At 37.7% G+C, this 57,671-nt stretch carries 58 protein-coding genes and 2 pseudogenes (2 of these 60 running past the window's edge); 55 read left to right on the top strand and 5 right to left on the bottom strand.

All coding sequences use genetic code 11. From position 1 onward, the window contains the following. The 50 genes and pseudogenes from ACHZEU_RS08505 to ACHZEU_RS08260 form a co-directional block, all read left to right on the top strand. A protein-coding gene (locus ACHZEU_RS08505; protein ID WP_279494192.1) for a flagellar hook-length control protein FliK crosses the window boundary here: on the top strand, positions 1 to 589 show its final stretch. It extends 683 nt beyond the left edge of the window; the window shows 589 of its 1,272 coding nt (coding positions 684–1,272); the start codon falls outside the window, past its left edge; its stop codon occupies positions 587 to 589. 2 nt (positions 590 to 591) lie between these two features. Beyond that, a complete protein-coding gene (gene flgD / locus ACHZEU_RS08500) occupies positions 592 to 1,284 on the top strand; it encodes a flagellar hook assembly protein FlgD (RefSeq protein WP_257961813.1) in 693 nt (230 codons plus the stop codon). 15 nt (positions 1,285 to 1,299) lie between these two features. Next, entirely contained in the window at positions 1,300 to 1,668 is a 369-nt protein-coding gene (locus ACHZEU_RS08495; RefSeq protein ID WP_279494193.1) for a TIGR02530 family flagellar biosynthesis protein, read from the top strand. Between the two features lie 86 nt (positions 1,669 to 1,754). Further along, the gene (flgG, locus tag ACHZEU_RS08490; protein ID WP_279494194.1) at positions 1,755 to 2,723 is read left to right on the top strand and encodes a flagellar basal body rod protein FlgG; all 969 of its coding nucleotides are present in this window, start codon (positions 1,755 to 1,757) and stop codon (positions 2,721 to 2,723) included. Between the two features lie 93 nt (positions 2,724 to 2,816). Next, positions 2,817 to 3,038: a flagellar FlbD family protein gene (locus tag ACHZEU_RS08485; RefSeq protein WP_048391601.1), complete on the top strand. Its 222-nt coding sequence runs from the start codon at positions 2,817 to 2,819 to the stop codon at positions 3,036 to 3,038. Beyond that, a complete protein-coding gene (gene fliL / locus ACHZEU_RS08480) occupies positions 3,028 to 3,456 on the top strand; it encodes a flagellar basal body-associated protein FliL (RefSeq protein WP_004269291.1) in 429 nt (142 codons plus the stop codon). Before ACHZEU_RS08485 ends, fliL begins: the two co-directional genes overlap by 11 nt. Before the next feature lie 31 nt (positions 3,457 to 3,487). Next, positions 3,488 to 4,483: a flagellar motor switch protein FliM gene (fliM, locus tag ACHZEU_RS08475; RefSeq protein WP_004269290.1), complete on the top strand. Its 996-nt coding sequence runs from the start codon at positions 3,488 to 3,490 to the stop codon at positions 4,481 to 4,483. Then, a complete protein-coding gene (fliY, locus tag ACHZEU_RS08470; RefSeq protein ID WP_048391599.1) occupies positions 4,476 to 5,699 on the top strand; it encodes a flagellar motor switch phosphatase FliY in 1,224 nt (407 codons plus the stop codon). Before fliM ends, fliY begins: the two co-directional genes overlap by 8 nt. 21 nt (positions 5,700 to 5,720) lie before the next feature. Then, on the top strand, positions 5,721 to 6,083 hold the full coding sequence (locus ACHZEU_RS08465; protein WP_004269288.1) for a response regulator: 363 nt from the start codon (positions 5,721 to 5,723) through the stop codon (positions 6,081 to 6,083). Positions 6,084 to 6,093: 10 nt separating this feature from the next. Then, positions 6,094 to 6,771: a flagellar biosynthetic protein FliO gene (locus ACHZEU_RS08460; protein WP_004269287.1), complete on the top strand. Its 678-nt coding sequence runs from the start codon at positions 6,094 to 6,096 to the stop codon at positions 6,769 to 6,771. Further along, complete coding sequence (gene fliP / locus ACHZEU_RS08455; protein WP_048391597.1) at positions 6,768 to 7,433, top strand: flagellar type III secretion system pore protein FliP; 666 nt, start codon at positions 6,768 to 6,770, stop codon at positions 7,431 to 7,433. Before ACHZEU_RS08460 ends, fliP begins: the two co-directional genes overlap by 4 nt. A 13-nt stretch (positions 7,434 to 7,446) precedes the next feature. Next, positions 7,447 to 7,716, top strand: coding sequence for a flagellar biosynthesis protein FliQ (fliQ, locus tag ACHZEU_RS08450; protein ID WP_004269285.1), 270 nt, complete (start codon positions 7,447 to 7,449; stop codon positions 7,714 to 7,716). Between the two features lie 4 nt (positions 7,717 to 7,720). After that, a complete protein-coding gene (fliR, locus tag ACHZEU_RS08445; protein ID WP_048391595.1) occupies positions 7,721 to 8,494 on the top strand; it encodes a flagellar biosynthetic protein FliR in 774 nt (257 codons plus the stop codon). Between the two features lies 1 nt (position 8,495). After that, positions 8,496 to 9,584 (top strand): flagellar biosynthesis protein FlhB, encoded by a 1,089-nt coding sequence (gene flhB, locus ACHZEU_RS08440; protein WP_048391594.1) that lies wholly within the window; start codon positions 8,496 to 8,498, stop codon positions 9,582 to 9,584. Between the two features lie 23 nt (positions 9,585 to 9,607). Next, positions 9,608 to 11,641: a flagellar biosynthesis protein FlhA gene (gene flhA / locus ACHZEU_RS08435; RefSeq protein ID WP_036080453.1), complete on the top strand. Its 2,034-nt coding sequence runs from the start codon at positions 9,608 to 9,610 to the stop codon at positions 11,639 to 11,641. Beyond that, positions 11,638 to 12,834 (top strand): flagellar biosynthesis protein FlhF, encoded by a 1,197-nt coding sequence (flhF, locus tag ACHZEU_RS08430; protein ID WP_048391590.1) that lies wholly within the window; start codon positions 11,638 to 11,640, stop codon positions 12,832 to 12,834. The genes flhA and flhF overlap by 4 nt, the downstream gene beginning before the upstream one ends. Next, positions 12,831 to 13,706, top strand: coding sequence for a MinD/ParA family protein (locus tag ACHZEU_RS08425; protein WP_066037807.1), 876 nt, complete (start codon positions 12,831 to 12,833; stop codon positions 13,704 to 13,706). The genes flhF and ACHZEU_RS08425 overlap by 4 nt, the downstream gene beginning before the upstream one ends. Beyond that, positions 13,707 to 14,861, top strand: coding sequence for a chemotaxis response regulator protein-glutamate methylesterase (locus tag ACHZEU_RS08420; RefSeq protein WP_103117586.1), 1,155 nt, complete (start codon positions 13,707 to 13,709; stop codon positions 14,859 to 14,861). Positions 14,862 to 14,978: 117 nt separating this feature from the next. Beyond that, on the top strand, positions 14,979 to 16,949 hold the full coding sequence (locus tag ACHZEU_RS08415; protein ID WP_404804347.1) for a chemotaxis protein CheW: 1,971 nt from the start codon (positions 14,979 to 14,981) through the stop codon (positions 16,947 to 16,949). Between the two features lie 27 nt (positions 16,950 to 16,976). Further along, the gene (locus ACHZEU_RS08410; protein ID WP_004269272.1) at positions 16,977 to 17,423 is read left to right on the top strand and encodes a chemotaxis protein CheW; all 447 of its coding nucleotides are present in this window, start codon (positions 16,977 to 16,979) and stop codon (positions 17,421 to 17,423) included. Positions 17,424 to 17,432: 9 nt separating this feature from the next. Further along, on the top strand, positions 17,433 to 18,065 hold the full coding sequence (locus ACHZEU_RS08405) for a chemotaxis protein CheC (protein ID WP_004269270.1): 633 nt from the start codon (positions 17,433 to 17,435) through the stop codon (positions 18,063 to 18,065). A gap of 1 nt (position 18,066) precedes the next feature. Next, positions 18,067 to 18,570, top strand: a complete 504-nt coding sequence (locus tag ACHZEU_RS08400; protein ID WP_004269269.1) for a chemotaxis protein CheD — start codon at positions 18,067 to 18,069, stop codon at positions 18,568 to 18,570. Continuing rightward, a complete protein-coding gene (locus ACHZEU_RS08395) occupies positions 18,570 to 18,941 on the top strand; it encodes a hypothetical protein (protein ID WP_054550522.1) in 372 nt (123 codons plus the stop codon). Before ACHZEU_RS08400 ends, ACHZEU_RS08395 begins: the two co-directional genes overlap by 1 nt. Before the next feature lie 371 nt (positions 18,942 to 19,312). Beyond that, positions 19,313 to 19,714, top strand: a complete 402-nt coding sequence (locus ACHZEU_RS08390; RefSeq protein ID WP_048391582.1) for a nucleoside deaminase — start codon at positions 19,313 to 19,315, stop codon at positions 19,712 to 19,714. A gap of 22 nt (positions 19,715 to 19,736) precedes the next feature. Then, a complete protein-coding gene (locus ACHZEU_RS08385) occupies positions 19,737 to 20,960 on the top strand; it encodes an amidohydrolase (protein WP_279494197.1) in 1,224 nt (407 codons plus the stop codon). A 28-nt stretch (positions 20,961 to 20,988) separates the two neighbouring features. Continuing rightward, positions 20,989 to 22,209, top strand: coding sequence for an amidohydrolase (locus ACHZEU_RS08380; RefSeq protein WP_279494198.1), 1,221 nt, complete (start codon positions 20,989 to 20,991; stop codon positions 22,207 to 22,209). Between the two features lie 436 nt (positions 22,210 to 22,645). Beyond that, positions 22,646 to 23,416: a FliA/WhiG family RNA polymerase sigma factor gene (locus tag ACHZEU_RS08375; protein ID WP_036080567.1), complete on the top strand. Its 771-nt coding sequence runs from the start codon at positions 22,646 to 22,648 to the stop codon at positions 23,414 to 23,416. A gap of 23 nt (positions 23,417 to 23,439) precedes the next feature. Then, a complete protein-coding gene (locus ACHZEU_RS08370) occupies positions 23,440 to 23,742 on the top strand; it encodes a hypothetical protein (protein WP_048391575.1) in 303 nt (100 codons plus the stop codon). 9 nt (positions 23,743 to 23,751) lie between these two features. Next, positions 23,752 to 24,330, top strand: coding sequence for a hypothetical protein (locus ACHZEU_RS08365; RefSeq protein WP_048391573.1), 579 nt, complete (start codon positions 23,752 to 23,754; stop codon positions 24,328 to 24,330). 156 nt (positions 24,331 to 24,486) lie between these two features. After that, positions 24,487 to 25,206 (top strand): 30S ribosomal protein S2, encoded by a 720-nt coding sequence (rpsB, locus tag ACHZEU_RS08360; protein WP_004269262.1) that lies wholly within the window; start codon positions 24,487 to 24,489, stop codon positions 25,204 to 25,206. Positions 25,207 to 25,307: 101 nt separating this feature from the next. Then, on the top strand, positions 25,308 to 26,195 hold the full coding sequence (gene tsf, locus ACHZEU_RS08355; protein WP_257961805.1) for a translation elongation factor Ts: 888 nt from the start codon (positions 25,308 to 25,310) through the stop codon (positions 26,193 to 26,195). A gap of 216 nt (positions 26,196 to 26,411) precedes the next feature. Next, on the top strand, positions 26,412 to 27,137 hold the full coding sequence (gene pyrH, locus ACHZEU_RS08350) for a UMP kinase (protein ID WP_004269260.1): 726 nt from the start codon (positions 26,412 to 26,414) through the stop codon (positions 27,135 to 27,137). After that, positions 27,137 to 27,694, top strand: coding sequence for a ribosome recycling factor (gene frr / locus ACHZEU_RS08345; protein WP_004269259.1), 558 nt, complete (start codon positions 27,137 to 27,139; stop codon positions 27,692 to 27,694). Before pyrH ends, frr begins: the two co-directional genes overlap by 1 nt. Positions 27,695 to 28,003: 309 nt before the next feature. After that, positions 28,004 to 28,798, top strand: coding sequence for an isoprenyl transferase (locus tag ACHZEU_RS08340; RefSeq protein WP_004269258.1), 795 nt, complete (start codon positions 28,004 to 28,006; stop codon positions 28,796 to 28,798). After that, complete coding sequence (locus ACHZEU_RS08335; RefSeq protein ID WP_048391571.1) at positions 28,795 to 29,595, top strand: phosphatidate cytidylyltransferase; 801 nt, start codon at positions 28,795 to 28,797, stop codon at positions 29,593 to 29,595. Before ACHZEU_RS08340 ends, ACHZEU_RS08335 begins: the two co-directional genes overlap by 4 nt. 62 nt (positions 29,596 to 29,657) lie before the next feature. Continuing rightward, on the top strand, positions 29,658 to 30,803 hold the full coding sequence (gene dxr / locus ACHZEU_RS08330) for a 1-deoxy-D-xylulose-5-phosphate reductoisomerase (RefSeq protein WP_004269256.1): 1,146 nt from the start codon (positions 29,658 to 29,660) through the stop codon (positions 30,801 to 30,803). A gap of 46 nt (positions 30,804 to 30,849) precedes the next feature. Beyond that, positions 30,850 to 32,112 carry an RIP metalloprotease RseP gene (gene rseP / locus ACHZEU_RS08325; RefSeq protein WP_054550529.1) on the top strand — a complete coding sequence of 421 codons (1,263 nt, stop codon included), beginning with the start codon at positions 30,850 to 30,852 and terminating at the stop codon, positions 32,110 to 32,112. 131 nt (positions 32,113 to 32,243) lie between these two features. Continuing rightward, a pseudogene (locus ACHZEU_RS08320) lies at positions 32,244 to 33,950 on the top strand (proline--tRNA ligase). A gap of 268 nt (positions 33,951 to 34,218) precedes the next feature. Further along, positions 34,219 to 38,550: a PolC-type DNA polymerase III gene (locus ACHZEU_RS08315; RefSeq protein ID WP_279494202.1), complete on the top strand. Its 4,332-nt coding sequence runs from the start codon at positions 34,219 to 34,221 to the stop codon at positions 38,548 to 38,550. A 335-nt stretch (positions 38,551 to 38,885) separates the two neighbouring features. Beyond that, the gene (gene rimP, locus ACHZEU_RS08310; protein WP_004269252.1) at positions 38,886 to 39,362 is read left to right on the top strand and encodes a ribosome maturation factor RimP; all 477 of its coding nucleotides are present in this window, start codon (positions 38,886 to 38,888) and stop codon (positions 39,360 to 39,362) included. Between the two features lie 24 nt (positions 39,363 to 39,386). Beyond that, positions 39,387 to 40,526, top strand: a complete 1,140-nt coding sequence (nusA, locus tag ACHZEU_RS08305) for a transcription termination factor NusA (protein ID WP_048391564.1) — start codon at positions 39,387 to 39,389, stop codon at positions 40,524 to 40,526. A 136-nt stretch (positions 40,527 to 40,662) separates the two neighbouring features. Next, a complete protein-coding gene (rnpM, locus tag ACHZEU_RS08300) occupies positions 40,663 to 40,941 on the top strand; it encodes an RNase P modulator RnpM (RefSeq protein ID WP_004269250.1) in 279 nt (92 codons plus the stop codon). Continuing rightward, on the top strand, positions 40,938 to 41,246 hold the full coding sequence (locus ACHZEU_RS08295; RefSeq protein ID WP_004225011.1) for a YlxQ family RNA-binding protein: 309 nt from the start codon (positions 40,938 to 40,940) through the stop codon (positions 41,244 to 41,246). Before rnpM ends, ACHZEU_RS08295 begins: the two co-directional genes overlap by 4 nt. Before the next feature lie 14 nt (positions 41,247 to 41,260). Next, positions 41,261 to 43,543, top strand: coding sequence for a translation initiation factor IF-2 (infB, locus tag ACHZEU_RS08290; RefSeq protein WP_048391561.1), 2,283 nt, complete (start codon positions 41,261 to 41,263; stop codon positions 43,541 to 43,543). Further along, entirely contained in the window at positions 43,543 to 43,821 is a 279-nt protein-coding gene (locus tag ACHZEU_RS08285) for a DUF503 domain-containing protein (RefSeq protein WP_008178987.1), read from the top strand. Before infB ends, ACHZEU_RS08285 begins: the two co-directional genes overlap by 1 nt. A 78-nt stretch (positions 43,822 to 43,899) precedes the next feature. Further along, a complete protein-coding gene (rbfA, locus tag ACHZEU_RS08280) occupies positions 43,900 to 44,241 on the top strand; it encodes a 30S ribosome-binding factor RbfA (RefSeq protein ID WP_004225003.1) in 342 nt (113 codons plus the stop codon). A 115-nt stretch (positions 44,242 to 44,356) separates the two neighbouring features. Next, a complete protein-coding gene (truB, locus tag ACHZEU_RS08275; RefSeq protein WP_004225000.1) occupies positions 44,357 to 45,268 on the top strand; it encodes a tRNA pseudouridine(55) synthase TruB in 912 nt (303 codons plus the stop codon). Positions 45,269 to 45,280: 12 nt separating this feature from the next. Beyond that, positions 45,281 to 46,228, top strand: coding sequence for a riboflavin biosynthesis protein RibF (gene ribF / locus ACHZEU_RS08270; protein WP_004224996.1), 948 nt, complete (start codon positions 45,281 to 45,283; stop codon positions 46,226 to 46,228). Positions 46,229 to 46,403: 175 nt separating this feature from the next. Then, complete coding sequence (gene rpsO, locus ACHZEU_RS08265) at positions 46,404 to 46,673, top strand: 30S ribosomal protein S15 (protein WP_004224992.1); 270 nt, start codon at positions 46,404 to 46,406, stop codon at positions 46,671 to 46,673. Between the two features lie 440 nt (positions 46,674 to 47,113). Then, entirely contained in the window at positions 47,114 to 47,632 is a 519-nt protein-coding gene (locus ACHZEU_RS08260; protein ID WP_279494209.1) for a DoxX family protein, read from the top strand. Positions 47,633 to 47,735: 103 nt separating this feature from the next. Here the strand turns inward: ACHZEU_RS08260 and ACHZEU_RS08255 are convergent. Further along, positions 47,736 to 49,090, bottom strand: a protein-coding gene (locus tag ACHZEU_RS08255; protein ID WP_139111235.1) for an IS3 family transposase whose coding sequence is annotated in 2 segments (ribosomal slippage) — positions 47,736 to 48,637 and positions 48,637 to 49,090 — 1,356 coding nt in all. Because the reading frame shifts where the segments join, the coding sequence is not laid out codon by codon here. A gap of 618 nt (positions 49,091 to 49,708) precedes the next feature. Here ACHZEU_RS08255 and pnp point away from each other — a divergent pair. Together pnp and ACHZEU_RS08245 are read left to right on the top strand one after the other, a co-directional pair. Further along, a complete protein-coding gene (gene pnp, locus ACHZEU_RS08250; protein ID WP_048391556.1) occupies positions 49,709 to 51,823 on the top strand; it encodes a polyribonucleotide nucleotidyltransferase in 2,115 nt (704 codons plus the stop codon). An 89-nt stretch (positions 51,824 to 51,912) separates the two neighbouring features. Continuing rightward, positions 51,913 to 53,136, top strand: a complete 1,224-nt coding sequence (locus ACHZEU_RS08245) for a M16 family metallopeptidase (RefSeq protein ID WP_404804346.1) — start codon at positions 51,913 to 51,915, stop codon at positions 53,134 to 53,136. A gap of 352 nt (positions 53,137 to 53,488) precedes the next feature. On the opposite strand, the gene ACHZEU_RS08240 is transcribed toward ACHZEU_RS08245, so the two are convergent. From ACHZEU_RS08240 to ACHZEU_RS08225, 4 genes and pseudogenes are all read right to left on the bottom strand, one after another. Then, the gene (locus ACHZEU_RS08240) at positions 53,489 to 54,103 is read right to left on the bottom strand and encodes an ABC-2 transporter permease (protein WP_054550532.1); all 615 of its coding nucleotides are present in this window, start codon (positions 54,101 to 54,103) and stop codon (positions 53,489 to 53,491) included. A 10-nt stretch (positions 54,104 to 54,113) separates the two neighbouring features. Then, positions 54,114 to 54,740, bottom strand: a complete 627-nt coding sequence (locus tag ACHZEU_RS08235; RefSeq protein WP_404804345.1) for an ABC-2 transporter permease — start codon at positions 54,738 to 54,740, stop codon at positions 54,114 to 54,116. A 2-nt stretch (positions 54,741 to 54,742) separates the two neighbouring features. Then, positions 54,743 to 55,585, bottom strand: a pseudogene (locus ACHZEU_RS08230) (ATP-binding cassette domain-containing protein). Position 55,586: 1 nt separating this feature from the next. Beyond that, on the bottom strand, positions 55,587 to 55,964 hold the full coding sequence (locus tag ACHZEU_RS08225; protein WP_404804344.1) for a GntR family transcriptional regulator: 378 nt from the start codon (positions 55,962 to 55,964) through the stop codon (positions 55,587 to 55,589). A 142-nt stretch (positions 55,965 to 56,106) separates the two neighbouring features. Here ACHZEU_RS08225 and ACHZEU_RS08220 point away from each other — a divergent pair, with 142 nt between their 5' ends. The 3 genes in view from ACHZEU_RS08220 to ACHZEU_RS08210 are tightly spaced (at most 9 nt apart) and all read left to right on the top strand, a layout consistent with a single transcriptional unit that may run on beyond the window. Further along, the gene (locus ACHZEU_RS08220; protein WP_004224966.1) at positions 56,107 to 56,370 is read left to right on the top strand and encodes a hypothetical protein; all 264 of its coding nucleotides are present in this window, start codon (positions 56,107 to 56,109) and stop codon (positions 56,368 to 56,370) included. A gap of 9 nt (positions 56,371 to 56,379) precedes the next feature. Further along, positions 56,380 to 57,159: an NAD(P)-dependent oxidoreductase gene (locus ACHZEU_RS08215; RefSeq protein ID WP_004224963.1), complete on the top strand. Its 780-nt coding sequence runs from the start codon at positions 56,380 to 56,382 to the stop codon at positions 57,157 to 57,159. Then, positions 57,153 to 57,671, top strand: the 5' portion of a protein-coding gene (locus tag ACHZEU_RS08210; protein ID WP_404804343.1) for a dipicolinate synthase subunit B. 72 nt of this gene lie beyond the right edge of the window; only the first 519 of its 591 coding nucleotides appear in the window; it begins with the start codon at positions 57,153 to 57,155; its stop codon lies beyond the right edge, outside the window. The genes ACHZEU_RS08215 and ACHZEU_RS08210 overlap by 7 nt, the downstream gene beginning before the upstream one ends.

Below are 57,671 nucleotides of genomic sequence, written 5' to 3'. Positions count from 1 at the left end.
AACAACTAAAACAACTGTTACATTGCCATTACAAGGCTTCCAGCAAGTTGTTCAGCAAGTCCAAATGACGAAACAAAGTGAAACAAATACAAATGACATGGTTACACCACAAACTGTACAAACGAAACCAGACACATTCCATGTAACGTTACCAACGGCTAAGCCTGCTCAATCCGAAGCTTTACTAAAAGAAATGCAAGCCATTATCAATCGAGCGCAGATTTCGAATGCTCAAGGCATTACACGCTTAACCATAAAATTGTATCCAGAAAATCTAGGGACAGTTCGTATTGAACTTGTACAAAATGATGGAGTTCTTACAGCCCGTATACTGGCTTCTACAGCCCATGGACGTGAATTGCTTGATAACCAAGCACACCAGCTAAAACAGGCTTTTGCTCAGCAAAATATACAAGTAGATCGTCTTGATATTGCACAATCTCTGCAAGATGCCGATCGTCAACAACGTGATCAAAGCTTCTTCAATAATTTCTTTAAACAACAGCAGGACGAAGAACAGGATCAAAAAAGTGATGATGAAGATGAAGGAATGTCCTTTAGTGACTATTTAATAAGTGAGGAGGTGTAACAATGGCAGATACTACTACGAAGGTGACAAATCCGGCTATAACTGATGATTTTTATTACTCAAATTATCAGAAGCCAGTGAAGCAAACAGGCAATAGTGAGCTTGGTAAGGATGCCTTTCTACAATTGTTAATTACACAATTACAGCATCAGGACCCAACAAATCCAATGGATGATCGAGAATTTATTTCTCAAATGGCGCAGTTCTCTTCTTTAGAGCAAATGCAAAATATGACAAAGGCAATGGAATCTTTACTAGCATCTCAGCAACAAACACAGATGATGAGTTATACAACTTTTATTGGCAAAGAAGTCAAATGGCATGAGATTACAGAGGAGAAAGATGAAAAAGGTAATCCTGTGGTTAATGAAGGAACAGGCGTCATTGAATCCCTTAAATTTGTAGATGGAAATGTTGTGTTCAAATTAGCTGATGGGAAAGAGATTGCTCCTGGTAATATATCTGGTATTTTAGGTGGAGCTAGCGATTCTAGTTCCAATGGCAATAATAATGTACCTGAATCTCCATTAGTGAAAGCTAGCCAATTGATTGGTAAAAATGTAACGTATAAAGACGGTGACCAAGAACTAAAAGGACGAATCGTCTCTGTTTCCAATAAAGATGGGGTCATTAATTATGTATTAGATAATGATAAAAGACTAACAGATAAAGATTTTACAGTGATTAGCGAATAAAGGTGGAGAAAAGTGATGGATAAATTTTCAATTCATCGTGTACCCTTGCATCCATCTATTCGCTCAACACAGCCTAAGCCAATTAATACACAACAATCGTTTAAGGCTCATTTACAGGAAGCTTCTAAACAAGAGCTAAAGGTGAGTAAGCATGCGAATGAACGTATTATTGAGCGTAAAATTAATATCACTGAACATGAATGGCAGGTTGTATCGGATAAGGTATTTGAAGCACACTCAAAAGGTGTCAAACAACCATTAGTCTTGATGGATCAAGCAGCTTTAATTGTCAGTGCTAAAAATGCTACTGTCATTACAGCAATGGATCGCACGGAAGCAAAACAGCAGTTATTTACAAATATTGATGGCACGATTGTGCTTTAAAGGCTGGACCTTCTTACGTAAGGAAGCCTTGGTGATGCTGAGTGATAGAAGCTCACCTATATAAAACGAAGGGAGAACGAAAACATATGTTACGTTCTATGTATTCAGGTATTTCAGGTCTTAAAAACTTCCAAACAAAGCTAGATGTGATTGGTAATAATATTGCCAACGTGAACACTTATGGCTTTAAAAAAGGGCGAGTAATTTTCAAAGATTTAATGTCGCAAACATCAGCGGGTGCTTCAGCTCCTTCAGGTACTATAGGAGGTATTAACCCAAAACAAGTTGGGTTAGGGGCAGAACTTGCATCTATCGATACTATTCATAATCCAGGATCACGACAATATACTGGACGCGGATTAGATTTAGCTATAGAGGGAGAAGGTTTCTTCATAGTAGGTGATTTAGTGTCAGGAACTGGTGAAGGAACTGGTGAAACGCCATTTACAAATACTCTCTATACACGTGCAGGGAATTTTTATATGGATGAACAAGGTTTTCTAGTTAATGCAGATGGTAAATATCTAATGGGGTCTGCGGCTGCTAACTCTGAAAATTTAGATTCAATGTCTACTGACTTCGATGCACCAGCGGAGTTGGATGAAGTAACAAGTGAGGATTTAAATGTTGATGGCACTTGGGGTTTACCAACAGCGGCCACAGAAAACAGTGGAGAATGGGGACGTATCCGTATTCCAACTGATGCAAAATCGATGAGTATTGCACCAGACGGTCAAGTTACTTTTGTTGATGCAAATGGAGACTTGAAATGGGGTGGTCAATTGGTAATGGCTAAATTCTCCAACGCAGGTGGTCTTGAGAAAGTTGGCGGTAATTACTATACAGTTTCAGCAAACTCTGGAGAACCCTATTTACAAGCAGGTGGTCAAGCAGGTTTAGGCAAACCGATAGCAGGTTCACTTGAAATGTCGAACGTAGACCTTTCAGAGGAATTTACTGAGATGATTGTGGCACAACGTGGTTTCCAAGCAAATACGCGTATCATCACAACATCTGATGAAATATTACAAGAACTAGTAAACTTAAAACGATAATAAAATAGTCCTTTCAAAACGGACGTTTTAACAAACATATTTTCATATGAGGGAGGGTCGGGCCGGCTCTCATGCTAGACCCGGCCCTAATTCATGATTGAACTAACACGTCTAAATGGCAAAGCATTTACATTAAATGCTTTATACATAGAAACAGTCGAATCATTTCCAGATACGACTATTACATTAACAACTGGAACAAAATTAATTGTTTTAGAGAGTGAAGATGAGGTGCGACAAAAGGTTACTGCCTTTTATAACAATATACAAATACTATCCAACCCGCATCTACGAGGTGAAGAAGATGAAGAATAATAAAATGCTAACAATGATTATTATTTTACTAGTAGCAGTCATTCTGATTGGGGTTATTTTGTTTGTATTGCTTACGCAATTTAATAAGCCCACAGGAGCTGTTGAGCCGTCCATTGATGAGATTGTAGAGGCAACAGTGGAGATACCAGAGATCACGACAAATCTTGCAGATAAAAGAGTTGTTCGCTTGTCATTGAAAATTCAAACGACAAGCAAAGATGCTGCTGCAGAATTAACAAAGCGCGTTTTCCAAGTGCAAAACATCGCCATTCAAGAGCTTTCTGAAATGGAGCAAAAGGACTTAGAAGGTAAGCAAGGGAAACAAATTTTCCAAAAATCATTAAAAACAAGATTAAATGAGTTGATGCAAGAGGGAGAAGTCCAGGAAGTATATTTTACCTCCTTCATTACTCAATAAAACAGAAACTGCTTGAATTGGAGGTGGGCAAATGGCAGGAGATGTGTTATCTCAATCCGAGATAGATGCGCTGCTTTCCGCTATATCGACAGGGGAAATGTCAGCGGATGACATAAAAAAAGAGGACGAGGGACGTAAGGTTAAAGTTTATGATTTTAAACGAGCACTTCGATTCTCAAAAGATCAAATCCGAAGTTTGACCCGAATACATGAAAATTTCGCACGACTATTGACAACCTTTTTCTCTGCACAGCTTAGAAGCTATGTACAAATTACGGTTGCATCAGTAGACCAAATACCATTTGAAGAGTTTGTTCGTTCCATTCCAAATATGACACTCATTAATGTATTTGAAGTGCCACCATTAGATGGTAATATATTAATGGAAATTAATCCGAATATTGCCTATTCGATGTTAGATCGCCTAATGGGCGGTAGTGGGGCAAGTCATAGTAATGTAGATAACCTAACGGAAATAGAAACAAAAATTATGACAAACCTTTTTGAACGCTCATTCGACAATTTACGCGAAGCATGGGAAAATGTTGCGGAAATTGATCCTATATTAGTGGAACTTGAAGTAAATCCACAATTTTTACAAATGATTTCACCTAATGAAACGGTTGTCGTAATTTCATTAAATACGATAATTGGTGAGACAAGCGGTATGATTAATATTTGTATTCCGCATGTTGTATTGGAGCCAATTGTTCCAAATCTTTCGGTTCGCTATTGGATGCAAACCAATACGAAAGAGATGTCACCAGAGCAAACAAAAATGCTTGAAACACGTGTGAAACAAGCCCAATTACCACTCTCAGTTGAATTAGGATTAACGGACATCACTATTGAAGATTTCCTAACAATGCAAGTTGGGGATGTCATACAGTTAGATCAAAAAATTGAAGCGCCATTACTACTAAAAGTAGGTACATTGCCGAAGTTCACTGTTCAACCAGGTAAAAAGGGCAAAAAATTAGCAATCCAGATTATCGACCCTTTGAAAGGAGGAGACGAAGATGAGTGATGAAATGCTCTCCCAAGAAGAAATTGAAGCGCTATTAAGGGGCGAGACGTTGGGAGATAAAAACAACGACACTGATGCTTCAACAAATGAAGAAATAAATGAGATACGAGTGGAGGATTACCTTGATTCGTTTGCACAAGATGCATTAGGAGAGGTAGGCAATATATCCTTTGGTAGCTCTGCCACAGCTCTTTCAGCGTTATTGGGTCAAAAAGTAGATATTACAACTCCAAGTATTTCGATGATTAATCGTAATAAATTAGAAGAGGAATTTCCTCATCCATATGTAGCTGTACAAGTTGAATATACAATTGGTTTGACAGGTATGAATTTACTTGTTATTAAACAATCTGATGCAGCAATTATCGCAGATTTAATGTTAGGTGGCGATGGATTAAATCCGAAGCCAGACTTAGGTGAAATTCAGCTAAGTGCTGTTCAAGAGGCTATGAATCAAATGATGGGCTCAGCTGCTACATCTATGTCGACGGTCTTCAACAAAAAAGTAGATATTTCTCCACCGACAATTGATTTAATGAACATCTCGCAAGATGAAGGTCGAGAAAATATCCCAGAAGACGATTTGCTGGTGAAAGTTTCATTTAGATTAAGAATTGGGAATTTAATTGATTCGAATTTAATGCAATTATTACCGCTTAAATTTAGTCAAAATATTGTAAAATCATTATTAGGTGAAACAGGAGTGTTTGAGGAACCTGTGGCAGCAACTATTGCACCTGAGGCTCCACCAGTTACACCACCGCCTGTTCAACAGCAAATACCTGTAGCACCACCATCTGAACAACCAGTTTATCAACAGCAGTCAGCACCGATGCAGCAACCGATTTATCAGGAGCCACAACAATTTGCACAACCAGCAAGACCAGCACAACCTGTAAATGTGCAACAAGCGCAGTTTGCTAGCTTCGATACAAATGTAATCTCTCAATCTGAAGCTAGAAATTTAAATATGCTACTTGATATTCCATTGCAAGTTACTGTAGAGTTAGGACGTACGAAACGTTCTGTTAAAGAGATTTTAGAACTATCAAGTGGGTCAATTATTGAACTGGATAAATTAGCGGGAGAACCGGTTGATATTTTAGTCAATAGTCGTTTAATTGCTAAAGGGGAAGTCGTTGTTATTGACGAAAACTTTGGTGTCCGTATTACAGATGTTTTAAGTCAAGCAGAGCGTTTAAATAATTTAAGATAGTTTCAATTGGAGGAGTTAACCATGTCTAAAAGAATTTTGATTGTAGACGACGCTGCATTTATGCGCATGATGATCAAGGATATTTTATCAAAAAATGGATTTGAAGTTGTTGGAGAGGCAGCAGATGGTTTACAAGCTGTCGAAAAGTACAATGAACTAAAACCAGATTTAGTAACAATGGATATCACAATGCCAGAGATGGACGGTATTGCAGCTCTTAAAGCAATTAAGGGAACAGATCCAAGTGCAACTGTAATCATGTGTTCAGCAATGGGGCAACAAGCAATGGTAATCGATGCGATTCAAGCTGGTGCGAAAGACTTTATCGTAAAACCTTTCCAAGCAGATCGTGTAATTGAAGCGATTCAAAAAGCGCTAGGATGATTGCATGAAAATGTTAAAATCATTTCGTTTAACGATGATTTTCGCATTTCTTGTATCCTTCCTGTTTTTGTACCCGACACCGACTTCTGTCTATGCAGACGCTGATACAAATAGTGTCACGGATTGCATTAAAGACCCAGAAGCTTGTAATGGAGATACGACTGATCCAGCTGCTAAACAAGAAACAACTGTAACAGCAGCTGGAGATATATCTGCATGGGAATACATAAAAATGGTTTTGGCGCTTATTTTTGTTGTAGCTTTATTTTATGGATTGATGAAGTTTTTAAATAAACGAAATTTAAACTTCCAACGTAATCAAATGGTACAAAATTTAGGCGGTTTATCGTTAGGTGCACAAAAGTCAGTTCAGCTTTTACAGGTAGGTAAAACATTGTATTTAGTTGGGGTCGGAGAAGACGTTCAACTTTTACGAGAAATTACAGATCCTGAAGAAGTTGAAGCTCTTTTAGCCCTATATAACGAAAGACAAGAATTTGCAGCAACATCACCGTATATTGCAGAAGTATTTTCTAAGTTTAAGAGAAAAGATAGCGCGAAGGTGCAAAATGAGCAGCAAAAGCAGGATTCATTTGGCAATCTATTCGAAAAAAAGCTATCAGAAATAAAACAGGAGCGTAGTGATGAGATAGAGAGATGGAAGCAGAAGGAGAAGGATGGTAAATGAATGATTTAATCAATATTTTTTCCAACAGCGATCCAACGAATGTCTCTACATCTGTAAAGCTCTTACTATTACTAACAGTTTTATCACTTGCACCAAGTATTTTAATTTTAATGACATCCTTTGCTCGTATAGTCATAGTCTTATCATTTGTGCGTACAGCATTGGCAACACAGCAAATGCCACCAAATCAGGTGATCATTGGGCTGGCACTATTTTTAACATTTTTTATCATGGCACCAACCTTTCAAGAGGTCAATAAAGAGGCATTACAACCATTGTTTGCTGAAGAAATTGGTATAGAAGAAGCCTATGACCGTGCTAGTGTGCCATTTAAAGAGTTTATGAGTAAGCATACTAGGCAAAAAGATCTTGATTTATTTTTAACATATAATCAAGCAGAAAAACCAGCATCAGTGGAGGAAATCCCACTGACTATGCTTGTACCTGCCTTTGCTTTAAGCGAAATTAAAACAGCATTTCAAATTGGTTTTATGATTTTTATTCCATTCCTAGTGATCGATATGATTGTTGCAAGTACATTAATGTCGATGGGGATGATGATGTTACCGCCAGTAATGATTTCATTGCCATTTAAAATATTATTATTTGTACTGGTTGATGGCTGGTATCTCGTTATGAAATCGTTACTACAAAGTTTTTAGGGGATGATACAGTATGACAGGTGAGTTGGTTATTTCCATTGCAGAGCGTGCTATAATGATTATCCTTCTAACAAGCGGTCCGCTACTATTAGTTGCTTTAATCTCGGGTTTAGCGGTAAGTATCTTTCAAGCCACAACTTCGATACAAGAGCAAACGTTAGCATTTGTACCAAAAATTATTGCTGTCTTAGTGGCCATCGTATTCTTTGGCCCTTGGATGCTATCTCAAGTTACAAGCTATGCGAGAGACATATTCGAGAATTTAACGCGTTATATAGGGTGAGTACATGAATGAATTAATTCCGCATTTAACGGTTTTCTTATTAGTACTTGTACGTGTCTCAGCCTTTTTTGCTACGGTTCCTTTTTTTTCCTATAGAACCATTCCACCTCAAGTCAAAATTACTCTCGCACTGGTTTTAGCTTGGATGATGTACTATACAATTGATGTTGAGCCATTTGCATTCAATGATGATTACATATTATTAGTGGTGAAAGAAGCACTAGTTGGACTATTACTCGGTCTAATGGGCTATATCATCATGTCCGCAATTCAAATTGCAGGAAGCTTTATCGATTTTCAAATGGGTTTTGCCATTGCTAATATAATTGACCCGCAAACAGGTGCTCAAAGTCCATTAATCGGTCAGTTTTTTAATATGCTAGCACTGCTTTTATTGTTAGCGATTGATGGCCATCATATGATTCTTAATGGAATCTACTACAGCTATCAATTTTTCCCGATGGATCAGTTCCCTAGTTTTATGAACGAAAACTTTCCTCAATTTATTATCACCACTTTCACAGCAGTTTTTGCCATAGCATTCCAGATGGCTGCTCCTGTTGTAGCGACCTTATTCTTGGTCGATTTAGCTTTAGGGATCACTGCAAAAACAGTACCGCAATTAAACATATTTGTTGTCGGTTTTCCTATTAAAATTGGTGTTAGTTTTTTAGTGTTATTTACAATGATGGCCGTTATGATTCAAGTTATTCAAAAGCTTATTACGATTATGATTTATGGGATGCGTGATTTAATGGCCATTTTAGGTGGTGGATAATATGAGACTACTACTGAATTTAGAGCTACAATTTTTTGCGGGTGAAAAAACAGAAAAGGCAACCCCTAAGAAACGACAGGATGCTCGGAAAAAAGGGCAAGTTGTCAAGAGTCAAGATATTTCTAGTGCCATTGTAATGTTAATGGTATTTATCTTTTTGTTTTTCTTTGCAGGCTCTTTGCGTGACGAGCTATTAGCTTTTTTCAGGCAAACCTTTATTCATAACATACGCATCGAATCACTGACTATTGATAGTGTGATGCACCTATTTACAGAAACTTTGATTCAAATGGCTTTTATCATTGTGCCCATTATGGCAATTGCATTTGTCGGAGCACTTGCAGGTAACTTTTTGCAATTTGGTTTTCTTTTTACGTTAGAGCCAATGAAGTTTGATTTGAAAAAGATGGACCCTATTAAAGGGTTAAAAAAGATATTTTCTGTCAAAGCCATTGTGGAGTTAATAAAGTCTGTTTTAAAGATTGGTTTTATCGGAAGTGTTACAACAATTATTATTTGGTCAAACTTACCAGAAGTTTTGGCGTTATCGTTTAAAAGTCCATGGATGACTCTCATTACGGTCGGGAAGCTTGTTGGTATTATGGGTATAGCAGCTTCTTTAGTATTACTTTGTGTATCCGTTTTAGACTGGATGTATCAAAAACATGAGTATGAAAAAAATCTTAAAATGTCTAAGCAAGATATTAAAGATGAATATAAAAATAGTGAGGGTGACCCCCTAATCAAATCAAAAATCAAACAACGCCAACGTGAGATGGCGATGAGACGTATGATGTCAGAGGTTCCTAGTGCGGATGTAGTTATTACCAATCCTACTCACTATGCAATTGCCCTCAAATATAATGAGGACAGTATGGATGCTCCTCGTGTTATTGCAAAGGGGACAGACTTTATTGCTCAAAAAATTAAACTGATCGCCAAAGAACATGATGTAATAATGGTTGAAAATCGACCTTTAGCACGAGCTATGTATGACCAGGTAGAAATAGGCGATCAGGTACCAGAAGAATTTTTCAAAGCAGTAGCAGAGATACTCGCTTATGTTTACCGTATTAAGCGAAAAATTTAAGGCTTTTTGTAGGAGGGACACAAATGAAAGTTCGCGATATTGGGGTTTTAGGTGCGGTTATTTTAATCGTTGCGATGCTCATCATCCCTCTTCCTCCGTGGATGTTAAGTTTTTTAATTGTCATTAATATTACATTAGGATTAATTGTACTGCTCACAGCAATGAGTATGAAAGAAGCATTGGATTTTTCCATTTTTCCTTCGGTAATTTTACTATTAACTTTGTTCCGATTAGGACTAAGTGTTTCCACTACTCGTGCCATCTTAGCAAATGGAGATGCAGGTTCGGTCGTTGAAACTTTTGGTGATTTCGTAGTTGGAGGAAATATACTTGTTGGTTTAGTCGTCTTCTTAATTTTAGTGTTAATTCAGTTTATTGTAATTACAAAAGGTGCAGAACGAGTAGCAGAAGTAGCGGCACGTTTCACACTTGATGCGATGCCAGGTAAACAAATGAGTATTGATGCTGACTTAAATGCGGGGATTATTTCCGAAAAAGAAGCGCGCGAGCGACGTGAAAAAGTTGCAGGGGAAGCGGACTTTTACGGTGCAATGGATGGTGCCACGAAATTTGTAAAAGGGGATGCCATCGCTTCAATGGTAATGGTTATTATCAATCTATTATTTGGTATCATCATTGGCGTTGTACAAATGGGGCTTCCATTTGCAGAAGCAGCAACACATTTTTCGAAACTAACAGTTGGGGACGGTATTGTATCCCAAATTCCTGCCTTGCTTATTTCGACTGCTACAGGGATTGTCGTAACACGAGCCTCTTCTAAAGGTAGTCTTGGTCAAGACATTACAGGCCAATTATTTGCTCAAGCTAAGCTGCTTTATGTAGCAGGAGGTACCATTGTATTACTAGGGCTATTTACGCCAATACCAAACTGGGTAACGCTGCCAATAGGTCTTTCATTAATTGCGGGAGCTTATATGATGGAACGTAAGAAGCCAGAGGATGAAGAAGAATTACAGGAGATTGAAGAAGAAGTGGCTACTGACGGCATGAAGAGCCCTGAGAATGTTGTGAATTTATTAAATGTGGACCCAATTGAATTCGAATTTGGTTATGGATTAATTCCCTTAGTAGATGCCGCTCAAGGTGGAGATTTATTAGACCGTGTGATCATGATTCGTCGACAGCTTGCTTTGGAGTTAGGTATCGTGATCCCAGTAGTCCGTATTCGAGACAATATTCAGCTTCAACCAAATGAATATCGAATTAAAATAAAGGGGAACGAAATGGCACGAGGCGAACTTTTACTAGATCATTATTTAGCGATGAGCCCTGGAGACGATGATTCTATTGAGGGTATTGATACTGTCGAGCCATCTTTTGGATTACCAGCTAAATGGATTACAGAGCAAGTAAAAGAGGATGCAGAAATGTATGGTTACACAGTTGTGGACCCACCAAGTGTGGTGTCAACACATTTAACTGAAATAATTCGAGCAAATGCTCATGAGTTATTAGGCCGTCAAGAGACAAAGCAGTTAATCGATCACTTACGCGAATCCCATCCAATTTTAGTAGAAGAATTAACACCTGCACCTTTATCTACTGGAGAAATTCAAAAGGTACTGGGTAAGCTTCTTCGGGAGAATGTATCAGTGCGTAACTTACCTATTATTTTTGAGACACTTGCAGACTATGCAAAATTAACGAGTGATACAGATATCTTAGCTGAATATGTGCGTCAAGCATTAGCTCGTCAAATTACAGCGCAATATGTTGGGGATAGTTCAGTATTAAAGGTGATTACGGTTTCAGGTAAAGTAGAAAAAATGATTGCTGATAGTATCCAACAAACGGATCACGGTAATTATTTAGCTATGGACCCACAAGACTCTCAAACAGTATTAGAAACTATTGCAGCGGAAGTAGAGCGTGTTTCGTTTATGGAGCAATCAGCTATTATATTATGCTCGCCAGCCGTTCGGATGTATTTACGACAACTAACGGAGCGTTATTTCCCACAAATTCCGGTTCTATCTTATAATGAATTGGATGCTTCGGTTGAAATTCAAAGTGTTGGGGTGGTGAATGTTCAATGAAAATGAAAAAGTATTATGCATCATCCATACCAGAGGCGATGAAGCAAGTGCGAGCAGAATTAGGTGAGGACGCAGTCATTTTAAATTCAAAAGTCGTCATCACAAAGAAATTTTTTGGCATGATAAAAAAGAAAAGTTTTGAAGTGGTTGCGGGTATTGATGCAATGGAGCCCCAGCAAGTGGCTTCAGTTCCAACACCAGCTGTACTGCCTGTAGTAAAAAAAGAGAATGCAAGGTTACAAGAGATTACAAATGCTATTCAAGCAAAAATGCATCAGGAACCACCCCTTGATGTAGCAGCAGTACATGAGGACGCTAGCATGTCAGAAGAATTGAGAAAAGAAATTGCTGATTTAAAATCATTAATGCAATCGATGCATAAAAAGACTACCCAAGCTCAATATCCCGATGAACTCTTACCCTTCATTGAATACTTAAGACAGCAAGAGCTAAGTGAAGAGCTCATCACAACGATAGGTGATGAGCTTTTTATGCATTTTAGAGAAGCATCCGAAATAAATTTTTCACAATGTAAATTGATAGCAAAAAATTTATTACGTAAGAAGCTAGAAGTACTTCCAGTCGGAGGATTATCCTACGAAAGAAAATATATAAACATTTTAGGGCCAACAGGGGTTGGTAAGACTACAACTATTGCTAAAATGGCTGCTAGAGCTGTGTTAGAAAAAAAGAAAAAGATTGGCTTTATTACGACAGATACTTATCGGATTGCGGCAATAGAGCAGCTTAAAACATATGCTGGTCTTTTACAAGCTCCTGTAGAAATTGCTTACAATGCAACAGATTTTGAACAAGCAATCCAGAGATTATCACATTTAGATTTGGTTTTTATTGATACAGCTGGTCGAAATTATAAAGAAGTCAAGTATGTTGATGATCTCCAACGCCTTATAAAATTCGATGATCATGCAGAATCTTATTTAGTGCTTGCAATGACAACGAAAGAAAGGGATATGGAGAATATTGTAGATCAATTTAAGCAATTACCAATTCAAAAATTTATTTTTACAAAAATTGATGAAACAAATTCTATTGGCACAATGATCAATTTAATGATTAAATATAATAAAGGACTTGCTTACTATACGAATGGTCAAGAAGTACCAGAAGATATTGAAGAAGCTGATTTAGAAGCAGTACTTAATTTGTTTTTTCAAGGTGAAGAAAAATGAGAGACCAAGCTGAAGCATTACGCTTAAAAATGATGAAACAGCAAGGCGAACTAGGTAGAGCGATTGCAGTTGTAAGTGGCAAAGGTGGAGTAGGTAAAAGTAACTTCACAATGAACTTTGCCATGACTTTAGCCCAAAAGGGAAAAAGAGTTGTCATTGTAGACATGGATATTGGGATGGGGAATATCCATATCTTAATTGGGAAAAATGCTTCTTATAGTTTAAAAGATTACTTAGAAGGAAATAAGCTACTAGATGAGGTAATATTTGAAGGGCCTTACGATTTAAGGTATATTTCAGGTGGGTCAGGTATGACGAGTGTGCTTGATTGGTCTCATAGTATGTTTGAACGACTTATTCAAGCATTTGAAGAACTTCAAAAAAACTATGATTATATTTTATTTGATATGGGCGCTGGTGCTACTAATTGGTCGTTAGATTTACTCACATCTATTGATGAAATTATCGTCATTTCAACAGCGGAACCTACTTCTATTACAGATGCGTACTCCATGATGAAATATATTCATGTTCGAGATCCAGATAAGCAGTTTTATATTCTCTGTAACCGCGCTTTCAGTAAAGAAGAAGGAATAGAAACGAATGAACGTTTACAGTTAACAATGAAACGTTTTTTAGACAAAGAAACGATCATTCTTGGTTCATTACCTGAAGACCCTGTTGTGCGTAAGGCAGTGCGCGAGCAAGTGCCATTCTCACTTGCTTATCCAGACGCATTAATATCAAAGACATTGCAACTTATAGTCGTTCGTTTTATGGAGCAACGTGCGGGGGAAATACATGCACATGATCAAACAACGAAAAAATTTTTAACGAAACTTAGAAGTATTTTCTCGAAAGGGCGTGATTAATTGGACTTTTTGCATAAAAGCAAGCTTTTAGTTGTGGATGATTCTGCTTTTATGAGAAAGCTAATTAGTGACTTTTTTGTTGGCAACTCGAAGGTGGAAGTAGTTGGAACAGCTCGAAATGGAAAAGATGCGATCAAAAAGATACAATCGTTGAAGCCAAACGTTGTGACAATGGATATTGAGATGCCTGAAATGAATGGGCTCGATGCTTTAAAAGAAATTATGATACAATGTCCAGTTCCTGTAGTAATGCTCTCAAGTACCACTCAACGTGGGACAGAAAATGCAATTGCTGCAATTGAGGGCGGGGCAGTAGATTTTGTTGCCAAGCCGAGTGGGACCATCTCCCTTGATTTACATAAAATTCAAAATGAACTTGTGCACAAAGTGGAACAAGCTGCAACGGTGCCAATTTCCAAATTGAAAAAACCTTCTGGTAGTAAACGACAACAAGAACAAGTGACAAGGGTGAGTACCGTAATAAAGGAACCACAACAGCATGGACGAACAAATACGTCTATTAATGTTGTTTCTACTAAGGTAGCCGTAACTAAACCAATGGTAGAATGGAGTAAAATAGGAAAGAAGATTGTGTTAATTGGCACATCAACAGGAGGACCTCGCGCACTTCAGGAGGTTGTTACTAAAATTCCTAAGTCTATTCAAGCTCCCATATTAATTGTACAGCATATGCCTGCTGGATTTACTAAATCGCTTGCTAACCGACTTGATCAGCTAAGTGAAATTTCTGTTAAAGAAGCTGAACAGGGCGATATTTTGCAAAATGGAGTAGCTTATATTGCACCAGGTGGATATCATTTAAAACTTAGAAAAGTAGGGACAACTTTTGGCATTGTTCTTGATAATCAAGAAGCACCAAGATCTGGCCACCGACCTTCTGTAGATGTAATGTTCGAAGATGTTAGTCAATATAAAGATTTTGATAAAGTAGCAGTGATTATGACAGGTATGGGTCATGATGGCTCTAATGGTCTAAAAGCATTAAAAAATACTGGCAATGTCATTGCTATTGCAGAATCAGCAGAAACTTGCATTGTATATGGTATGCCAAAAGCAGCAGTAGAAACGCAACTTGTTGATGAAGTTGCAGATGTAGATGATATTGCACAAACAATAATGAAATATTTGCCTTAAAAGGGGTGTCCTCTTATGGAAGTCAATCAATATTGATAGATGTTTATTCTAGATATTTTCTCCCGTCTACAGGCTTAAACTGAACATTTATTAGAATTAGAAAAAAATCCAGATGATTTGGCAATTGTTGGGGAAATATTCCGCTCTGCACATACATTAAAAGGTATGTCTGCCACAATGGGCTTCGAAGATTTAGCAGATTTAACCCATAAAATGGAGAATGTTTTAGATGCCATCCGTAACGAGAAGATTCATGTTACACCTGAAATTTTAGATGTCGTATTTGAATCTGTTGATCATTTAGAAGAAATGGTAATGGATATTGCTAACGGTGGAGATGGTAAGCGTGATGTTTCCTCAACTGTCGCACAACTAAAGCGTATAGAACTAGGTGAGGAAGTAATACCAGAGGTGGTAGCAACGGTTGCTGCACCGGTTGTTGAAAGTGTATTAGAATATGATTCGTTTGAACAAACAGTCATTACACAATCGGCTGAACAAGGCTTTAATGCTTTTGAAATTTCAGTAACATTACGTGAGGATTGCCTTCTTAAGGCAGCACGTGTATTTATGGTGTTTGAGATTTTAGAAAAAGATGGGGATGTCATTAAATCAAGTCCATCTGTTGAAAAGCTAGAAGATGAGCAGTTTGATCAACAATTTTATGTAGCTTTTGTCACAAAAACAACAGCTGAGGATATGCAGAAAAAGCTAATGAAAGTTTCTGAAGTTGATGAGGTTATTGTGACTACAATTGACCAAAGGAAATTTAGTGAAAAAGTATTTGAAGCGCACCAAGAAGTAGCAGCTACTGCAACAGCAGTGGCTGAGGTAGCCGCAATACCAACAAATACGCCTGCTGCTAAAGCCGAGCCTGTTGCAAAACCTGCTAAAGAAGCTACACCTTCCAAGGCTGACAAAAATCATGCACCTGTAGGTAATAAAACAATTCGTGTAAATATTGAACGTCTAGATATTTTAATGAACTTGTTTGAAGAGCTTGTCATTGATCGTGGTCGATTGCAATCTATCTCTACTGAAGTAAATCATGGCGAACTAAATGAAACAGTAGAGCGTATGAGTCGTGTGATGGGTGATTTGCAAACTATTATTTTAACAATGCGAATGGTACCTGTAGAAACAGTTTTCAATCGTTTCCCGAAAATGATTCGTCAGCTATCACGTGATTTAAATAAGAAAATCAACCTTGAAATTATTGGTGCTGAAACCGAACTAGATCGTACAGTAATTGATGAAATTGGAGATCCGCTTGTTCACTTGATTCGTAATTCTGTGGATCATGGCATTGAGAATCCAACTGCTCGTCGTGCAAAAGGCAAGCCTGAAGAAGGAACGGTCGTATTGCGTGCCTATCATAGCGGAAATTACGTCTTTATTGAAATTGAAGACGATGGCGCGGGCATAAATCGAGAAAAAGTATTAGCGAAAGCTATTTCAAAAGGTATTGTTACACAAGAACAATCCTATTCAATGTCTGATAAACAAATTAATGAGCTTATTCTAGCTTCAGGCTTCTCCACTGCAGATGTTATTTCAGATGTATCTGGTCGTGGAGTAGGTTTAGATGTTGTAAAAACAACCATTGAATCACTAGGTGGCAATATTTCAATTGAATCAACACAGGATGTTGGATCCATCTTCTCGATTCAATTACCACTGACATTATCAATTATTTCAGTTATGCTTGTGGAGATTGAAAAGGAAATTTATGCAATTCCACTATCTTCTATTATTGAAACATCTATTATCCGTTCATCAGAGATTATGAATGCGCATAATCAAAAAGTAATCGACTTCCGTGGCAAAGTTGTTCCGTTGGTATTCTTAGAGGAAATCTTTGAGGTACCTCGTCAAGAGCATCAAGATGAAGAATTCCACTCAGTAGTGATCGTCCGTAAAGGTGAAAAACTTGCTGGTTTAGTGGTGGATTCATTCATTGGCCAACAAGAAATTGTCTTGAAGTCTTTAGGAAATTACTTAACAAATATCTTTGCCATTTCAGGAGCAACAATCTTAGGCAATGGTAAAGTAGCCTTAATTGTAGATTGCAACGCACTAATTAAATAAGGTGAATGAATAAGAGAGGTGTAAAGTATGACAAATGCAGTGGAGCAAGAAAGTATTAAAGTAATAGTTTTTCAGTTAGCAGATAAAGAATATGCAATTCCAGTGTCCCATGTTCAAGGAATTGAGAAATTAATGCATATTACTCGTGTACCGAAAACAGCGAAATACGTAAAAGGTGTAATCAATCTACGAGGTGTTGTCACACCAATTGTGGATTTACGTGAACGTTTTGAATTACCTATTTCTGAACATGAAGAAACAACACGCATTATTATTATTTCATTAGAAGATATGGAAGTAGGCTTTGTAGTGGATTCCGCTAACGACGTTATCGATATTCCTGCAAGTGCTATTGAACCGCAACCAGAAGTCGTTGGCTCACTTGAAGAAGAATTTATTTCAGGCGTTGCTAAAGTAGAGAAGCGATTATTAATCTTATTACATTTAGAAAAAGTATTAAATCCACTAAAGTAGGGATCGATAATGACATTTAATCAAAAAATTACATCACTACATTTAGATGTATTAAAGGAGATTGGAAACATCGGTGCTGCGCATGCCGCGACAGCACTTTCCAATTTACTTGGGAAAAAAATTGATATGCGTGTTCCAAAGGTAGAGATGGTGTCCTTTAACGATATGATGGAGTTGGCTGGCGGATCAGAAAACGTAGTTGTTGGCATTTACCTTCGTATTGAAGGTGATGCAGAGGGAAGTATGTTCTTTATTTTACCTATCGAACAAGCAAACCGCTTTATACGTCGGCTTATTTTCGATGACTCTTTTGACTTTAAAAAACGACCTGTTTCAGAGTTAGGTTTATCAGCTATGCAAGAAATGGGTAATATTTTATCGGGCTCCTATTTATCTGCCTTATCGGATTTTACTAATTTAAAAATTTATCCAACTGTGCCAGGTCTAAGTGTTGATATGTTTGGAGCTATAATAAGCATTGGTTTAATAGAATTATCTCATGTCAGTGATAATGTTATTGTGATAAATACATCCATTTTTGAAGAAGGTGTGGAAGACCATGAAACGGTGAGGGGCCATTTCTTCCTACTACCAGATCCTGACTCGTTTGATGCCATTTTTAAAGCATTAGGGGTTTCGTGATATGTTAACCAATAGTAGTGGACAAGTGATTAAAGTGGGAATTGCACAAATGGATGTAGTAAAGCTACCTAACACGATTCGAACTTCTGGTCTTGGTTCATGTGTTGGTGTTATTTTGTATGATGAGTCAAAAAAAATTGCTGGTTTAATCCATGTGATGTTACCAGATTCAAGTTTAGGAAGAGCTGAGTCAATCAATGTCGCGAAATTTGCAGATTCAGGGATTGCTGCAATGATTGATTTACTAAAGTTAGAAGGCGTTCAAAAATTTAAACTCAAGGCAAAAATTGCAGGGGGTGCGCAGATGTTCCAATTTACTTCCGACAAAGATACAATGCGTATTGGTCCCCGCAATGTAGAAGCTGTCAAAAATGAATTAAAGAGGCAGGGCATCCCTTTAGTGGCCGAGGATACTGGTGGAAATAGTGGTAGAACGATTGAATTTAATCCTGCAACGTCGATATTACATATCCGAACAGTTAACCAGGGAGTGAGTGAAATCTAATGTTTGGTTCTATATTTTACAATCTATGGGGAGCATTAATTGCCTTTTCTATTTATTTTTTTAGTACATTTCAAAAACCATTTACGCCTCTGCGAATCCTGATTGGCTCTTTTATTGTAGCAATCATCGCATTTTTTGTAATGTTTATTGTACGTTTTTTAATTGCTTACATCTTGTTTACACCAGAGGAAGATGAGGAAGCAGTTGAAGTCGATATAGAAGAAAAGGAACTTGAATCAATAGAAGGCGTAAAACAAGAAGTGCCAATAGCTAATTCCACGGTTGAATTTCAAGATGAAAATTCCGAGGAAATTGCACAAGTAGTAAGAACGATGATGAATCGAGAAGAAGATCAACAAGTAAATGCGTAAAAGTAAGAGTCGTGACTAACGACTCTTTTTTATTTTGGCTTTGGAGTTTGTAGTATACGAAAAACTTAAGTGAAATTAATTATTTTTATATTATTCATATATATAGTCCTCATGTTAGCATATTTATACAAAGGAAATAGCTTTAAATCTAAAAACTCCAAAATATAAAAATGTAGCTTGTCCGGGGAATTTATCAACTGAAAAGATAGTGATTATGGCACCATTTACTGGTCTTGTAAGAGAAACACCTCAGACGGCAGTGCTTAGTTTTTCACAGGAGCATGCATTGGCAGTAGCATATTTCCAATAAATGGTCCATTTCAATATATAAAAAGAAAAGAGAATTTCGCTTTTTCTAGGAGGGGAACGACATGAAATCTCATGACTTTATGAAACAAGCACTTGAGTTAGCTAAAGAAAATGAAAGAACAAAACATGGTGCTCCTTTTGGTGCAATTGTAGTTAAAAATGGACAGATTATTGGCTCTGGTGTAAATGAGGTTGCAATCACTAATGATTTGACGAATCATGCAGAGATTCAAGCAATCCGTCAAGCTTGTCACGCACTGAAAACGACCAATTTAGAAGGTTGTGAAATGTATGCAAGTACAGAACCTTGTCCTATGTGTTTGAGTGCCATTTACTATTCTAAAATTTCTACAGTTTATTATTTTAATGCTAGTAATCCTAGTCAAGATTATATCTATCATGAACTTTCTTTACCCCATCAGGAGAGGGCCATTCAAATGGTTCATCTAGCTATCAATCTTTAATAAATTTCGGGAGGTTCAATCAATGATACCAACAGCGTATTGGCTAACAAATGTACGATTAGAAATAGGATATCATTACGATAATGGGGTCGTTATAGGAACAAAAACTGCTCTTTTTAATGTACAAGTAGAAAGTGGTGAAATAAACCAAATTCTTAGCGTAGATCAGCCTTTAAAAACTGATTTGCCTAAGCGAGATGCACATGGTTACTTAATGCTCCCTTCTTTTAGAGATATGCATATTCATATAGATAAAACCTATTTTGGTGGACCATGGAAGGCTCCTTCGATTCCCACAGAAGGTCTTATTACAAGATTAAAAGAAGAAGAGATTCTACTGCCAGGGTTATTGCCTGTTGCAGAGGAACGAGCAAAAAAGTTACTAGATTTGCTCATACATGCAGGATCAACACATATTCGTACGCATTGTAATATTGATCCATTTATTGGGTTGAAAAATTTAGAAGCAGTCTTAAGAGCTAAAGAGGCTTACAAAGATAAAGTTGATTTAGAGGTTGTCGCTTTCCCACAACATGGCCTCTTACGTAGTAAATCCATTTCTTTAGTAAGGGAAGCTTTGCGAAGTGGAGCGTCTCTAGTAGGCGGTGTAGACCCTGCATCGATTGATGAAAATATAGAAAAATCCTTACAAACGGTGATGGAATTAGCGGTAGAAGCTGATGCAAATGTTGATTTGCATATCCATGATCCTGGTCATCTTGGTATTTTTACCTTTAAACGATTAGCTGCATTAACGGAGGAAGCGGGTTGGCATGGCCGAGTGACAATTAGTCATGCCATGGCCTTAGCCGATGTTTCAACTAATGAAGCAAGTGAAGTGGCAGCGTTACTAGCTCATCACGGTATTGACATTACTTCGTCTGTTCCATTGGATCATACCATTCCTATTCCGTTATTAGATCAAAAAGGTGTTCAAATCTCTTTGGGTGAAGATAGTATTACAGATCACTGGTCCCCGTTTGGTATAGGTGACAGCCTAGAAAAACTAGGCACGCTAGCTGAACGCTTTGGCTTAAGTGATGAACATTCACTTAGTCAAAGTCTAAAGTATATTGCAGGCGGCATAACACCTTTAAACAAGGATGGACAGCCCCAATGGCCGAAAATTGGAGATATGGCGAATGTCGTGTTTGTAGATGCAACTTGCTCAGCAGAAGCAGTTGCAAGAAGAGCAAGAAGAGTGGCGGTGCTCTTTACAGGGAAAATAGTTGCGGGTGAGCTTTAATTTTTGAAGAAGAAAGGATAAATCTGAAATGAATTCTACTTTTTGGTTAACAAATGTACGTCTTGAAACAGATTATCACTTTGAAAACGACACGATTACTAAAACGAACTCGGCTTGTTCTCATCTATTCATTAAAGATGGGAAAATTGCAGAAATAGTATCTGCTGATAGCCTATTAGATGATGATTATCCAAAAAAAGATATGAAACAGCTATTAGCACTACCTTCATTTATAGAAAAACATTGTCATTTGGATAAAACTCTGTTGAGCGACAAATGGCGGGCAGTTACACCAGTGAATAATATTTTTGAACGTTGTGAAATTGAAAAAGAGGTACTTCCAACCTTACATACAACTACGCAACAACGCGCTGAAAAACTACTTAGTCGTTATGTCCAGTTTGGAGTTACACATGTACGTACGCATGTGGATTTATATCCTGAGGTAGGGTTGAAAAATTTAGAAGAGGTTCAAAAAGCTTTACAAAATTTTGAAGGAAAGTTGTCTTATGAAATCGTTGCCTTTCCTCAACATGGTCTATTACGAACAAAGGCAACCAATTTAATAAGGGAGGCTCTACGTTTTGGGGCAGGATTTGTAGGAGGTGTCGATCCAGCTACTGTGGATGGAGATATTGAGGCTTCCTTACAACAAATGGTGGAACTCGCTGTTGAAGGAAACGCAGGGATTGACTTGCATTTGCATGACCCAGATCAATTGGGTACTTTTACAATGAAGAGATTAGCCAAATTAACAAAGGAAGCTGGTTTACAAGGCAAAGTAGCCATTAGCCATGCCTTTGGGCTAGGAGATGTTTCACACTCTGAGGCAGAAGAAATGGCGGACATCTTACGTGATGCAGGTATTACGATTGTAACGAGTGTCCCTCTGCGTAGAAAGTTTCCACCTGTTGGTTTATTACACAGTAAAGGAGTACCCGTTGCAATTGGGTGTGACAATATCTTTGATGTTTGGTCCCCATTTGGTAACGGAGATTTATTAGAACGAGCTGGTCGTTTGGCAAAAAGCTCAGGTTGGGAAGATGAACGCTCATTAGCCCAAACCCTTCAATTTATTACAGGGGGAAAAACCCCACTCAATCAAGCGGGTGAGCAAACATGGCCAAAAGTGGGAGATAGTGCAAATATGGTGTTTGTGGATGCTTCTTGCTCTGCTGAAGCAATTGCTCGAAGATCTCTACGTAAGGCAACTATATTCAATGGAAACTTTGTCTTTAGTTCGATTTAAAGCATAATTTATCGATAAAGAGTGGTTTTTTATATTGGGTATTATTGCTCTTTTGTTTAATTTGTTCTTTGCTCTACAGTAGTGCTAAAACTAAATCAAAAGAATTCAGTAGCTTCTTAGTAAAAGCTTAATCATATCCAACTGTATCCAAGTGTCATTACACAATTAGGATACAGTTTTTCTATGTCTTTCAAAAACAAAGGAATATATTAGAGACTAAGAGAAACAAATGAAATTATAGTCGATTCTTGTTATAATATAGGAAAGATGGCAACTGCTTATCGGGCTTTAACGATTCAGGCTCACGTCTAGATTAGCTTAAATGTGGATTTTTATAAAAAACAACTAAGAAATCCTGTTGAATGATAAATTTTAAGAGCGCAAGTAGTCGTTAGTAAACAGGCGTGAAAAAGCGTTTTTTAGAGAGGTGGATTTCATGACACAACCAATTCTGAACGATGAGCAAAAACTGTGGAATCGCTGGATACATGAGCGTGATCCCGATGCTGGTGATTTACTTATAAAAAAATACATTTCTTTAGTATCTTATCATGTCCAACGTATTGGTGCAGGTCTGCCCAAAAGCGTATCACGAGACGATTTAACGAGCTTAGGGATGGTAGGACTTTTTGATGCATTAAATAAATTTGACATTAACAGAGATTTAAAATTTGATACATATGCTTCGTTTAGAGTAAGAGGAGCCATCATCGATGGTTTACGAAAAGAAGACTGGTTACCACGGTCAGCGCGTGAAAAAGCCAAAAAATTAGATGCACAAATTGAACAACTAGAACAAAAATATATGCGTCATGTAACACCTGAGGAACTTGCGGAGCATATGGAAGTATCTGTTGAAGATGTTTATCAAACTGTACAAGAGCATTTTTTTTCAAATGTTCTTTCTATTAATGAACAACAGGACCAAGAAGAAACAGATGGCAAGTCATTTGTCATACGAGACGATACAACAAAAACACCTGAGCAAGCTATCATTAAATCAGAATTGTTAGATGATCTTGCGGAAAATATTCAGAAACTCAATGAAAAAGAACAGCTTGTCCTTAGTTTATTTTACACGGAGGAGTTAACCTTGACAGAAATTGGTGAAATGCTTGAACTATCAACCTCTCGTATTTCACAAATTCATTCAAAAGCGCTATTAAAGCTACGAAAGCTATTATCTAGTGAAATGATTAATGCGTAAATATCCTTGAGGGAGAGATTCCAATGAGTTTAAAAGGTGTTGAGTTACAGATTGCTATTCCAAAAACATTTGAAGCAGGAAAAATGGTTGATCAGGCACAGCAGCAAGTATTGGCTCAGCAAGCACATGCAAATGAAGCATTAAAAAAAGAAGTAGAGCGCAAGCAAAAAATTGTCAACACATCAGAAGGTATGGATGAAATTAGTGAGGATGAAGATGCAGGTGGTGAGTATTTAACAGGGATTCATAAAAAGAAAAAAAAGGATCAACAAGAAAAACAGGCACAACATCCGTTTAAAGGGAATTTCGTGGATTTTAGTGGATAGGAGTTTACAATGACAACCATTCTAATAGCGGTGCTATTCTTTTTACAGCTAATTTCATTTTACTTTCTTATCATTTTAAATACAAAGTTAGCAAAGTTTAAAGATTTGGAAAAGAAGCAAGAACGTTTAATGAGAGAAATGGACGACACCATTAGTGTGTATTTAGCTGAAATGAAAGATGAAAATGACCGTCTTATTAAAGAGCTACAAAGTGTCTCACAGTCGGAAATAGCTGCTAGTAGCTTGCATCAAACGGAACAATATATGACACCTCAGGAGCAGCCAACTTTGCCTGTAGTACACGAGGTGAAAAGTGATAGTTCTCTATCTTTAGAGAAAGATGCACGTATCTATGTACCTAAAAATATTGTCGCAAATGCTTATTCACGTCAGCAACATACAAGCTCGAAAATGGTGAAAACAGCTCCACCTCTAAAAGTGGAGGAGCAAAAAGAAGCTGAAAAATTGCTGACAGTGGAACAACAGGCTCTAGAATTAGCAAAACAGGGAAAATCACCAGAGGAAATAGCTAAACAACTGCAAAAGGGTAAAACAGAAATCGAGCTTTTACTGAAATTCCATCACTAAATTGTTGCGAATCGTTCAAAGCTATGATATAGTTGCAAATGGTGTTATTACTACACACGCATTTTGATGCAGTAAGTGGTGCTCTAAGATTAGGGTAGCTTGTTGTAGATGATAAATGCGGAGGATAAAAACCAAACATATTAGGAGGAAATTCACATGTCAGTAATTTCTATGAAACAATTACTTGAAGCTGGTGTACATTTCGGTCACCAAACTCGTCGTTGGAACCCAAAAATGAAGAAATATATCTTCGTTGAACGTAACGGGATCTACATCATCGACTTACAAAAAACTGTAAAAAAATTAGAGGAAGCTTATGACTTCATGCGTCAAGTTGGTCAAGACGGTGGTAAAGTTCTTTTCGTTGGTACGAAAAAACAAGCACAAGAAGCGATCAAAGATGAAGCTGAACGTTCAGGCAACTACTACATCAACCAACGTTGGTTAGGTGGTACTCTTACAAACTTCGGTACAATTCAAAAACGTGTTGCACGTATGAAACAAATCGAAAAAATGGAAGAAGAAGGAACTTTCGAAGTTCTTCCTAAAAAAGAAGTAATCCAACTTAAAAAAGAACACGAACGTCTAATCAAATTCTTAGGCGGTATCCGTGATATGCACGATCTTCCAGACGTAATGTTCGTGGTTGACCCACGTAAAGAACGTATTGCGGTTGCAGAAGCTCGTAAATTAAACATCCCTCTAGTAGGTATTGTTGATACTAACTGTGATCCAGATGAAATCGACTACGTAATCCCTGCTAATGATGATGCTATTCGCGCTGTTAAACTTTTAACTGCTAAAATGGCTGACGCTTTAATCGAGTCAAAACAAGGTGAAGAAGAAGCTCCAGCTGTAGAAGCTGCTGCTGAGTAATTCACGTTTACAAAAAGGTGATAAGTGGCTCAAAACCCTTATCACCTTTTTTAGAACCTATCATTAAATTATGTTCAACCAATTTGAGGAGGAAACACTAAATGGCAAACATTACTGCACAATTAGTAAAAGAATTACGCGAAAAAACTGGCGCTGGAATGATGGATTGTAAAAAAGCGTTAGTACAAACTGATGGCGACTTAGAAGCAGCTATCGACTTCCTACGTGAAAAAGGTCTTTCTTCAGCTGCTAAAAAAGCTGACCGCATCGCTGCAGAAGGTACAACTTATATTTTAGAACAAGGTAACGAAGCAATCATCCTTGAAGTAAATGCTGAAACTGACTTTGTTGCGAAAAACGACAAATTCCAAGTATTAGTTGCATCTTTAGCTGAGCAATTACTTGCTGCTAAACCTGCATCAGTTGAAGCTGCTTTAGAGCTTGCAAATACTGAAGGCGTAAAAATTGTAGATCAAATCTCAACTGCTATTGCAACAATTGGAGAAAAAATTACACTTCGTCGTTTCGAAATTAAAACAAAATCTGATGCAGATGCATTCGGTTCATACTTACACATGGGTGGCCGTATCGGTGTATTAGTAACTTTAGAAGGCTCTACTGATGCAGCAGCTGCTAAAGATGTTGCTATGCACATTGCAGCAATCAACCCAACTTATGTTTCTCGTGATGAAGTTTCTGCTGAAGAAGTTGAACGTGAGCGTAAAGTATTAACTGAACAAGCTCTTAACGAAGGTAAACCAGAAAACATCGTTGCAAAAATGGTTGAAGGCCGTCTTGGTAAATACTTCGAAGATGTTTGCTTACTTGACCAAACTTTCGTTAAAAACTCAGATCAAAAAGTACGTGATTTTGTAGCTTCAACTGGTGGTTCTGTAAACGGCTTTGTACGTTACGCTGTTGGTGAAGGTATCGAAAAACGTGAAGATAACTTTGCAGAAGAAGTAATGAGCCAAGTTAAAGGTAACTAATTTAGCTTGCATTTGATTCTAATCAAATAATATCTAGATTATCTAGACAAAAAAATGGGGAACACAACATAGCGTGTTCCCTATTTTTCCGAAGTGAATGAAAAAATGAAGATAATTTTCTATTCTGCCTTATTCACAACTAGCAATTATTGTTAGATATACTATAATGGAAAAGGGAATAGGGATGTTTTAAATAAAGTCTTACGGAGGTTTACAATGAGTGTACCGCAATATAAACGAGTAGTTATTAAACTAAGTGGTGAAGCGTTAGCTGGAGAAGCGGGCTTCGGTTTATCACCAAAAATAATCAAGTCTGTTGCAGAAGAAGTAAAAGAAGTAGTAGATCTTGATGTAGAAGTTGCTGTTGTTGTAGGTGGCGGTAATATATGGCGTGGGAAAATAGGTAGTGAAATGGGAATGGATCGTGCTGCTGCGGACTACATGGGCATGCTGGCAACCGTAATGAACTCCCTAGCTTTACAAGATGCACTTGAAAAATTAGGCATTGAAACACGTGTTCAATCTTCTATTGTGATGACTCAAGTAGCGGAGCCATACATTCGTCGTAAAGCAGTTAGACATCTTGAGAAAAAGCGTGTCGTTATCTTTGCAGCAGGGACAGGTAATCCATTCTTCTCTACTGATACGACTGCCGCATTACGAGCAGCAGAAATTGATGCTGATGCAATTTTAATGGCTAAAAACAATGTCGATGGCGTTTATTCAGCGGATCCTAAAGTGGATGAGACAGCCATTAAATATGATACACTCACATACTTAGACGTTATCCAACAAGGCTTACAAGTAATGGATTCAACGGCTTCAACTTTATGTATGGATAACGATATCCCGCTAATTGTTTTCTCAATTACGGAGCCGGGTAACATTAAACGTGCTGTACAAGGCGAAAAAATCGGAACAGTTGTTAGGAGGAATGTATAATGGCTAAACAAGTTTTAGAACAAGCTAAAGAAAAAATGAACAAAACAATCGCAGCTTTCTCACGCGAACTAGCATCTATTCGTGCAGGTCGTGCGAACGCATCTCTATTAGATCGTATTTCGGTTGATTACTATGGAGCAGCAACACCAATTAACCAACTTGCGGGTGTTTCTATACCTGAAGCTCGTTTATTAGTAATTACACCTTACGATAAATCTATTTTAGGTGATATTGAAAAAGCAATTATGAAATCAGATATTGGTATCACACCAACAAATGATGGTTCTGTCATTCGTCTTATGATTCCTGCTTTAACAGAAGAGCGTCGTAAGGATCTAGTAAAACAAGTGAAAAAAGAAGCGGAAGATGCAAAAATTGCTGTACGTAATGTTCGTCGTGATGCAAATGATGATTTGAAAAAACTTGAAAAAGCTGGCGAAATCACAGAAGACGATCTACGTGGCTATGGAGAAGATATTCAAAAGTTAACAGATGAATTCATTGTGAAAGTAGATCAAGTAGCGAAAGATAAAGAAAAAGAAATTTTAGAGGTGTAAATAAACCTTTTACACGTCTATGATGGAACTTTTTGATGAGATGAAGGCGTCCTATACTTAACAGGACGTCTTTTCTCTTTATTATTCATAGCCAAATTGCTTACTCAAATAGAGAGCATGTATGAATGTGAAAAGGTCATTAATGATACAATCATTATTATTTAACAAACTCATTCTTTAATATGTGTATAGTTCTAAAATAAGCTAGTACATACATAGTCAATTTAGAGGGAAAAAAAAGACAAAAGGCGCTTTTGTTTGTTATGATAGGTTAGTATACGTCCGATTAGTTGTAGTGGGGGAGTTAGCATGTTTAAAAAGCTATTAGGTAAACAAATAAATATGGATACACTATCATTGGAGGAGCGTGTGGCCCTAGCTAAAAGCGAGCCGATTCCTGCCCATGTAGCGATTATTATGGACGGAAATGGACGTTGGGCGAAGAAAAGAGCTATGCCACGTGTGGCTGGTCATCATGAAGGAATGAAGACGGTGCGTAAGGTGACGAGATTTGCATCAGACTTGGGTATTAAAGTCTTAACTGTCTATGCATTTTCCACTGAAAATTGGAAGAGACCAAAACCTGAGGTAGATTTTCTTATGCGGCTACCTGTTGAGTTTTTAGGTTCCTTTTTACCAGAAATGATGGAGCGTAATGTACGTGTCGAAATGATTGGAGACCCATCTTTATTACCTGCCCATACACAAAAAGCGTTGTATGAGGCAATGGAAGAAACGAAGCATAATACAGGGCTTATTTTAAATTTTGCACTGAATTATGGTAGTCGTTCTGAAATGGTCAATGCCATGAAAATGATGCTTCAAAAAGTGCAGGACGGTCAATTAACGATGCAAGACATAACAGAAGATTGCTTAACATCTCATTTAATGACGGCCCATTTACCTGAACCAGATCTTTTAATTCGTACAAGTGGTGAAGTGCGATTAAGTAACTTTATGCTATGGCAGCTCGCCTATACAGAATTTTGGTTTACAGATACATTGTGGCCAGATTTTAGTGAGGAAAACTTACTCGAAGCGGTGGAAAACTATCAGAAACGTAATCGCCGTTACGGTGGGTTGAAGGGAGAAGAAACAACTTGAAACAAAGAATTATTACCGCAATAATTGCAGCAGCACTTTTTATCCCATTCGTTATTTATGGAAAAGTACCATTTGCCTTACTTGTGCTAGCAATGGCTATTGTCGGTTTTTATGAAATACTTAAGATGAAAGGGATTTCCATCTTATCTGTGCCTGGCTTCTTAGGACTGATCACTTTAATTTTACTGGTTATCCCGAAAGACTGGAGTGAAAGGGTTGTAGAATTAATAGGCTATTCGTCTAATCTAATGGTAGTCTATGGTCTAATGATGCTACTTCTTATTTACGTGGTTTTAGTAAAAAATAAAATTACTTTTGACGAAGTTGGCTTTATTTTATTAGGCGCATTTTATGTGGGATTAGGATTCCATTATCTAATTGAAACTAGAAATGTTGGATTAGAGTATGTTGTCTATTGCTTATTAGTTGTTTGGACAACGGATTCAGGTGCATATTTTGTAGGTAGAAAATTAGGGAAAAATAAGTTATGGCCAGAAATTTCACCTAAGAAAACGATCGAAGGCTTTATAGGTGGAATAGTCATTGCTGTTATTTTTGCAGTAGGTATGCAACTCATTTACCCATTCGCAAATGGTTATATATCACTTGTTTTTGTAACGATTTTTGCCTCAATTATTGGTCAAATGGGCGATTTGGTAGAATCTGCTATTAAACGTCACTTTGATGTAAAAGATTCAGGCAATATTTTACCAGGGCATGGAGGAATTTTAGATCGCTTTGATAGTCTATTATTTGTCGTGCCTCTACTTCATTTTTTACATTTATTTGGTAATTAATTGTATAGGAAAAGACATTTTGCTAAATCATTTGCTTAGATAGAAAAAGGGGACAATTTGTTGTGAAAAAAATTAGTTTATTAGGTGCAACTGGTTCAATTGGTTGGCAAACCTACGATATCTTAAAAGAACAACGTGATGCTTTTCAATTAGTAGCTTTTTCATCAGGAAAGAACCTAGAGAAAACGCGAGAAATGATTGAAACATTAAAGCCCGAATTAGTTTCTGTGCAATTAGAAGAAGACGCACTAACACTAGCTAAAGAGTTTCCAAATATCCAATTTACGTTTGGAGCAAAAGGACTTGTAGAGGTCGCAACACATCCAGATTCGACTGTACTTGTCAATGCTGTGCTTGGAAGTGTAGGCCTTGAATCAACATTAGCAGCCATTCGTATGGGCAAAACGATTGCTATTGCTAATAAAGAAACGCTTGTAACTGCTGGTCATTTAGTGATGGCAGAGGCCAAAAAATACAAAGTAGCCATCTTGCCTGTAGATAGTGAGCACTCTGCCATCTTCCAATCGATGAATGGTGAGAATCCGAAAAATATCGAACGTTTGATTATTACCGCTTCTGGTGGTAGCTTCCGTGATAAAACACGAGAACAATTAAAACACGTGACGGTCGCAGATGCACTGAATCATCCAAACTGGTCTATGGGTGCAAAGATTACGATAGATTCCGCTACAATGATGAATAAGGGATTAGAAGTCATCGAAGCACATGTTTTATTTGATATGCCTTATGATAAAATAGATGTACTTTTGCATAGAGAAAGTATTATTCACTCTCTAGTTGAGTATCATGATACTAGTGTTATTGCTCAGCTAGGTACACCCGATATGCGTGTGCCAATCCAATATGCTTTAAGCTACCCAGACCGTATACCATTACAAAATGGTCAGCGACTAAATTTAGCGCAAATTGGTCAACTACATTTTCAAGAGATGGACTTTGAGCGATACCCTGCTTTGCGTTTAGCGTATGAGGCTGGTCGTATGGGTGGTACGATTCTGACAGCAATGAATGCAGCAAACGAAGCGGCAGTTGCAGCCTTTTTACAAGGGAAAATCACATTCCTTGAAATTGATGAGACGATTGAACGTGTGATGCAGGCACACCAAAACATTGCAGTACCAGATTTACAAACCATATTACATGTGGATAGTGAGACAAGAAAAATAGTGTTAGACATGGTAAAATAACGAAAGCACTGTATCGTTAACTAATCGCTATTAAAGGTGGGGTATTATGCAAACAGCCATTGCATTTATATTAATATTTGGTATGCTCGTCTTCTTCCATGAACTTGGACATTTCTTATTCGCCAAACGTGCAGGTATCTTAGTACGTGAATTTGCGATCGGAATGGGTCCCAAAATTTATGGAAAAACGCATGGTGAAACAATGTATACTATTCGATTATTACCAATCGGGGGATACGTACGTATGGCCGGCGAGGATATGGATGGCACGGAATTACAGCCAGGCTACCGAATAGGGCTTATTGTGAATGAAGATAATGTTGTTAAAAAAATTATTTTCAATCAAAATAATAAGCAGTTACCAGATTTATTATTTTTAGAAGTTGAACGCGCCGATTTAGAGAAGGAGTTATTTGTAGAGGGTTATGATGAAGAAGAACGTCTAGTTCGTTATCAAGTAGCTAGAGACTGTGTGCTTGTGGAAAATGGTCGTGAACTTGTCATTGCGCCACACGATCGTCAATTTAATGCAAAGACAGTTGGTCAACGAGCAATGACTATCTTTGCAGGCCCTTTGTTTAACTTTATTCTCGCATTTGTGATTTATTTAGTGATTGGATTGATCCATGGTGTACCAACATACGAGCCAATTATCACAGAAGTAGTAGAGAATGATCCAGCTGCACAGGCAGGGATGCTGGCAGGAGATAGAGTAACAGCTATTAACGGACAAGCAGTTGAAAAATGGCAAGATTTAGCTGCAATCGTTCAAGATCATCCAAACGAAGATATTGCTGTGACAGTTGAACGAAATGGACAATCAGTGAACTTAAATATGACCGTTAAGGAAATCCAGCAGGATGGCGAGAAATATGGTCAAATAGGTGTACGCTATGAAAGTCCCAGAGAATTTAACCCATTAAAGGCAGTTGTTTATGGAGCTCAAGAAACCTATAATATGACAGTGAAAATATTTGAACTATTAGGTATGCTAATTACTGGTAAGTTCACAATAGACGCACTTTCAGGTCCTGTAGGTATTTATAAAGCAACAGAGCAAGTTGCCCAGTATGGTATTATGAACCTAATGAATTGGGCAGCAATGCTAAGTATTAACTTAGGAATTATGAACCTACTTCCATTACCAGCACTTGACGGAGGCCGTTTATTATTCTTTGGCTTTGAAGCTTTACGTGGTAAACCAATTGACCGTCAAAAAGAAGGTATTGTACATTTTGTAGGAATCGTCCTACTCATGATTCTAATGGTGGTTGTTACATGGAACGATATACAAAGATTTTTCTTTTAATTCATTTACAGTTAAATGAAATTTGATTTCCTAGCTTTGAGCGCAATTTCGATGAAACATTGCGCTCAAAGCTAAATTTGTTTATGCTATTGAGAGTATAAACTTATCTATTGAAAAAGGTGGAACACTGAATGAAGCAAAGTAAAACATTTATCCCAACGTTACGTGAAGTACCTGCTGATGCTGAGGTAAAGTCACATAAGCAATTACTACGTGCAGGGTTTATTCGTCAAAATACAAGTGGGGTATACTCGTATTTACCGCTTGCAAAACGTGTGCTAACAAAAATTGAAACAATTATCCGAGAAGAAATGGAAGCTATCAACTCCATTGAGCTACTAATGCCATCTCTACAATCTGCTGAGCTATGGCAGGAATCAGGTCGCTGGGAAAAATACGGACCTGAATTAATGCGCTTAAAAGACCGACATGACCGTGATTTTGCATTAGGGCCAACACATGAAGAAGTCATTACAACTTTAGTCCGTGATGAAATTAAATCATATAAAAAATTACCGCTAACATTGTATCAAATTCAAACCAAATTCCGTGATGAAAAACGTCCTCGCTTTGGCTTACTACGAGGAAGGGAATTTATCATGAAAGATGCTTATTCTTTCCATGCGTCACGTGAAAGTTTAGATGAAACATATGAAGATCCGTAGCGTGCTTATTCAGATAGGTTCTGCGGTAAAGGCTAACACGACCGTGCTGTTATTGCAGATGCAGGTTCGATTGGCGGTAAAGGAACACATGAATTTATGGTCCTTTCTGAAATTGGGGAAGATACAATTGCGTACTCAGATACTTCTGATTATGCAGCAAATATCGAAATGGCTGAAGTAATTGTTGACTATCAACCATCTGATGAAGCTTTAAAAGATGTAGAAAAAGTAGCAACTCCAGAGCAAAAAACAATTGAAGATGTTTCAGCATTCTTAAAAGTAGAACCTGCTAATGTCATCAAATCTCTAGTTTTTGATGTAGATGGAGAGCTTGTAGTAGTGCTTTCACGTGGGGATCATGAAATTAATGATATCAAATTGAAAAATGCACTTGATGCAGGGTCTGTGGAACTTGCAAGTGAAGCAGCGATTCAAGAATTATTAGGTTGTGGCGTTGGCTCAATTGGTCCAGTGAAATTACCGGTAGACGTAAAAGTAGTAGCAGACCATGCTATTAAATCTATCCGTAATGGTATTGCAGGTGCCAACGAAGATGGATTCCATTTAGTCAATGTTAACCCTGAGCGTGATTTTGCAGTTAATGACTATTTAGATATTCGTTTTATTCAAGAGGGAGATCCTTCTCCTGATGGACAAGGTAACATTAAGTTTGCAGAAGGTATCGAGGTTGGTCATATTTTCAAATTAGGTACTACATACTCTGCTAAAATGAATGGTACTTTCTTAGATGAGCAAGGTAAGGCTCAACCATTTATTATGGGGTGCTATGGTATTGGTGTTTCCYGTATTCTAGCTGCTGTAGCGGAGCACTTCCAAGATGACAATGGCTTTACATGGCCAACACAATTAGCGCCATATGATATTCATGTTGTGCCAGTAAACACAAAAGATGAGGCACAAGTGACATTAGCGGAGGATCTTTATGGCTTATTAAAATCATACCGTTATGATGTGTTACTAGATGATCGTCCTGAACGAGCGGGTGTAAAATTCGCTGATGCTGATTTAATTGGCTTACCTGTTCGAGTAACTGTTGGTAAAAAAGCAACAGAAGGTATTGTAGAAGTGAAATTCCGTCAAACGGGTGAAACATTTGAATGGAAAAAAGAAGAAGTAATTGATCGTCTGAATGAATTTTTCCGTAAAAATTAATGACGAGCTAAAAATTGGTGATAATTAGAATTTGATGCTTTTAATAGAGGCTTTCGTATAATTTTGATAAGATAGATATAAATAATTCGCGACACTTCTGCGGGACAGTGAGCCAAGCAAGCAACAACAGATGGTAAAATATCTGTTAAACTTGAAGAGCGCCCGCAGTGTGGGAGCGAATTTTTTTCTTGAATTCATCATGCGTTTGAGACGAATTAGAACATGAGGCTAAAGAAATTGCCTCTTTCTGAAAGTAGGTGTCATTAGATTGGAACAGCAACAAGAGGCAAGAATGAGACTTCGAATGCTCTTGCAACAACTAGAGTTAACAGATGATGTATATATGTCATTTTTTGAGGAAGGTGAACTATCACGCCTGACAGTTCATAAAAAGGATAGACTTTGGCATTTCACAATTAAGTTAAAGGATATATTACCGTTTCCGTTATATCAGCTTTTCCGTACGCATTTGACAGAGAAATTTTCAACGATAGCACAAGTTAATACGACATTTGAAACATTAGAAAAAAATGTCACAGAGGAACTGGTGCAAGCGTACTGGCTAAATGTTGTGGAACAAATTGATGAGATGGCTCCAACGCTTAAAAATTGTCTCATTACCCAAATACCAACGTGGAACGGCCAAAAAATGACTTTATCCTGTATGCAGGAAATGGAATTTATGATGCTCAAATCGAAGTATGCGGACAAACTAGCAGAAAGCTATGGTCAATTTGGTTTCCCTCGTATGGCAATCGACTTTGTGCTACAAGAAGAAACGGAAGAAATGATAGCGGCACAGGAAGCATTTATGGAGCAGAAACGTCTGGAAGAAGTGGCTCTGGCACAGCAAGCGATGCAAGATTTCCAAAAGCGTGAGCAAGAGAAGAAAGACAATCCGGCACTGGCCAACCTTGGCGACCGTCCATTCCAACTTGGGATGCATATTAAAGATGATGAAATCATGGAAATTAAACGGATTGTTGAAGAAGAACGCCGTGTTATTATTGAAGGATTTGTCTTTGATACGGAAATAAAAGAATTAAAAAGTGGACGCTCCTTATTACAAATCAAAATTACCGACTATACAGATTCCATCATTGTTAAAATGTTTTCTCGTGACAATGATGATGCTGAATTAATGCAACATCTGAAAAAGGGCATGTGGGTTAAAGTTCGAGGCTCTGTTCAAACCGATACGTTTATTCGTGATTTAATCGTCATGGCGAATGATATTAATGAAATCAAAAAAGAAACACGACAAGATTTAGCACCAGAGGGTGAAAAGCGTGTTGAGTTACATTTGCATACACCAATGAGCCAAATGGACGCTGTTACACCTGTGGATCGGCTTGTTGCTCAAGCTGCAAAGTGGGGGCATCCAGCAATAGCTATTACAGATCATGCGGTGGTACAATCATTCCCTGAAGCATATGCAGCGGGCAAGAAACATGGCATTAAGATTATTTATGGTCTGGAAGCAAATTTAGTTGATGATGGTGTACCAATTGCCTATGCTCCAGAGCATCGTTTATTGGCAGACACAACGTATGTTGTTTTTGACGTAGAAACGACAGGGCTATCAACTGCATATGATACCATTATTGAATTGGCTGCAGTTAAAATTAAAGATGGACAAGTTATTGATAAATATGAAAGTTTTGCAAATCCACATCATCCACTTTCGGCTACTACCATTGAATTAACAGGTATTACGGATGATATGGTTCGAAATGCACCAGAGGTAGAGCAGGTCATTAAAGAATTTCATGCCTTTATTGGAGATGCAATCGTTGTCGCTCATAACGCATCATTTGATATTGGTTTCCTATATACAGGCTATAAAAAATTTGGTCTTGAAGACACAGTCCATCCTGTCATTGATACATTAGAGCTAGCAAGATTGCTTTACCCTACAATGAAAAACCATCGCTTGAATACACTGTGTAAAAAATTCAATATTGAATTAACACAGCATCACCGAGCAATTTATGATACAGAGGCGACAGGATATCTACTGCTGCAGCTATTAAAGGATGCTGATGAGCTAGCTATTAAATACCATGATGACTTCAATAAGCATATTGGTGGTGGGGATGCCTATAAAAAAGGTAGACCTATGCATTGTACAATTTTAGCAGTTGATAATGCAGGCTTAAAAAACTTATTTAAAATCGTCTCACACTCTCATACAAAAACATTCTATCGTGTTCCTCGGGTGACACGTGCCGTGCTTGAACAATATCGTGAGGGTTTATTAGTTGGATCAGGTTGCAGTAATGGTGAAGTATTCGAAACAATGATGAATAAGTCTCCAGAGGAAGCAGAGAAAGTTGCTCGTTTTTATGATTATATTGAGGTGCAACCGAAGGCTGTATATGCACCATTAATCGAACGCAATGTTGTACGTGATGAATGGACATTAGAAGATATTATCCGTAAACTTGTTAAACTCGGGAAGAAGCTAGATAAACCTGTTGTTGCAACTGGAAATGTTCATTATTTAGATCCGACAGATGGGATGTTTAGGCAGATACTTATTGGTTCACAAGGTGGAGCAAATATTTTAAATCGTTCTAAGCTGCCAGAGGTCCATTTTAGAACAACTGATGAAATGCTGAAAGAATTTGATTTTTTAGGACCGGACCTTGCAAAAGAAGTGGTTGTGACGAATGCTCAAAAAGTAGCAGCAAGTATTGGGGACGTTAAACCGATTAAGGATGACCTATATACACCAAAAATTGAGGGCTCCGATGATGAAGTAACCAATTTAACTTATGAAATGGCCCATCGTATTTATGGTGAGGAGTTACCGGAAATTGTGAAAGCTCGAATTGAAAAAGAGTTAAAATCGATTTTGGGACACGGTTTTGGTGTAATTTATTTAATTTCTGCCAAGCTAGTGAAAAAATCATTAGCTGATGGCTATTTAGTTGGATCACGTGGTTCGGTGGGTTCCTCATTAGTAGCCACTTTTATGGAAATCACAGAGGTTAACCCATTACCGCCTCACTATATTTGTCCTAGTTGTAAACATTCCGAGTTTTTCGATGATGGATCTGTCAGCTCAGGCTTTGATTTACCAAATAAAGACTGTACGGAATGTGGAACACCTTATAAAAAAGATGGACAAGACATACCATTTGAAACCTTCCTTGGATTCAAAGGTGATAAGGTACCAGATATCGATTTAAATTTTTCTGGTGAATATCAGCCTCAAGCGCACAACTATACAAAGGTGCTATTTGGTGAGGATTATGTATTCCGTGCTGGAACAATCGGTACAGTTGCGGAGAAAACAGCATATGGCTATGTGAAAGGCTATGCAAATGATCATAATTTACATTTTCGTGGAGCAGAAGTTGATCGTTTAGTTCAAGGCTGTACAGGAGTAAAACGTACAACTGGGCAACACCCTGGAGGAATTATTGTTGTTCCAGATTATATGGACATTTATGATTTTTCTCCAGTGCAATTCCCTGCAGATGCGCAGGATGCAGAATGGCGTACAACCCATTTTGATTTCCACTCTATTCATGACAATATTTTAAAGCTAGATATACTTGGACACGATGATCCAACGGTGATCAGAATGTTACAGGATTTATCGGGAATTGATCCTAAAACAATTCCGACCGATGATCCTGTCGTCATGAAAATTTTTAGTTCTCCTGAATCTTTAGGTGTTACAGAAAAGCAAATTGGCTGTAAGACAGGGACACTAGGTATACCAGAATTCGGTACGCGTTTTGTACGTCAAATGCTAGAAGATACGAAGCCTTCGACATTCTCGGAGCTTGTACAAATTTCTGGACTTTCCCATGGAACAGACGTATGGCTAGGGAATGCACAAGAATTAATTCAAAACGGTACATGTGTGCTAAAAGAAGTAATTGGTTGTCGTGATGACATTATGGTGTATTTAATTTATCAAGGTCTAGAGCCGTCACTAGCCTTCAAAATTATGGAATCGGTTCGTAAAGGGAAGGGATTATCAGAAGAATTTGAAGCCGAGATGCTCGCCAATAAAGTACCAGGTTGGTATATTGAATCTTGTAAAAAGATAAAATACATGTTCCCGAAAGCCCATGCCGCAGCATACGTGCTAATGGCAGTACGAATTGCCTGGTTCAAGGTCCATTTTCCAATCCTTTATTATGCAGCGTATTTCACAGTTCGAGCAGATGATTTTGATTTAATTGCAATGGTGCAAGGATCGCAAATGATTCGAGCACGGATTGATGAAATCAATATGAAAGGCTTAGATGCATCCACTAAAGAGAAAAACTTATTAACGGTGCTGGAGCTTGCATTGGAAATGTGTGAGCGAGGTATGAGTTTCCAAAAGGTTGACCTATATCGTTCCCAAGCTAGTGAGTTTGTCATTGATGGCAATTCACTAATCCCTCCGTTCGATGCAATTCCGGGTCTTGGAACCAACGTGGCGAAAACGATCGTAGCTGCTCGTGAAGAGGGAGAGTTTTTATCCAAGGAAGATTTACAGCAACGTGGTCGTGTTTCCAAAACGCTTATCGAATACATGGACCAGCTTGGTTGTTTAGAAGGCATGCCTGATGCTAATCAGTTATCGCTATTCTAGTATTACAATTGTTTTGCATAGAAAGGTCACAATGTAAATTCAAATTCCTGACACAATATGGTTATCTATAATGAAGGAAATTTGCATTGTGTCGAGAACTGTGCTATTCTAATGGTAATAATTTGTTGATATTTTTCCAGCAAAAGAGTGGGGCATACCCGCTCTTTTCTGTTGTTTAACCGTAGCAAAACAAATTTTGACTAACAGCAGGTAAGACCGTAAAATTTCACCAAAGCAACTGGTGGAATTTCTGTTTTATTATGGTTCATTACTGCGTTAACCTGATAGTGATGAACAATTCATACGCTAGAATTTGATAAATACAGGAGGAAATAATGAGCAAAGTACCATCTTTAATTGAAGAGCTCGCTAAACCAATTGTGGATGAGTTAAATCTTGAGCTAGTGGATATTGAGTTCGTAAAAGAAGGACGAAACTGGTTTTTACGTGTCTATGTTGATACACCTGAGGGTGGAATTGACATAGATCAATGTGCTCAAGTGAGTGAACGACTAAGCTTGTTATTGGATGAAAAAGATCCAATTACACAAAACTATTATTTAGAAGTTTCTTCGCCTGGAGCGGAACGTCCATTAAAAAAAGATACGGATTTTGTCAAAGCAGTTGGCAAGTTTATTTATGTAAAAACCTATGAGCCCATCAAGGACATGAAGGAATTCCAAGGCTACTTAACGTCATACGATGAACATACATTAGTGATGGAAGTGCGTATTAAAACACGTAAAATAACAGTAACAATTGAACAAGAAAAAATCGCATTGGCACGACTTGCCATCGATTTTTCTGCATAAAGCATATTTAGGAGTGAAAACAAAATGAGTAGTGATTTGTTAGATGCGCTGAATGCGCTAGAAGAACAAAAAGGAATTTCAAGAGATGTGTTAATCGAAGCCATTGAAGCGGCATTAGTTACAGCTTACAAACGCAACTTTAACCAAGCACAAAATGTTCGAGTAGACTTAAATTTAGATAAGGGCTCAATTCGTGTATTTTCACGTAAAGATGTTGTGGAAGAGGTAGAAGATGATCGTTTGCAAATTTCTTTAGAAGATGCAAAAGTCATTAATCCAGCCTATCAGCTAGAGGATATCGTGGAGCAGGAAGTAACACCACGTAACTTTGGACGCATTGCTGCACAAACAGCAAAGCAAGTAGTTACACAACGCGTACGTGAAGCGGAACGAGGTTTAATTTATGAGCAGTACGTAGACCGTGAAGATGATATCGTAACTGGCGTTGTTGAACGTTTAGATGCTCGTAATATCTATGTAGGTTTAGGGAAAGTAGAAGCGGCATTGCCTGTTAATGAACAAATCCAAGGTGAATCTTATCATCCACATGATCGTATTAAAGTGTATATTACAAAAGTAGAACGTACAACTCGTGGACCTCAAGTGATTGTGTCTCGTACACATCCTGGTTTATTACGTCGATTATTTGAGATGGAAGTACCTGAAATTTATGAGGGTATTGTAGAGATTAAATCAATTGCACGTGAAGCCGGAGATCGCTCTAAAATTTCTGTTTTCGCTCATAATGAGGAAGTGGATCCAGTTGGTTCATGTGTTGGGGCAAAGGGAGCTCGTGTACAAACAATTGTCAATGAACTAAATGGTGAAAAAATTGATATCGTAGAATGGTCTGAAGACCCAGTTGTATTTGTAGCTAATGCATTAAGCCCATCAAAAGTATTAGATGTACAAGTGAATGAAGAAGAAAAGTCGACAACAGTCGTTGTACCAGACTATCAATTATCTCTAGCTATCGGTAAACGTGGGCAAAATGCTCGTCTAGCAGCGAAGCTTACTGGCTGGAAAATTGATATTAAGAGTGAGACTGATGCTCGTGAATTAGGTATTTATCCTTCGGCTACAAGCACTTTCATCCCTGCTCATGATGAAGAAAGTGATTTTGATGATGTAGCAGTTGACTTATATCAAGACGACGAAGAATAAGTAAGAAAGCCCGTGTGACAAGTTAGCTGACAGTATTCAGTGGGCCCCCTACGCCGACTGAATACTGTCAGAGCGTCAAGTAGAGCATGACTTGTCCACCTCTTACGACAAGCTTCAGAGAGGAATGGTGATTCTTATGGCTGTAAACAAAAAAGTACCTCTTCGTAAATGTGTAGCAACTGGAGAAATGCTACCAAAGAAAGAGATGATACGTGTTGTTCGTTCGAAAGAGGGCGAAGTAAGTGTAGATGTCTCCGGGAAAAAGCCTGGGCGTGGTGCCTATGTCTCTAAATCAGAGCAGGCAGTTGACCTCGCGCGTAAGAAAAATGTATTAGGGCACCAACTTGATGTAAAAATTCCTGAAGAAATATACGAGGAACTTATTTTGCTGATTCGTAGGGAGTCAATTTTATGATAAATCAAGCAATATTTAATTTGCTTGGAATCGCAGCAAGAGCACGTAAGGTGATTTCAGGAGAAGAGTTAGTAGTAAAGGAAGTCCGCAATGGCAATGCTAAACTAGTACTGCTTGCAAACGATGCTTCTAAAAACTCTAGTAAAAAAATTCAAGATAAGTGCACGTACTACAACGTTGAGTATCATGTAATTGGAGATCGATATGATCTAGGACATGCTACAGGTAAGGAGGCCCGTGTGGCTTTAGCTATTACCGATAAAGGTTTTGCAAGTAAATTGTCTAGTCTACTCAACGAAAACTAATCGGGGGTGAGCAGATGACCAAAATCAGAGTTCATGAATATGCGAAGCAAGTGAATAAAACGAGTAAAGAGGTTATTGAAGCACTAAGTAAATTAAATGTGAGTGTAACAAACCATATGTCTATGTTGGAAAAAGACGCTGTGGCAAAGTTAAATCAAACATTTAAAGCAACACCTGAGAAAAATGTAGCAAAACAATCAACTCAAAACATGGCACAAAAACCTCAATCAAATGGCCAGCAAAAACCACAGCATTCGGTGAAAAAGCAAGAAGGACAAAGGCAGCAATCTGCTACTTCTAAGCCAAAAGTAAACAATCAGCAACATGCACAGCAAAACTCAAATTCGTCTAACGAAAAATCTAAGAATACAAAAGGTAATCAAAATAGAAATATGACACAAAATAATAATAATAACAATAATAATCGTAGAGGTGGCGGTGGTTACAACCAACGTCCAAAACCAGGGATTCATGGAGGCAAACGTCGCCATCCAAAAACGCATCAACCATCAATTCCAGTGAAACAAAAGGAACTTCCAGAAAAAATTACTTTTGTTGAATCATTATCAGTTGCAGAATTAGCAAAAAAATTACACCGTGAGCCATCTGAAATCATTAAAAAATTATTCATGCTTGGCGTAATGGCAACAATTAACCAAGAATTAGATAAGGATGCAATTGAATTAATTTGCGCAGACTACGGTGTAGAAGTGGAAGAAGAAATTCGTGTAGATATTACGGATTTAGAAACACACTTCGAGCAAACAGAAGAAGTAAACGAGGCAGATTTATCAGAACGTCCGCCAGTTGTAACAATTATGGGTCACGTTGACCATGGTAAAACAACTTTATTAGACTCTATTCGCCATACAAAAGTAACAGCAGGAGAAGCTGGTGGTATTACACAACATATTGGTGCATACCAAGTTACAGAAGGCGACAAGAAAATTACATTCCTTGATACACCAGGACATGCGGCTTTCACAACAATGCGTGCGCGTGGTGCAAAAGTAACGGATTTAACAATTTTAGTTGTAGCTGCTGATGATGGTGTTATGCCACAAACAGTAGAAGCGATCAATCATGCCAAGGCTGCTGAAGTACCAATAATTGTGGCTGTGAATAAAATGGATAAACCATCGGCAAATCCAGATCGTGTGATGCAAGAATTAACAGAACATGGCTTAGTTCCTGAAGCATGGGGTGGAGATACAATTTTCGTTCCAATTTCAGCTTTAAAAGGTGAAGGCATTGATACATTGTTAGAGATGATTTTACTTGTAGCTGAAGTAGGCGAGCTTAAAGCAAATCCAGAACGTTTAGCACTTGGAACAGTAATCGAAGCTCAGCTTGATAAAGGTCGTGGCTCTGTTGCTACGCTTTTAGTACAAGATGGAACATTAAAAGTAGGTGACCCAATCGTTGTAGGTCATACGTATGGTCGTGTACGTGCGATGGTAAATGACAAAGGTCGTCGAGTAAAAGAAGCTGGCCCATCAACTCCAGTTGAAATTACAGGTTTAAATGATGTACCTCAAGCAGGTGACCGTTTCGTTGTCTTTGAAGACGAGAAAACAGCACGTCAAGTTGGAGAAACAAGAGCAATGTCAGCGATTCAAGCACAACGTTCAGAAAAACAACGTGTAACGCTTGATAACTTATTTGAACAAATGAGCCAAGGCGAAATGAAAGAGCTCAACTTAATTGTGAAAGCTGACGTTCAAGGTACTGTTGAAGCTATGGCAGCCTCCCTAATGAAAATTGATGTGGAAGGCGTAAATGTGAAAATTATTCATACAGGTGCTGGAGCTATTACCGAATCTGATATTTCTCTTGCAGCAGCTTCTAATGCCATCGTTATTGGATTTAATGTACGTCCGGATGTTAACGCAAAACGTGCAGCAGAAGAAGAGGGTGTAGATATTCGCTTACACCGCATTATCTATAAAGTAATTGAAGAAATTGAACAAGCAATGAAAGGTATGCTTGATCCTGAATTTGAAGAAAAAATTATTGGTCAAGCAGAAGTTCGTCAAACAATTAAAGTATCAAAAGTTGGTACAATTGCTGGTTCATATGTAACAGAAGGAAAGGTAACACGTGATTCAGGTGTACGTGTGATCCGTGATAACGTCGTTATTTTTGAAGGTGAGCTAGATACGCTTAAACGCTTCAAAGATGAAGTAAAAGAAGTGGCAAAAGGATACGAATGTGGTATTACGATTACAAACTTCAATGATATTAAAGAAGGCGACATTATTGAAGCCTATATTATGGAAGAGGTTAAACGCGCCTAATGATCGTGTATGCAGAGGTTGAATTTATCATTCAAACTGCCCATTCGTTAAAGGAAAAGCGTGCTGTCTTACAGCGTATGATTACCCGCACAAAGCAGAAATTTAACGTTTCTATTGCGGAAATTGACCATCAAAATGTATGGCAGCGTACGAAATTAGCACTTGTTGCTGTTTCTTCGTCCAAAGAAGCAGCTGAACGAGAAATTAATCACGCGCTCCACTATTTAGAGTCAAATCCGTCATGGGAACAGCTTAATGTGTGGCGAGATTATTTATAAGTAGTAGTAGATAGTTGTCTAGCTTACGAAGGCATGGAACACACAACTATCTGTACATCGAAATAGAGGTGACAAATTATGTCTCTACGTTCAAACCGTGTTGCCGAGCAAATGAAAAAGGAGCTTGGTGATATTCTTGGCCGTAAAATAAAAGATCCGCGTGTTGGTTTTGTGACTGTTACAGGTGTTGAAGTAACGGGTGATTTACAGCAAGCGACAATCTATATTACATCTTTAGGCAACGAACGTGAACGAGAGGAAACGCTTAAAGCTTTAGTAAAAGCTTCGGGCTTTATTCGCTCTGAAATCGGATCACGCATTCGTTTACGACGTACACCAGAATTAATCTTTGAATTTGATTCATCGATTGAATATGGGAACCGTATTGATTCATTGTTAAGAGATTTACACAAAGAATAAGCTAAAAAAGTCTGCCACATGCATGTTTATGCAGGCAGACTTTTTAGCTTCATGGAAAAAGTTATATTGCCAATGAATAAATAAATGATAGAGTAAGCAGTTTGGGAGGAGCTATATGAACGGTATTTTACCGCTTTGGAAAGAAAGAGGCATGACAAGCCATGATTGTGTCTTTAAATTACGCAAAATTTTGCGGACAAAAAAAGTTGGGCATACAGGTACACTGGATCCAGGTGTTGAGGGCGTACTACCAATTTGTATTGGCCAAGCAACTCGAATAGCAGAATATTTAACTGACGCAGGGAAAACCTATGAAGCAATCATTTCAATCGGTCGTACCACGACAACCGAGGATGCAGAAGGTGAAACCGTTGAAGAAGATCTTACGATAAAAAAATTTTCTCGTGAACAGTTGTTAGAGGTTTTAGCTTCATTGACTGGAGTTATTGAACAAACACCACCCATGTTTTCAGCAGTAAAAGTTAATGGGAAGCGCCTCTATGAATATGCGCGAAAAGGTGAAAGTGTTGAAAGACCAACTCGCCAAGTAACAATTTATAATTTAGAGCTACTTGATGAGCTAGCACATTATGAGGGACAAGAAATCACATTTCCAGTACGTATCGCCTGTAGTAAAGGGACATATATTCGAACACTAGCTGTGCAAATTGGTGAGGCGCTTGGCTATCCAGCACATATGAAGGAGCTTGTACGTACTGCTTCTGGTACTTTTACACAGGATAACTGTTTTACGTTAGCACAGGTTGCTGAGCTAATGGAGACTGAGCAAGTAGCTTCCTGCATTTTACCTGTCGAATATGCATTAGCAGACTATCCATATATTGAGATTACGAATGCCAATGAAAAAGAAATTTTCAATGGACAAGTGCTTCCAGCAGATGCATTATTAAATAGTCATGATAAAATTGTGTATGGAATCAATGGAAAGGCAGTTGCGGTTTATCAAGCTCACCCAACAAAGGATGGTTTGATGAAGCCACATAAGATGTTTCCGACGATAGAGTAGGAGGATTTTTCAATGGAGGTCATTCATTTAAAATACCCACATCAATTACAGCAACGAGAAAGCATGCAGCCGTATTCATTAGCTCTTGGCTTTTTCGATGGTGTACATAGAGGGCATCAAGCAGTTATCAAGGCAGCTAAGGAAGAGGGCAACAAGCGACAAATTCCAACTGCAGTGATGACATTCGATCCACATCCTTCATTAGTCCTTGGTGGACGTAACGAAAAGGTTTTTTATATTACACTCTTACAACAGAAATTACAGCTGTTTGAAGAACAGGGTGTGGATACGGTATTCGTTGTCCACTTCACTTCAGATTTTGCCAAACTTTCACCAGCGGCATTTATTGATACATTTATCCGTGGGTTAAATATTCAGCATGTGACAGCTGGCTTCGATTATTCGTTTGGAGCATTTGGTAAGGGAACAATGGAAGATATGCGTTTATTAAGTAATGGTGATTATGGCGTTACAATTGTTGAGAAGAAAACAGATGATGTTGAGAAAATCAGCTCTACCCGTATACGCAAGCTATTACAAGAAGGCGATATGGAAGAAGCAACAGTTTTATTAGGGAGACCGTTTGAAATCAATGGGATTGTTGTCCATGGTGATAAACGTGGTCGTACTATTGGTTTCCCTACTGCAAATGTCCAAGCATTAGAAGGAACGTTTATTCCAGCTAGTGGTGTTTATGCTGTTCGTCTGCTTGTACAAAATAACTGGTATGATGGTGTTTGCAACGTGGGCTATAAGCCAACTTTCAAAGATCCAAATGATAAGCAATTATCGATTGAAGTCCATATTTTAAACTTTGATAAAAATATCTACGGTGAAGAAGTACATGTGGCATGGTATAAACGTATACGAAGTGAACGGAAATTCGATGGTATTGAGGCCTTGAAAACACAAATTGAAAAGGATAAACAAGAAGCAATCCGTTACTTTAACCAGCTATAAGAAGTACTTCATTACTGTAGTCACATTAGCCAAGTCGACGTTTTACTTGCTTGACTATGTGATTTATGGTAATATTCATAAGTGCATAAAATGCTTAACCTTAGCTCGGTATATCGATGACTCCAACGTTTACTGTGCTAATGGGGATTAATTATAATTTAGGAGGTCCATACAAATGGCTATTACAAAAGAACGTAAAAACGAAATTATCGCTGAGTACCGTACTCACGAAAGTGACACTGGTTCACCAGAAGTACAAGTTGCAGTATTAACAGAGGAAATCAATGCTCTAAATACTCACTTACGTACTCACAAAAAAGATTTCCACTCTGAGCGTGGTCTTCTTAAAATGGTAGGTCGTCGTCGTCACTTATTAAAATACCTTCGTGAAACAGACGTACAACGTTACCGTGAATTAATCAACCGTTTAGGCTTACGTCGCTAATTAATAGCAAAAGTAATCCTATATTAGACTGTAGACAAACTGATGTTTGTCTACAGTCTTTTTTTGAGATAATCTTGTTAATTTTGTTCAACAATAAGCCATAACTTTTTTACACTACGATGAACGATAGATAAAAATGATTTGATACTTGATAAAAGGGTGATATATTCTAATCACATTTCACAGCCCATTTATAGTCATTGCGTTCATCATTTGCAAGTGTAATTGAAGTAGATAAATTGAAGGCTAGATTGCTATTATATTTCATGAAATACAATCCAGCAAATTATAGGATAGAGGCTCAAAATTGGTACATAAGCGTCAATCATACAATCTAAATGCTATCATTGAATACTAGTAAACGATGGCTATGGGTTAGAAAACTTTCTATGTTAATAGTTGGTGAAATGTAAACTAAATCATTTAGAAGGGTGAGTAGGATGTTTAACCAATTATTAAGAGAGAATAATATTGTTGCAAGTATTTTAACAGTTATTCGTGTTTATTTAGGCTGGCATTGGCTTACAGCAGGTTGGGGAAAATTGTTTAATGGCTTTGATGCATCTGGCTTTTTAGCCAATGCTATTGCAAATCCAGTGACAAGTGGAGAAGAGCTCGCATACCCACTGTATGTAAAGTTTATTGAATCATTTGCTTTGCCAAATGCTGAGCTAATTAATATTCTTGTGCCTTGGGGAGAATTCTTAGTAGGGCTAGGATTAATTCTGGGATGCTTAACGACATATGCTGCATTTTTCGGTATGGTCATGAATTTTGCCTTCCTAATGGCAGGTACTATATCTAGCAATCCTTGGGATATTTTACTTGCAATCTTTATAGCCGTTGCTGGTTACAATGCTGGGAAATTCGGGCTTGACCGCTTCATTATGCCAATCATAGGTAAAAAGATGGCGAGAAATAAGAAAAAAGAAGTTGTTCAACCTGTTAAAATTACATAATAAACTTTTTACATATCTTATATTAGGAGACTACTCATTAGTCTGAATATACCCCGTCCATTATATTGAAGTGACCCCTATAAGTTAGACACGGTTATTTCGTTTAGGCAGCTTGGGTAAACTGAGTTCGGTATTCTACCGGACTCAGTTTTAATTTTGCCTTTAAACGTCTCGTGTTGTAATACGTTATATACTTTTCAAGTTCCTTTTTAAAATGCTCGACACTATCAAATTCCTTTAAGTAGAGGAATTCTGACTTCATGATGCCGAAGAAATTCTCCATGACAGAGTTGTCATAACAGTTTCCCTTACGTGACATACTTTGCACAATGCCTCTTGATTCAAGGGCGTGGCGATATTGTTTCATTTGGTAATGCCAACCTTGATCTGAATGCATCAATAATTGATGTTCCTCTGGCAACCTCTCTAGTGCCTTCTCCAACATTTCTGATACAAGCGAATATGTTGGTCTATGACCAATTGTGTACGTAATAATTTCGCCGTTAAATAAGTCTAAAATAGGTGATAAATAGAGCTTTTCACCAAACAGCTTAAACTCCGTAATATCTGTAACCCATTTTTCATTCGGTGCTTCTGCTATGAAGTTACGATCCAATCTATTAGGCGCAATCTTACCGATTGTCCCTTTATAAGATTTGTATTTCTTCATACGCACTAAGCACTTTAAACCTAATTCTTTCATGATACGTTGAACCTTTTTATGATTCACTTTTTTCCCACGATTTGCTAGCTCATCACGAATACGACGATAACCATAACGACCTTCGTGTTCGTTATAAATTGCTCGAATTTCGGCCTTTAACTCGGCATCTGGATCTGGACGATCCATCTTCTTCACTAAATCATAGTACGTGCTACGTGGAATGCCTGCGAATTTCGCAAGCGCCTTCACCGAGTATTTATGCCTTAATTCATAGATGACCTTTACTTTGTCTTCTTTGGTGATTTTTCCTTGGCTTGAACTAAGGCGTTCAACTTTTTTAAGTACTCATTTTCCATACGTAGACGATTGATTTCTGCTTGAAGTGCTTCAGGTGTCCCTTCTACTGGTGCTTGTTTTGGTTGTTTGTTCGTTTCTTTTTTCATGGATGGATGCCCCTTTTTCCTTGATTGAAGGGCATCGAATCCTTTTGTTTTAAATTGCTTTTTCCAACTACGAAGTGTAGAAGGCGTAGCTATCTTAAAGATAGCTGCTGTTTCAAGTAAGGACGTACCATTTTCAATCATAAAGTTTAGTACGTCTAGTTTAAACTGTGCCGAATAATTTGTATATCGCTTTATAAACGCTTCTACGCCATTATACTCATATTGTTTCGCCCAATTAAGAATTGCTTTGTGATCTGTTCCGATAGATTTAGCAATTTCATGTGAACTTTCATTGCCTTTTATGTAACGTAAGGCTGCTTGTAGTTTTTCTTCCGATGTAAATTTAGCCATATAAAAACTGCTCCTCCAAATGTTAGATGTGTCTAACATTTGGGGAGCAGTTCATTCATATGGGTGGGGTATTTAAGTTGTTGAAAAAAGAAATGTCACTAGCAGAAAAGCCCTTTTTGCAAGGTGAGGGGGTGATTTCCGTTCCACTGGGCGTCCGATGATCCAGTTTTACTCACTTACGCAACTTTCACAAAAATTCTATTGATGGTTTTACTTTTCAACACTATGTAAATCCCGACTATTATTTGCCTGACTTACTAACTTTCCTAGATGATCCAACTTTCTTTTACCTTATAGGATGTTGTATGATAAGCTCCATGTTATAATAAGTCTATTGTTTAAACTTGTATTTGAAAAACTAATGTTAGCGAAGCAGTTATTTCCATTTACATACATTACTTTTCGTCAAGAAGGAATCAATATAGAAAAAACCATATACCAAAAATGCTTTTTCAATTAAATAATGAAATAAATCTTAAATAAATTGGCAATAACTGAATTTAAATGTATGATTATTTCATGAAATATTATTTAGCATAGAACAAGCATTTTTGGTACACTTACTATTAGTACATACAGACGAAGTAAGTGTTTTTATAATAGAGAGGGGTTCATTGAATGAACGAAAAGAAAGTCTATTCCTATGAATGGGCTGGCCGTCCACTTGTAATTGAAGTAGGACAGTTAGCAAAACAAGCAAACGGAGCCGCATTAGTACGCTATGGCGATACTTCTGTACTTGCTACAGCAACAATGTCAAAATCACCTAAACCACTTGATTTCTTCCCATTAACAGTAAACTATGAAGAGCGTCTATATGCTGCAGGTAAAATTCCTGGCGGCTTTATTAAGCGTGAAGGACGTCCATCTGAAAAGGCGATTTTAGCAAGTCGTTTAATCGACCGTCCGATTCGTCCGATGTTCCCGGATGGTTTCCGTAATGAAGTACAAGTTATTTCTATGGTTATGTCAAATGATCCTGACTGTACATCTGAAATGGCAGCAATGGTTGGTTCATCATTAGCATTAGCGATCTCTGATATTCCATTTGATGGGCCAATAGCAGGTGTACAAGTTGGTTATATTGATGGAGAATTCATTGTAAACCCGACAGTAGAGCAATCGAATCGCTCAACAATTCATTTGTCTGTAGCAGGGAACAAAGATGCTATCAATATGGTTGAAGCGGGTGCACTTGAGGTACCAGAGGAAATCATGTTAGAAGCAATTATGTTCGGTCATGAAGAAATCAAAAAAATCATTGCTTTCCAAGAGCAAATTGTGGCAGAGGTTGGTAAAGAAAAGTTACCAGTGACACTATTTGAAATTGATGAAGCAATTCAAGCCGATATAAAAGCAGCTTGTGAGACTGATATGCATGATGCAATTCAAACGGCAGAGAAACATGCTCGTGATGAGGCAATTCAAGCTGTGAAAGAGCGAGTTATCGCTTCCTATGAAGAGCAAGAAGCAGACGACGAAACAATGAAACAAGTGTACACAATTCTTGACAAGATGGTAAAAGAAGAAGTACGCCGTCAAATCACGGAAGATAAGATTCGTCCAGATGGTCGTAAGCTCGACGAAATCCGACCACTTTCTTCTGAAACAGGCTTATTACAACGTACACATGGTTCAGGTCTGTTTACACGTGGACAAACACAAGCACTTTCTATTTGTACATTAGGTGCGCTTGGTGATGTACAAATTATTGACGGTTTGGGTGTGGAAGAGTCAAAACGCTTTATGCACCATTATAACTTCCCACAATTTTCTGTAGGGGAAACGGGTCCAATCCGTGGGCCAGGTCGTCGTGAAATTGGTCATGGTGCGTTAGGTGAGCGTGCACTTGAAGCAGTCATTCCTGATGAGTCGGTCTTCCCTTATACAATTCGTTGTGTATCAGAAGTACTTGAATCAAACGGATCAACTTCCCAAGCTTCTATTTGTGCGTCTACATTAGCCATGATGGATGCAGGTGTTCCATTAAAAGCACCAGTTGCAGGTATTGCAATGGGCCTTATTAAAAAAGGTGAACATTATTCTATTTTAACGGATATTCAAGGAATGGAAGACCATTTAGGCGATATGGACTTTAAAGTGGCTGGTACAGCTAAAGGTGTAACAGCTCTACAAATGGACATTAAAATTGATGGTTTATCTCGCAATATTTTAGAAGAAGCACTGACACAAGCAAAAGTTGGACGTATGCATATTCTAGAATCAATGCTTGCTACACTGCCAGAGCCACGTAAACAATTATCTGCGTTTGCACCAAAAATTGTTATTGTAAAAATTAATCCTGATAAAATTCGCGATGTAATTGGACCAGGTGGTAAACAAATTAATAAAATTATTGAAGAAACGGGCGTTAAGATTGATACAGAGCAAGATGGTACAATCTATATTTCTTCTGCCGATGAAGCAATGAATGCACGTGCAAAACAAATTATTGAAGATATCGTACGTGAAGCAAAAGTAGGTGAATACTACTTATCAACAGTGAAACGTATTGAAAAATTCGGCGCCTTTTGCGAAATCTTCCCAGGGAAAGATGGCTTGCTTCACATTTCTGAAATTCAAGAGGAACGTACAAAGCAAGTGGAGGATGTCTTAAAACTTGGTGATCAATTACTTGTGAAAGTGATTGAAATCGACAAGCAAGGTCGTGTGAATTTATCTCGCAAAGTAGTAATTCAAGAGGAAAAAGAGCGCGCTGAACAAGAAAAATAATATTGGTTAAAAGGCTGCGTAAATTGCGCAGCCTTTTTCGATAGTAGCAAGAAGAAAAGTAGAGGATTTTTATAATTGGGGGAGATAGTTTGGTTCAAGTACATACATGTCAGAATGGTGTTCGAATTGTATCAGAGCAAATTGATCATGTAAGATCAGTGGCATTAGGTATCTTTGTGAACGCTGGCTCTCGCTATGAGCTACCTGAAGAGAATGGTATCACACATTTTATTGAGCATATGTTGTTTAAAGGCACAACAACTCGTTCAGCTCGTCAAATTGCTGAAGAATTTGATCGAATCGGAGGAGAGCTAAATGCCTTCACATCGAAAGAAAATACATGTTACTATGCTAAGATTTTAGATCATCATGCGGAGCTTGCGGTCACAATACTAGCAGATATGTTTTTCAATTCTACCTTTGCGGAAGAAGAATTAGAAAAAGAGCGACAAGTAGTATTAGAAGAAATTTTAATGAGCGAAGATGCTYCTGATGATGACGTTCATGAGAAGCTGTGGGGTGTCATGTATCCGAATGATGCACTCGGTCGTCCAATACTAGGTACGGCTGCTACATTAAAGACATTTACAGYAGATGYTATACGAYAATATATGGATAAACATTATGGGCCAGAGTCTGTTGTTATTTCTATTGCAGGTAATATTTCATCTCAGCTTATGCAAACGATTGAAGATTTATTTGGTCACTATCAACCTTCACCGCATGCTATTGCGCCTGTCCTGACAAATCCTTCATTTTATCCAGGGGAAATTACAAAAATACGCGATACAGAGCAGGCACATGTCGCGATTTCCTATCCAGCAATTGGTGTAAAAGATCCAGATATGTATAGCTTTATTGCGCTTAACAATATAATTGGAGGCAATATGAGTTCTCGATTGTTTCAGGAAGTACGAGAAGAACGTGGGCTAGCCTATTCTATTTTCTCCTATCAATCGTGTTATGCAGATGTAGGTGCTTTTACGATTTATGGTAGTACTAGTCGACAGCAATTAGCACAGCTTCAGCACACGATTGATGCCACTTTATTAGATATTGTAGCGGGTGGTGTGACAGAGGAGGAGCTTGATAATGCGAAAGAGCAGCTTAAAGGAAGCTTTGTCCTTGGATTAGAAGGGACGGGAGCTCGTATGAATCGAAATGGAACAAGTGAACTTGTTCATCGCAAGCATCGAACAGTAGACGAGGTTCTTAAATCGATAGATGCCGTATCGATGGAGTCAGTGGATCGGCTGATTGCTAAAATTTTAAAAGCAGAACCAGCTATCTCAATCATAGGTCCTAGCGAATAAAGATATTTTAATAAGATAGCATTTGTTCAAGCTATTATTAGATAGGAGATTGGCATTTATTTTCAATGTGGATAAGTGACAACAGCCCTCCATAAAATGAGTAGTGAAAACCTTTACCCAAAAGGTAACACTTTTATGAACTGGCGAGGAAGGTACTTGATTCAAGGGGATAGCGAGACATGTCACCCTCTCTAAATGGAGAGGTAGCGAAGGAAGCCGCTCTGCACATGCTCATAGGAAAGCAAGTAGCCTGCAATGAAATCCATTTCCTTTTAATTGACTGTTTTGCTATTCAATACGATTAAAAATAGGCTGCCAAATAAGGCAGCCTATTTTTGATGAATATTTAGCTTTAGCAAATTTCCTTTGCCAAATATAAATAAAGACATTTGTGAAACACAAGAAAAGTGATGAGGATACTAACCAGTGTTGGTATGAATAAGATAATTAAATTTGCAGCTACTAGTGATAAATAATAATGAATAACAAAATTTAGCAGAATGATAAGCACAATAGCTGTAAGCATTCTAACCGTTCGCATTCTCTCTGTTTCATCAAGATGCTGAATATAAAATTGACTACAGATAAGGAAAGAGGCGCTACTTATATAAGCAAAGTACATAGCAAGATGCTCGATAAAATTTTCAGATGCATCAGGTTGTGAGAAATACATAGGCGCAAGGATAATAAAGAGCAATGCAATAAGGCCATAGCAAAATAAAAAATCGGATTGCAATTGTGTTTTCTTTGATAGAGGTAGCGTATTGACATACATTGTCCACTTTACTTGACGGTCGCCTCTATATAAATTATCTACGATGTTGGCAGAAATAACGACAACAAATAATCCGATAGAAGGACTATCTACAAAAGGTAAATGTACAAAATGAAGAAGTAAACATAATGTCATTGTAAAAAGAATAGTCCATTTTTGTATGACAATTCTTTGTAACAACAGTGCTCGCATGAGATCCCTCCTAAAACTCTTTTCTTTTATAAATAGCAGTAGAAACTAGAGAGGAGAGGCAGAGCAGTATTAGCCCGCCCAAAGGTGCTAAATAGACATATTGCTTTAAATATAGAAACGTTTGAGTCATATCAGGGATATATTCTTTAAACATCCCCGTTAAGAAGCCAGGAATAAAACAAAACGCAATGAGGACTATTCTTCCTTTAATAGAGSCAAATTTAATMTGGATAGGTAGTAATACGGCTAATAAACAGAGCGCCGATGTTATGATCAAATTAAACGTTAGGAAAAATTCTGAAGTGATCTCGTTATTGGTAAAAAAATTGATAAAAAATAGGATAGGTAATGCCATAACAAGTCCGAAAATCATTAACATCACACTGAGTATATATTTACTAAAAACGATATCCGCTTTAGAAATTGGAAAAGTATTAGCGTATTTATCCCACTTACTTTGTTCATCGTAGCTAAGCGCAGTTATCGCTTGTATCGTAACAATAAAAACAATAACAGCTAGAAGCATTGCGCTTTGCTGCATAAAAATCGCCATCACAAGAAGAAATATAAGAACAAATGCTTGTGCTTTCATTTGTCGTTGAATGGTCATTAAATCTTTTAGGATAAGTCCTACCATATTTAAACACTACCTTTCACGAAAAATAGCATGATATCTTCTATAGAAGGCCTTTCAAGTCTGAAAGCCTCATTTACTTCATTTTTCAGAACTAATGCTTCTATTCCAAACGCACCAGGACGGGTTCTTAGAATAGCATGCTCTGGCAAGTCGTTTACTTCCTCACTGTTACCTTTGAAAATACCATATTCATATAATAGAGCATCTTTACTCTCGCTCAATAAAATCTCACCATTATGAMTTAACGTAATATAGTCAGCAATTTTTTCTAAATCGCTTGTAATATGCGATGAAAATAAAATGCTGTGCGTTTCATCCTGCATAAATGCTAAAWATAAATCCAGAATTTCATCCCGAATAATAGGGTCTAATCCACTTGTTGGCTCATCTAAAMTCAATAATTTTGGATGATGTGCCAATGCTAAGGCAATTGATAGCTTCATCCTCATTCCTCGTGATAGTTCCTTTATCTTCTTCCTCTTTGGCACCTTAAATTGAGCTAATCTTTCAAAATAATAGTCTGAATCCCATGTTTGAAATACTTTTCTCATGATTTTGTCGAGTTGCGTCGCATTTAGCGTTTCTGGTACATGTAAATCGTCAAATACAACGCCGATGTCGTTTTTTATCGATAGTTCGTGTTCGACATGATCTTTGCCAAATAGCAAAATTTCGCCATATTCTTTTTTTATTAAATTCAGCATGCATTTTATCGTTGTTGATTTGCCAGMSCMKKYTWYTCCYACAGAACCCAGTCCTGTGCGTTGTGGAATAGAAATAGTTCTGAATTTAAGAAAAAAGCCTTCAAAGCCCTTATGTAGATCATGAATTTCAATGGCATTCATATTACTTATCCTCCTCTAACATTAAAGATAGTAGTTCTTGTAATTCTTCACCAGAAAGTCCAGCGGTTTTCGCTATTTTTGCTGCCTTTTGCAAATGCCCCTCTACCTGCCGTAATAGCTCCTCACGTAGAAAGTCTTGATTTCGTTCTGTGACAAAGCTCCCTTTACCAGCGACAGTTTCAATGAAACCATCTCGCTCTAAATCAGCATAGGCACGTTTAGTGGTCATCACACTTATTTTTAAATCCTTTGCTAAAGCGCGGATAGACGGTAGTGCATCACCAGYCTGTAATTTATTAGCTAAAATAGCCTCTTTGAGCTGTATGGTGATTTKCTCATAAATAGGTTTTTCACTCGCATTACTTAAATGGATATGCACAAATCATCACCTCTTATAACTGTATATATACACTATATACAGAAAGCGATGAAAATGCAACATATTCGTACTTTAGGTAGGGGTCACGATTTGCAAAAAGTCCGCATATATTGAGGTAACGGCTCAAGGAGGGAGATGAGGCATGCTACTATCTGAGATGGTGGATAAGGAGTTAATTCAAATTGAGGGTGGCGTACATTTTGGCATCCTGGCACATACAGAATGCCTATTAGATGTGCAAACAGGGAAAATACATGGTTTTGAAATTGTGAAAGATAAACTACCATTCCAAAAAAAGAAAATGAAAGTTAGTGAAATGATACCTTGGCACGAAATTATTTTAATTGGTGAAGATCGTATTTTATTTAATAAGACATCTACAGTACAGTCAGAATATTTACAGTGAGGTGAGCTTTTGGAAAACGAAAAATGGCTTGTTATCGGTGAGGACTCCCGATTAAAGGAACTAGCTACAATGCTAAGAAGTCCATCGAGAACAGTATTTTATAAAAGAACAACTGTATGGAACGAAGAGTTAAATAAACTTGTTTTAGAATTCCAGCCTAATAAAATCGTATTACCTATTCTTCCATTAAAAATAGAAGTTGAGCAGCTCTATGGTATATCACAAGTGAAATTTTATACAGGTCGATTAACAATGCATTGGAAGCAATTACTAGAGAAAAATGAATCTATTTGCTATTTACAACAAGAATCATTTATTTGGCAAAATGCTCGATTAACAGCGGAGGGATTTATCGCCACGTTTTACGGACTCGAGCAAAAATGTATTTACGGACAAAATTTCACAATCGCAGGTTTTGGTCGCATCGCAAAAATGCTCGCCTCTTTACTAGTTAAGATGGGTGCAAATGTTCATATTGTTGCACGTTCAGTTGTACAAGTGAGTGAAGCAAAAGCTTATGGTTATAAAGCCACGAATTTAGATGATCGCCAATGGTCTATTACAGATGGCATTTTTATTAATACAATTCCTGCTAAATGGATTACAGAGTCTTTTATAGAGCATGTTCCAACTGTTTTATATGACTTGGCTTCAGAGCCAGGATGTTTAGATATAGATTCTGATCAATTACAAACGTATGTACTATTGCCATCATTGCCTGGGAAATACTTTGCACATGATGCTGCTACAATATTGTGCAAGGCAATAGAGGAGGAAGAAAATTGTTAACGGGGAAACGAATTGGCTTAGGTATTACTGCTTCTCATTGTACGTATGAAGATGTAGTACYTAAWATCCAAAATTTTATTGATGTCGGAGCWACAGTTATTCCAATCATTACCCATTSCGTTTTACATGCAGCTACACGCTTTGGTACAGGTGAAGAGTGGATTGCCAAAATAGAAGCTTTGACAGGAGAAAAAGTTATTTCTTCTATAAAAGAGGCGGAGCCATTTGGCCCATCCAATCCATTAGATGCAATGGTCATAGCCCCCATGACAGGCAATAGCATAAGTAAATTTGCTAATGCGGCAACAGATAGTCCTGTGTTAATGGCAGCAAAGGCTACTTTGCGTAATGGTTCGCCTGTAGTTTTAGGTATTTCCACAAACGATGCACTAGGCTTAAATGGCATAAATATTATGAAACTGTTAAATGCCAAAAATATATATTTTATTCCCTTTGGTCAGGATGCCCCTCACTCCAAACCAAATTCTTTAATTGCTGATTTTGAGCAAATG

The organism is Lysinibacillus sp. S1 (genome assembly GCF_044986265.1).
Lineage (GTDB): Bacteria > Bacillota > Bacilli > Bacillales_A > Planococcaceae > Lysinibacillus > Lysinibacillus capsici.
This window is presented reverse-complemented; position numbering and strand designations above follow the sequence as displayed.

Excerpts from the sequence above, each read along its gene's own strand:
- flgD (WP_257961813.1), top strand. The coding sequence starts at position 592 with ATGGCAGATACTACTACGAAGGTGACAAATCCGGCTATAACTGATGAT.
- ACHZEU_RS08495 (WP_279494193.1), top strand. The coding sequence starts at position 1,300 with ATGGATAAATTTTCAATTCATCGTGTACCCTTGCATCCATCTATTCGC.
- flgG (WP_279494194.1), top strand. The coding sequence starts at position 1,755 with ATGTTACGTTCTATGTATTCAGGTATTTCAGGTCTTAAAAACTTCCAA.
- ACHZEU_RS08485 (WP_048391601.1), top strand. The coding sequence starts at position 2,817 with ATGATTGAACTAACACGTCTAAATGGCAAAGCATTTACATTAAATGCT.
- fliL (WP_004269291.1), top strand. The coding sequence starts at position 3,028 with ATGAAGAATAATAAAATGCTAACAATGATTATTATTTTACTAGTAGCA.
- fliM (WP_004269290.1), top strand. The coding sequence starts at position 3,488 with ATGGCAGGAGATGTGTTATCTCAATCCGAGATAGATGCGCTGCTTTCC.
- fliY (WP_048391599.1), top strand. The coding sequence starts at position 4,476 with ATGAGTGATGAAATGCTCTCCCAAGAAGAAATTGAAGCGCTATTAAGG.
- ACHZEU_RS08465 (WP_004269288.1), top strand. The coding sequence starts at position 5,721 with ATGTCTAAAAGAATTTTGATTGTAGACGACGCTGCATTTATGCGCATG.
- ACHZEU_RS08460 (WP_004269287.1), top strand. The coding sequence starts at position 6,094 with ATGTTAAAATCATTTCGTTTAACGATGATTTTCGCATTTCTTGTATCC.
- fliP (WP_048391597.1), top strand. The coding sequence starts at position 6,768 with ATGAATGATTTAATCAATATTTTTTCCAACAGCGATCCAACGAATGTC.
- fliQ (WP_004269285.1), top strand. The coding sequence starts at position 7,447 with ATGACAGGTGAGTTGGTTATTTCCATTGCAGAGCGTGCTATAATGATT.
- fliR (WP_048391595.1), top strand. The coding sequence starts at position 7,721 with ATGAATGAATTAATTCCGCATTTAACGGTTTTCTTATTAGTACTTGTA.
- flhB (WP_048391594.1), top strand. The coding sequence starts at position 8,496 with ATGAGACTACTACTGAATTTAGAGCTACAATTTTTTGCGGGTGAAAAA.
- flhA (WP_036080453.1), top strand. The coding sequence starts at position 9,608 with ATGAAAGTTCGCGATATTGGGGTTTTAGGTGCGGTTATTTTAATCGTT.
- flhF (WP_048391590.1), top strand. The coding sequence starts at position 11,638 with ATGAAAATGAAAAAGTATTATGCATCATCCATACCAGAGGCGATGAAG.
- ACHZEU_RS08425 (WP_066037807.1), top strand. The coding sequence starts at position 12,831 with ATGAGAGACCAAGCTGAAGCATTACGCTTAAAAATGATGAAACAGCAA.
- ACHZEU_RS08410 (WP_004269272.1), top strand. The coding sequence starts at position 16,977 with ATGACAAATGCAGTGGAGCAAGAAAGTATTAAAGTAATAGTTTTTCAG.
- ACHZEU_RS08405 (WP_004269270.1), top strand. The coding sequence starts at position 17,433 with ATGACATTTAATCAAAAAATTACATCACTACATTTAGATGTATTAAAG.
- ACHZEU_RS08400 (WP_004269269.1), top strand. The coding sequence starts at position 18,067 with ATGTTAACCAATAGTAGTGGACAAGTGATTAAAGTGGGAATTGCACAA.
- ACHZEU_RS08395 (WP_054550522.1), top strand. The coding sequence starts at position 18,570 with ATGTTTGGTTCTATATTTTACAATCTATGGGGAGCATTAATTGCCTTT.
- ACHZEU_RS08390 (WP_048391582.1), top strand. The coding sequence starts at position 19,313 with ATGAAATCTCATGACTTTATGAAACAAGCACTTGAGTTAGCTAAAGAA.
- ACHZEU_RS08385 (WP_279494197.1), top strand. The coding sequence starts at position 19,737 with ATGATACCAACAGCGTATTGGCTAACAAATGTACGATTAGAAATAGGA.
- ACHZEU_RS08380 (WP_279494198.1), top strand. The coding sequence starts at position 20,989 with ATGAATTCTACTTTTTGGTTAACAAATGTACGTCTTGAAACAGATTAT.
- ACHZEU_RS08375 (WP_036080567.1), top strand. The coding sequence starts at position 22,646 with ATGACACAACCAATTCTGAACGATGAGCAAAAACTGTGGAATCGCTGG.
- ACHZEU_RS08370 (WP_048391575.1), top strand. The coding sequence starts at position 23,440 with ATGAGTTTAAAAGGTGTTGAGTTACAGATTGCTATTCCAAAAACATTT.
- ACHZEU_RS08365 (WP_048391573.1), top strand. The coding sequence starts at position 23,752 with ATGACAACCATTCTAATAGCGGTGCTATTCTTTTTACAGCTAATTTCA.
- rpsB (WP_004269262.1), top strand. The coding sequence starts at position 24,487 with ATGTCAGTAATTTCTATGAAACAATTACTTGAAGCTGGTGTACATTTC.
- tsf (WP_257961805.1), top strand. The coding sequence starts at position 25,308 with ATGGCAAACATTACTGCACAATTAGTAAAAGAATTACGCGAAAAAACT.
- pyrH (WP_004269260.1), top strand. The coding sequence starts at position 26,412 with ATGAGTGTACCGCAATATAAACGAGTAGTTATTAAACTAAGTGGTGAA.
- frr (WP_004269259.1), top strand. The coding sequence starts at position 27,137 with ATGGCTAAACAAGTTTTAGAACAAGCTAAAGAAAAAATGAACAAAACA.
- ACHZEU_RS08340 (WP_004269258.1), top strand. The coding sequence starts at position 28,004 with ATGTTTAAAAAGCTATTAGGTAAACAAATAAATATGGATACACTATCA.
- rseP (WP_054550529.1), top strand. The coding sequence starts at position 30,850 with ATGCAAACAGCCATTGCATTTATATTAATATTTGGTATGCTCGTCTTC.
- rimP (WP_004269252.1), top strand. The coding sequence starts at position 38,886 with ATGAGCAAAGTACCATCTTTAATTGAAGAGCTCGCTAAACCAATTGTG.
- nusA (WP_048391564.1), top strand. The coding sequence starts at position 39,387 with ATGAGTAGTGATTTGTTAGATGCGCTGAATGCGCTAGAAGAACAAAAA.
- rnpM (WP_004269250.1), top strand. The coding sequence starts at position 40,663 with ATGGCTGTAAACAAAAAAGTACCTCTTCGTAAATGTGTAGCAACTGGA.
- ACHZEU_RS08295 (WP_004225011.1), top strand. The coding sequence starts at position 40,938 with ATGATAAATCAAGCAATATTTAATTTGCTTGGAATCGCAGCAAGAGCA.
- infB (WP_048391561.1), top strand. The coding sequence starts at position 41,261 with ATGACCAAAATCAGAGTTCATGAATATGCGAAGCAAGTGAATAAAACG.
- ACHZEU_RS08285 (WP_008178987.1), top strand. The coding sequence starts at position 43,543 with ATGATCGTGTATGCAGAGGTTGAATTTATCATTCAAACTGCCCATTCG.
- rbfA (WP_004225003.1), top strand. The coding sequence starts at position 43,900 with ATGTCTCTACGTTCAAACCGTGTTGCCGAGCAAATGAAAAAGGAGCTT.
- truB (WP_004225000.1), top strand. The coding sequence starts at position 44,357 with ATGAACGGTATTTTACCGCTTTGGAAAGAAAGAGGCATGACAAGCCAT.
- ribF (WP_004224996.1), top strand. The coding sequence starts at position 45,281 with ATGGAGGTCATTCATTTAAAATACCCACATCAATTACAGCAACGAGAA.
- rpsO (WP_004224992.1), top strand. The coding sequence starts at position 46,404 with ATGGCTATTACAAAAGAACGTAAAAACGAAATTATCGCTGAGTACCGT.
- ACHZEU_RS08260 (WP_279494209.1), top strand. The coding sequence starts at position 47,114 with ATGTTTAACCAATTATTAAGAGAGAATAATATTGTTGCAAGTATTTTA.
- pnp (WP_048391556.1), top strand. The coding sequence starts at position 49,709 with ATGAACGAAAAGAAAGTCTATTCCTATGAATGGGCTGGCCGTCCACTT.
- ACHZEU_RS08240 (WP_054550532.1), bottom strand. The coding sequence starts at position 54,103 with ATGCGAGCACTGTTGTTACAAAGAATTGTCATACAAAAATGGACTATT.
- ACHZEU_RS08220 (WP_004224966.1), top strand. The coding sequence starts at position 56,107 with ATGCTACTATCTGAGATGGTGGATAAGGAGTTAATTCAAATTGAGGGT.